Origin of the sequence: Faecalitalea cylindroides, from assembly GCF_028321995.1 — a bacterium.
Taxonomy (GTDB): domain Bacteria; phylum Bacillota_I; class Bacilli_A; order Erysipelotrichales; family Erysipelotrichaceae; genus Faecalitalea; species Faecalitalea cylindroides.
In genome coordinates this window covers 1-57,671 of sequence record NZ_JAQLXG010000013.1, presented here as the reverse complement: position 1 = coordinate 57,671, position 57,671 = coordinate 1, and the positions used below count along the sequence as shown (strand labels likewise).

Annotated in this window: 58 protein-coding genes and 1 other annotated feature (1 of these 59 running past the window's edge); of the genes, 13 read left to right on the top strand and 45 right to left on the bottom strand. The window is 35.0% G+C overall.

Annotation, left to right across the window (positions count from 1 at the left end):
- A protein-coding gene (gltB, locus tag PND65_RS07725; RefSeq protein ID WP_271991229.1) for a glutamate synthase large subunit crosses the window boundary here: on the top strand, positions 1 to 2,489 show its 3' portion. It extends 1,987 nt beyond the left edge of the window; the window shows 2,489 of its 4,476 coding nt (coding positions 1,988-4,476); its start codon lies beyond the left edge, outside the window; it ends in the stop codon at positions 2,487 to 2,489.
- A gap of 3 nt (positions 2,490 to 2,492) precedes the next feature.
- Entirely contained in the window at positions 2,493 to 3,941 is a 1,449-nt protein-coding gene (locus tag PND65_RS07720) for a glutamate synthase subunit beta (RefSeq protein WP_271991231.1), read from the top strand.
- Between the two features lie 14 nt (positions 3,942 to 3,955).
- On the opposite strand, the gene PND65_RS07715 is transcribed toward PND65_RS07720, so the two are convergent.
- Complete coding sequence (locus tag PND65_RS07715; protein ID WP_204715313.1) at positions 3,956 to 4,711, bottom strand: type 1 glutamine amidotransferase; 756 nt, start codon at positions 4,709 to 4,711, stop codon at positions 3,956 to 3,958.
- A 1-nt stretch (position 4,712) separates the two neighbouring features.
- The gene (locus PND65_RS07710; protein ID WP_087319272.1) at positions 4,713 to 6,026 is read right to left on the bottom strand and encodes a Mur ligase family protein; all 1,314 of its coding nucleotides are present in this window, start codon (positions 6,024 to 6,026) and stop codon (positions 4,713 to 4,715) included.
- 98 nt (positions 6,027 to 6,124) lie between these two features.
- Between PND65_RS07710 and purC the strand changes: the two genes are divergently transcribed.
- Together purC and purB are read left to right on the top strand one after the other, a co-directional pair.
- Positions 6,125 to 6,838, top strand: coding sequence for a phosphoribosylaminoimidazolesuccinocarboxamide synthase (purC, locus tag PND65_RS07705; RefSeq protein ID WP_015535942.1), 714 nt, complete (start codon positions 6,125 to 6,127; stop codon positions 6,836 to 6,838).
- Between the two features lie 3 nt (positions 6,839 to 6,841).
- Positions 6,842 to 8,275 carry an adenylosuccinate lyase gene (purB, locus tag PND65_RS07700; protein ID WP_035403550.1) on the top strand — a complete coding sequence of 478 codons (1,434 nt, stop codon included), beginning with the start codon at positions 6,842 to 6,844 and terminating at the stop codon, positions 8,273 to 8,275.
- Positions 8,276 to 8,286: 11 nt separating this feature from the next.
- Here purB and proC read toward each other — a convergent pair whose 3' ends face one another.
- From proC to truB, 17 genes are read right to left on the bottom strand one after another with little or no spacing between them, the layout of a single operon-like run.
- A complete protein-coding gene (proC, locus tag PND65_RS07695) occupies positions 8,287 to 9,069 on the bottom strand; it encodes a pyrroline-5-carboxylate reductase (protein WP_271991233.1) in 783 nt (260 codons plus the stop codon).
- Positions 9,066 to 9,695 carry a M48 family metallopeptidase gene (locus PND65_RS07690; RefSeq protein ID WP_271991236.1) on the bottom strand — a complete coding sequence of 210 codons (630 nt, stop codon included), beginning with the start codon at positions 9,693 to 9,695 and terminating at the stop codon, positions 9,066 to 9,068. The genes proC and PND65_RS07690 overlap by 4 nt, the downstream gene beginning before the upstream one ends.
- Positions 9,688 to 10,524 (bottom strand): Mrp/NBP35 family ATP-binding protein, encoded by an 837-nt coding sequence (locus PND65_RS07685; RefSeq protein ID WP_271991238.1) that lies wholly within the window; start codon positions 10,522 to 10,524, stop codon positions 9,688 to 9,690. Before PND65_RS07685 ends, PND65_RS07690 begins: the two co-directional genes overlap by 8 nt.
- Before the next feature lies 1 nt (position 10,525).
- Positions 10,526 to 11,428: a tyrosine-type recombinase/integrase gene (locus PND65_RS07680; protein WP_195190860.1), complete on the bottom strand. Its 903-nt coding sequence runs from the start codon at positions 11,426 to 11,428 to the stop codon at positions 10,526 to 10,528.
- Between the two features lie 15 nt (positions 11,429 to 11,443).
- The gene (locus PND65_RS07675; protein WP_271991240.1) at positions 11,444 to 12,097 is read right to left on the bottom strand and encodes a tRNA1(Val) (adenine(37)-N6)-methyltransferase; all 654 of its coding nucleotides are present in this window, start codon (positions 12,095 to 12,097) and stop codon (positions 11,444 to 11,446) included.
- Positions 12,090 to 13,262 carry a DNA polymerase IV gene (dinB, locus tag PND65_RS07670; protein WP_022355859.1) on the bottom strand — a complete coding sequence of 391 codons (1,173 nt, stop codon included), beginning with the start codon at positions 13,260 to 13,262 and terminating at the stop codon, positions 12,090 to 12,092. Before dinB ends, PND65_RS07675 begins: the two co-directional genes overlap by 8 nt.
- The gene (recN, locus tag PND65_RS07665) at positions 13,255 to 14,895 is read right to left on the bottom strand and encodes a DNA repair protein RecN (RefSeq protein WP_204713124.1); all 1,641 of its coding nucleotides are present in this window, start codon (positions 14,893 to 14,895) and stop codon (positions 13,255 to 13,257) included. Before recN ends, dinB begins: the two co-directional genes overlap by 8 nt.
- A 5-nt stretch (positions 14,896 to 14,900) precedes the next feature.
- A complete protein-coding gene (locus PND65_RS07660) occupies positions 14,901 to 15,620 on the bottom strand; it encodes a TlyA family RNA methyltransferase (protein WP_271991242.1) in 720 nt (239 codons plus the stop codon).
- Positions 15,613 to 17,466, bottom strand: coding sequence for a 1-deoxy-D-xylulose-5-phosphate synthase (gene dxs / locus PND65_RS07655; protein ID WP_271991246.1), 1,854 nt, complete (start codon positions 17,464 to 17,466; stop codon positions 15,613 to 15,615). Before dxs ends, PND65_RS07660 begins: the two co-directional genes overlap by 8 nt.
- Before the next feature lie 19 nt (positions 17,467 to 17,485).
- A complete protein-coding gene (locus PND65_RS07650; RefSeq protein ID WP_271991248.1) occupies positions 17,486 to 18,334 on the bottom strand; it encodes a polyprenyl synthetase family protein in 849 nt (282 codons plus the stop codon).
- Complete coding sequence (gene xseB / locus PND65_RS07645) at positions 18,318 to 18,536, bottom strand: exodeoxyribonuclease VII small subunit (protein ID WP_271991250.1); 219 nt, start codon at positions 18,534 to 18,536, stop codon at positions 18,318 to 18,320. Before xseB ends, PND65_RS07650 begins: the two co-directional genes overlap by 17 nt.
- Positions 18,529 to 19,863: an exodeoxyribonuclease VII large subunit gene (gene xseA, locus PND65_RS07640; RefSeq protein ID WP_271991252.1), complete on the bottom strand. Its 1,335-nt coding sequence runs from the start codon at positions 19,861 to 19,863 to the stop codon at positions 18,529 to 18,531. The genes xseB and xseA overlap by 8 nt, the downstream gene beginning before the upstream one ends.
- Positions 19,860 to 20,237, bottom strand: coding sequence for a transcription antitermination factor NusB (gene nusB / locus PND65_RS07635; RefSeq protein WP_022355866.1), 378 nt, complete (start codon positions 20,235 to 20,237; stop codon positions 19,860 to 19,862). The genes xseA and nusB overlap by 4 nt, the downstream gene beginning before the upstream one ends.
- Positions 20,230 to 21,135: a 5'-nucleotidase gene (locus tag PND65_RS07630; protein ID WP_271991254.1), complete on the bottom strand. Its 906-nt coding sequence runs from the start codon at positions 21,133 to 21,135 to the stop codon at positions 20,230 to 20,232. The genes nusB and PND65_RS07630 overlap by 8 nt, the downstream gene beginning before the upstream one ends.
- Before the next feature lie 46 nt (positions 21,136 to 21,181).
- Positions 21,182 to 21,511 carry an Asp23/Gls24 family envelope stress response protein gene (locus PND65_RS07625; protein ID WP_022355868.1) on the bottom strand — a complete coding sequence of 110 codons (330 nt, stop codon included), beginning with the start codon at positions 21,509 to 21,511 and terminating at the stop codon, positions 21,182 to 21,184.
- Positions 21,512 to 21,556: 45 nt separating this feature from the next.
- Entirely contained in the window at positions 21,557 to 22,528 is a 972-nt protein-coding gene (locus tag PND65_RS07620; RefSeq protein WP_271991257.1) for a bifunctional riboflavin kinase/FAD synthetase, read from the bottom strand.
- Positions 22,528 to 23,346 (bottom strand): tRNA pseudouridine(55) synthase TruB, encoded by an 819-nt coding sequence (gene truB / locus PND65_RS07615; RefSeq protein ID WP_271991260.1) that lies wholly within the window; start codon positions 23,344 to 23,346, stop codon positions 22,528 to 22,530. Before truB ends, PND65_RS07620 begins: the two co-directional genes overlap by 1 nt.
- 79 nt (positions 23,347 to 23,425) lie before the next feature.
- Here truB and PND65_RS07610 point away from each other — a divergent pair, with 79 nt between their 5' ends.
- Positions 23,426 to 24,163, top strand: a complete 738-nt coding sequence (locus tag PND65_RS07610) for a tRNA lysidine(34) synthetase (RefSeq protein ID WP_035399969.1) — start codon at positions 23,426 to 23,428, stop codon at positions 24,161 to 24,163.
- Between the two features lie 19 nt (positions 24,164 to 24,182).
- Here PND65_RS07610 and PND65_RS07605 read toward each other — a convergent pair whose 3' ends face one another.
- From PND65_RS07605 to PND65_RS07545, 13 genes are all read right to left on the bottom strand, one after another.
- Positions 24,183 to 24,308 carry a hypothetical protein gene (locus tag PND65_RS07605; protein WP_271991262.1) on the bottom strand — a complete coding sequence of 42 codons (126 nt, stop codon included), beginning with the start codon at positions 24,306 to 24,308 and terminating at the stop codon, positions 24,183 to 24,185.
- 272 nt (positions 24,309 to 24,580) lie between these two features.
- A complete protein-coding gene (locus PND65_RS07600) occupies positions 24,581 to 25,162 on the bottom strand; it encodes an HD domain-containing protein (RefSeq protein WP_035399971.1) in 582 nt (193 codons plus the stop codon).
- Positions 25,163 to 25,469: 307 nt separating this feature from the next.
- Positions 25,470 to 27,209, bottom strand: a complete 1,740-nt coding sequence (gene aspS / locus PND65_RS07595; RefSeq protein ID WP_195190844.1) for an aspartate--tRNA ligase — start codon at positions 27,207 to 27,209, stop codon at positions 25,470 to 25,472.
- Positions 27,210 to 27,224: 15 nt separating this feature from the next.
- Positions 27,225 to 28,514, bottom strand: a complete 1,290-nt coding sequence (gene hisS / locus PND65_RS07590) for a histidine--tRNA ligase (RefSeq protein WP_087319256.1) — start codon at positions 28,512 to 28,514, stop codon at positions 27,225 to 27,227.
- Between the two features lie 39 nt (positions 28,515 to 28,553).
- Positions 28,554 to 28,746 (bottom strand) — a binding site (T-box leader).
- Positions 28,743 to 29,465: a YebC/PmpR family DNA-binding transcriptional regulator gene (locus tag PND65_RS07585; RefSeq protein ID WP_022355882.1), complete on the bottom strand. Its 723-nt coding sequence runs from the start codon at positions 29,463 to 29,465 to the stop codon at positions 28,743 to 28,745. (Overlaps the previous feature by 4 nt.)
- Positions 29,466 to 29,507: 42 nt before the next feature.
- Positions 29,508 to 30,464, bottom strand: coding sequence for a PhoH family protein (locus PND65_RS07580; protein ID WP_022355883.1), 957 nt, complete (start codon positions 30,462 to 30,464; stop codon positions 29,508 to 29,510).
- Positions 30,465 to 30,511: 47 nt separating this feature from the next.
- Positions 30,512 to 30,691 (bottom strand): 30S ribosomal protein S21, encoded by a 180-nt coding sequence (gene rpsU, locus PND65_RS07575; protein ID WP_022355884.1) that lies wholly within the window; start codon positions 30,689 to 30,691, stop codon positions 30,512 to 30,514.
- A gap of 67 nt (positions 30,692 to 30,758) precedes the next feature.
- On the bottom strand, positions 30,759 to 32,207 hold the full coding sequence (locus tag PND65_RS07570) for a UDP-N-acetylmuramoyl-L-alanyl-D-glutamate--2,6-diaminopimelate ligase (protein ID WP_035399978.1): 1,449 nt from the start codon (positions 32,205 to 32,207) through the stop codon (positions 30,759 to 30,761).
- A gap of 2 nt (positions 32,208 to 32,209) precedes the next feature.
- A complete protein-coding gene (gene mtaB, locus PND65_RS07565; protein ID WP_239414194.1) occupies positions 32,210 to 33,487 on the bottom strand; it encodes a tRNA (N(6)-L-threonylcarbamoyladenosine(37)-C(2))-methylthiotransferase MtaB in 1,278 nt (425 codons plus the stop codon).
- On the bottom strand, positions 33,487 to 34,212 hold the full coding sequence (locus PND65_RS07560; protein ID WP_022355887.1) for an RsmE family RNA methyltransferase: 726 nt from the start codon (positions 34,210 to 34,212) through the stop codon (positions 33,487 to 33,489). Before PND65_RS07560 ends, mtaB begins: the two co-directional genes overlap by 1 nt.
- Positions 34,209 to 34,934: a pseudouridine synthase gene (locus PND65_RS07555; protein WP_271991265.1), complete on the bottom strand. Its 726-nt coding sequence runs from the start codon at positions 34,932 to 34,934 to the stop codon at positions 34,209 to 34,211. Before PND65_RS07555 ends, PND65_RS07560 begins: the two co-directional genes overlap by 4 nt.
- A 3-nt stretch (positions 34,935 to 34,937) precedes the next feature.
- Complete coding sequence (gene scpB, locus PND65_RS07550; protein ID WP_271991267.1) at positions 34,938 to 35,480, bottom strand: SMC-Scp complex subunit ScpB; 543 nt, start codon at positions 35,478 to 35,480, stop codon at positions 34,938 to 34,940.
- On the bottom strand, positions 35,480 to 36,211 hold the full coding sequence (locus tag PND65_RS07545; RefSeq protein ID WP_087158463.1) for a segregation and condensation protein A: 732 nt from the start codon (positions 36,209 to 36,211) through the stop codon (positions 35,480 to 35,482). Before PND65_RS07545 ends, scpB begins: the two co-directional genes overlap by 1 nt.
- Positions 36,212 to 36,352: 141 nt before the next feature.
- On the opposite strand from PND65_RS07545, the gene PND65_RS07540 reads away from it, so the two are divergent.
- From PND65_RS07540 to PND65_RS07520, 5 genes are all read left to right on the top strand, one after another.
- Positions 36,353 to 37,075 carry an N-acetylmuramoyl-L-alanine amidase family protein gene (locus PND65_RS07540; RefSeq protein ID WP_271991269.1) on the top strand — a complete coding sequence of 241 codons (723 nt, stop codon included), beginning with the start codon at positions 36,353 to 36,355 and terminating at the stop codon, positions 37,073 to 37,075.
- Positions 37,076 to 37,147: 72 nt separating this feature from the next.
- Complete coding sequence (locus PND65_RS07535) at positions 37,148 to 37,666, top strand: NUDIX hydrolase (protein ID WP_271991271.1); 519 nt, start codon at positions 37,148 to 37,150, stop codon at positions 37,664 to 37,666.
- Between the two features lie 14 nt (positions 37,667 to 37,680).
- Positions 37,681 to 38,871, top strand: a complete 1,191-nt coding sequence (locus tag PND65_RS07530) for an ATP-grasp domain-containing protein (protein ID WP_271991273.1) — start codon at positions 37,681 to 37,683, stop codon at positions 38,869 to 38,871.
- 14 nt (positions 38,872 to 38,885) lie between these two features.
- Positions 38,886 to 39,635: an alpha/beta hydrolase gene (locus tag PND65_RS07525; RefSeq protein WP_195375586.1), complete on the top strand. Its 750-nt coding sequence runs from the start codon at positions 38,886 to 38,888 to the stop codon at positions 39,633 to 39,635.
- A 5-nt stretch (positions 39,636 to 39,640) separates the two neighbouring features.
- Positions 39,641 to 40,717 (top strand): metallophosphoesterase, encoded by a 1,077-nt coding sequence (locus PND65_RS07520; RefSeq protein ID WP_195375587.1) that lies wholly within the window; start codon positions 39,641 to 39,643, stop codon positions 40,715 to 40,717.
- Between the two features lie 181 nt (positions 40,718 to 40,898).
- On the opposite strand, the gene PND65_RS07515 is transcribed toward PND65_RS07520, so the two are convergent.
- The 10 genes from PND65_RS07515 to PND65_RS07470 form a co-directional block, all read right to left on the bottom strand.
- Positions 40,899 to 41,936, bottom strand: coding sequence for a threonine aldolase family protein (locus PND65_RS07515; protein WP_271991276.1), 1,038 nt, complete (start codon positions 41,934 to 41,936; stop codon positions 40,899 to 40,901).
- Positions 41,937 to 42,120: 184 nt separating this feature from the next.
- Complete coding sequence (locus PND65_RS07510) at positions 42,121 to 42,465, bottom strand: hypothetical protein (protein ID WP_195375588.1); 345 nt, start codon at positions 42,463 to 42,465, stop codon at positions 42,121 to 42,123.
- A gap of 30 nt (positions 42,466 to 42,495) precedes the next feature.
- Entirely contained in the window at positions 42,496 to 43,155 is a 660-nt protein-coding gene (locus tag PND65_RS07505; RefSeq protein ID WP_195375589.1) for a DNA alkylation repair protein, read from the bottom strand.
- Between the two features lie 16 nt (positions 43,156 to 43,171).
- Entirely contained in the window at positions 43,172 to 44,002 is an 831-nt protein-coding gene (locus tag PND65_RS07500) for a DUF4299 family protein (RefSeq protein ID WP_271991278.1), read from the bottom strand.
- Positions 44,003 to 44,171: 169 nt separating this feature from the next.
- Complete coding sequence (locus PND65_RS07495) at positions 44,172 to 45,725, bottom strand: acyl CoA:acetate/3-ketoacid CoA transferase (protein WP_271991281.1); 1,554 nt, start codon at positions 45,723 to 45,725, stop codon at positions 44,172 to 44,174.
- A gap of 18 nt (positions 45,726 to 45,743) precedes the next feature.
- On the bottom strand, positions 45,744 to 46,523 hold the full coding sequence (locus PND65_RS07490) for an enoyl-CoA hydratase-related protein (RefSeq protein ID WP_271991284.1): 780 nt from the start codon (positions 46,521 to 46,523) through the stop codon (positions 45,744 to 45,746).
- Between the two features lie 64 nt (positions 46,524 to 46,587).
- The gene (locus PND65_RS07485) at positions 46,588 to 47,424 is read right to left on the bottom strand and encodes a 3-hydroxyacyl-CoA dehydrogenase family protein (protein ID WP_035400012.1); all 837 of its coding nucleotides are present in this window, start codon (positions 47,422 to 47,424) and stop codon (positions 46,588 to 46,590) included.
- 14 nt (positions 47,425 to 47,438) lie between these two features.
- Complete coding sequence (locus tag PND65_RS07480) at positions 47,439 to 48,467, bottom strand: electron transfer flavoprotein subunit alpha/FixB family protein (protein ID WP_015535886.1); 1,029 nt, start codon at positions 48,465 to 48,467, stop codon at positions 47,439 to 47,441.
- A 14-nt stretch (positions 48,468 to 48,481) separates the two neighbouring features.
- Entirely contained in the window at positions 48,482 to 49,273 is a 792-nt protein-coding gene (locus PND65_RS07475; protein WP_015535885.1) for an electron transfer flavoprotein subunit beta/FixA family protein, read from the bottom strand.
- Positions 49,274 to 49,293: 20 nt separating this feature from the next.
- Entirely contained in the window at positions 49,294 to 50,433 is a 1,140-nt protein-coding gene (locus tag PND65_RS07470) for an acyl-CoA dehydrogenase (protein WP_015535884.1), read from the bottom strand.
- 272 nt (positions 50,434 to 50,705) lie between these two features.
- Here PND65_RS07470 and PND65_RS07465 point away from each other — a divergent pair, with 272 nt between their 5' ends.
- Positions 50,706 to 51,911, top strand: coding sequence for an acetyl-CoA C-acetyltransferase (locus tag PND65_RS07465; RefSeq protein WP_015535883.1), 1,206 nt, complete (start codon positions 50,706 to 50,708; stop codon positions 51,909 to 51,911).
- Positions 51,912 to 51,958: 47 nt separating this feature from the next.
- On the opposite strand, the gene PND65_RS07460 is transcribed toward PND65_RS07465, so the two are convergent.
- Entirely contained in the window at positions 51,959 to 52,549 is a 591-nt protein-coding gene (locus tag PND65_RS07460) for a LexA family protein (protein WP_195295118.1), read from the bottom strand.
- Positions 52,550 to 52,690: 141 nt separating this feature from the next.
- Between PND65_RS07460 and PND65_RS07455 the strand changes: the two genes are divergently transcribed.
- Positions 52,691 to 53,947: a Y-family DNA polymerase gene (locus PND65_RS07455; protein ID WP_204714562.1), complete on the top strand. Its 1,257-nt coding sequence runs from the start codon at positions 52,691 to 52,693 to the stop codon at positions 53,945 to 53,947.
- The gene (locus PND65_RS07450) at positions 53,937 to 54,254 is read left to right on the top strand and encodes a YolD-like family protein (protein ID WP_195375593.1); all 318 of its coding nucleotides are present in this window, start codon (positions 53,937 to 53,939) and stop codon (positions 54,252 to 54,254) included. Before PND65_RS07455 ends, PND65_RS07450 begins: the two co-directional genes overlap by 11 nt.
- A 29-nt stretch (positions 54,255 to 54,283) precedes the next feature.
- Here the strand turns inward: PND65_RS07450 and PND65_RS07445 are convergent, their stop codons facing one another.
- Positions 54,284 to 56,722 carry a hypothetical protein gene (locus PND65_RS07445; RefSeq protein WP_271991286.1) on the bottom strand — a complete coding sequence of 813 codons (2,439 nt, stop codon included), beginning with the start codon at positions 56,720 to 56,722 and terminating at the stop codon, positions 54,284 to 54,286.
- Positions 56,723 to 56,777: 55 nt separating this feature from the next.
- Positions 56,778 to 57,590, bottom strand: coding sequence for a sensor histidine kinase (locus PND65_RS07440; RefSeq protein WP_271993436.1), 813 nt, complete (start codon positions 57,588 to 57,590; stop codon positions 56,778 to 56,780).
- Positions 57,591 to 57,671 lie beyond the last annotated feature (81 nt).

Below are 57,671 nucleotides of genomic sequence, written 5' to 3'. Positions count from 1 at the left end.
GGGCAACCGCGATTTATCCATATTTGGCTCATGAATGTATTGAAGAAAATATCGAAAAAGGTAATTTGGATAAAGAAGTTTCGATTGCGATTAAGGATTATAATTTAGCTGTTCTACACGGAATTGTAAAGATTGCCGCAAAAATGGGTATTTCAACACTTCAATCTTATCAATCCGCCCAAATATTTGAAGCAGTCGGAATCAGTCAGGAAGTTATTGATCAATATTTTACCAATACAATATCTACGGTTGGAGGTATTGGTTTAAAACAAATTGAAGAAGACTTAACATACCATCATAAAAGAGCCTTTGATGTGCTTGGTTTAAAAACAGATATGAGTTTAGACTCAATTGGATTTCACAAGCTTCGTTATGGTAGACATACCGAAGATCATTTATACGATGCTAAGACCATTACCCTGCTTCAACAAGCAGCCCAGACAAATGACTATCAGCTTTTTAAACAATATACCCATCGTTTGCATAATAAAAAGATCATGCATAATTTGCGCGATAGCTTTGAAATTTTCACAGATGCATCTCCTATTCCTTTAGATGAAGTTGAATCTGAAGAAGAAATTGTAAAACGTTTTAAAACTGGTGCAATGTCGTATGGATCTATATCTAAAGAAGCACATACCTGTCTAGCGGTTGCGATGAACCGTCTTCATGGTAAATCCAATACGGGTGAAGGCGGCGAAGACCCTAAACGATTCCATACAGAAGAAAACAGCGCCATCAAACAAGTGGCAAGTGGTCGTTTTGGTGTAACAAGTGAATATTTGATCAATGCACAAGAAATACAAATCAAAATGGCTCAAGGTGCAAAACCAGGTGAAGGAGGTCATTTGCCTGCGCAAAAGGTATATCCTTGGATTGCCAAAACAAGACATTCTACGCCAGGTGTCTCACTGATCTCACCTCCACCTCATCATGATATTTATTCAATCGAAGATTTAGCTCAATTGATCTATGATTTAAAAAATGCTAATGAAAAAGCGCGAATTTCTGTAAAACTAGTTAGTGAAGCTGGTGTAGGAACCATCGCATGTGGTGTTGCCAAAGCTGGTGCCACTGTTGTTTTGATCTCCGGATATGATGGTGGTACAGGAGCTGCAGGACAAAGCAGTATTCATCATGCAGGCCTGCCTTGGGAATTAGGCCTGGCTCAAGCCCATAAAGATCTTATTGATAACGATTTAAGATCACGCGTTATTTTGGAAACAGATGGTAAATTGATGAGTGGAAGAGATGTTGCGATTGCCGCATTGTTAGGTGCAGAAGAATATGGTTTTGCGACTGCCCCTTTGGTTGTTATGGGATGTCGTATGATGCGAGTATGTAATCTGGATACTTGTCCTTTTGGAGTGGCTACACAAAACCAAGAATTACGAAAACGTTTTAAAGGTAAACCAGAATACGTTATAAACTTTATGCATTTTATTGCCAGAGAACTAAGAGAAATCATGGCAGAACTTGGAATGCATACTCTTGATGAAATGATCGGACGACAGGATTTATTAAAGATCAAAAAAGAATTGAAACCAAGACAGGAACTGTTGGAGCTTGAAAAAATCTTAACAAGCAATATGAATATCCATCATGAAGAGATGAAAACGTATGATTTTAAACTAGAAGAAACCCTGGATAAACGTATGATCATTCCTCATTTTACGCAAAATAACTCTCAATTAGAAGTAGCAGTCAATTGTACGAATCGTTCAATAGGTACTCTATTTGGTTCTTATATTACACAAAGCCAGGGAAATGATGTAAAAGAAGATACATATCAAATCAAATGTGTTGGTGGTGCCGGACAGTCTTTTGGAGCCTTTGTTCCTTCAGGAATAACTTTACATTTAATTGGAGATGCTAATGATTATTTTGGAAAAGGTTTATCTGGAGGAAAGCTTATTGCCTCTTTGCATAAAGATTCTAAATTAAAATCGAACGAAAATATTATCATAGGCAATGTAGCTCTCTATGGAGCAACCAGTGGAAAAGCTTTCATTCAAGGTGTTGCTGGAGAAAGATTTGGAGTTCGCAATTCAGGGGCTACGATCGTTTGTGAAGGTTGTGGAGATCATGGCCTGGAATACATGACAGGTGGTATTGCCTTGCTTTTAGGAAAGACCGGTAGAAACTTTGCGGCTGGTATGAGTGGTGGAATCGCCTATGTATACGACAAAGATCATGATTTGTATAAACGATTGAATAAAGAAATGGTCATCATGAATGAAGTGGAAAAAAAGACGGATATCGAAACGATTCATGCGCTGATGAAGGAACACTTCCAATATACAGGTTCACAAATTGCTAAACAATTATTAGATAACTTTGAAGAGAGTTTAAAAGATTTCAAGGTCATTATTCCTCATGATTATCTAAAAATCAAAGAGAAAATAAAGTCACTATGTGACAAGGGCTTTAGTCAAAATGAAGCCGAGTTACAGGCATTCCAGGAAATCTTTGAACAAAAGGAGGTGTAATACATGGCAGATATACATGGATTTATAAAATATGATCGCAAAGAGAATCAAAAGATATCTCCTATAAAAAGAGTCGTTGATTTTAGTGAATTTACACTTTATCTAGAACCAGAACAAAGAAAGATGCAAGCTGCACGATGTATGAATTGCGGCGTTCCATATTGTTCATCCTCTATGGAATTAAAAGGTATGGTCACAGGGTGTCCATTGAATAATTTAATCAGTGAATTTAATGATGAATTATACAAAGGTCATGAATATGAAGCTCTTGAGCGTCTTTTGAAACAAAATCCATTCCCAGAATTTACCGGACGTGTTTGCCCTGCTCTATGCGAGAAAGCTTGTTTAAATGGGTATGATGGACAACCTGTTACGATCCATGATAATGAGTTATATATTATAGAAAACGGATTTGAAAAAGGTTGGGTTCAAGCCAACCCGCCAAAAGTTCGCACAGATAAAAAAAATGCGGTCATTGGAAGTGGTCCGGCTGGGTTAAGCGTTGCCTATATGTTAAATCAAAGAGGTCACCAGGTTTCAGTTTATGAAAGAGACAAAGAGCCAGGTGGTTTATTGATGTATGGAATTCCTAATATGAAACTAGATAAATCCATCATTCGAAGAAGAATTGAGCTGATGAAACAGGAAGGTATCCAATTTTATACCAATTGTGATATTGGAAATAACATTGAATTTAAGAATCTTTATAAAGATCATGATGCGATCATTGTTTGTTGTGGCGCAAAACAGGCTCGAAAACTAAATTTAGAAAATGAGGATATAGAGGGGATATATCCTGCCGTCGATTTTCTAAGCGAAATCACTGATATGATCGAAACCAACAAACGGCCAATATCGCTTGAAGGAAAAAACGTTGTGATCGTAGGTGGTGGAGATACTGGGAATGATTGTGTAGCAACCAGCATTCGTCTACATTGTAAAACGGTGACACAACTAGAAATGATGCCTAAGCCTGCCATGACAAGAAGACTTGATAATCCATGGCCTGAATGGCCCAAGGTCTTAAAAACAGATTATGGTCAACAAGAAAGCATAGAATTATTTCATAAAGATCCAAGGATCTACCAAACCACAATCAAAGAAATCAAAAAAAAAGGAAATCATATCACTCATGTCGTAACGACAAAACTTCAATTTGATGGTAAAAAAATGGTCCAAATTCCAGGAAGTGAAACAGAATTAAAATGCGATCTATTATTGATTGCGGCTGGCTTTACAGGTGTAGAATCTTATGTTCAAGATGCCTTACATATCAAAATGAGCAAGCGCAATACATTTGAGGCCAATAATCATCAAACCAATGATGATAAGGTATTTGTAGCTGGTGATTGTAGACGAGGTCAATCTTTGGTAGTATGGGCCATTCATGAAGGCATTGAGTGTGCTAGAAAAGTAGATGAATATCTAATGGGATATTCGAATATAGAATAACGAGGCAGTTTACACTACCTCGTTTTTTCTACATTTAATCGTTTAAATAAAACATCTCTAGCCGCTTCATCAAAAGGATTTTCTAACGGTTTTAGATCTTCGAATTTAAATTCAGGATCATCTTTTTGAAGAGCCTTTGTAATCACAAAATCCGCAACAACAGGATTTTTTGGAAGCAATGGTCCATGAAGATATGTGCCTAAGATCTTTCCATCATAGAATCCTTCATATCCGCTATCAAATGTATTCCCATAACCGGATAAAACTTTTCCTAGTGGTTTTGATACATTTTTTGTTTGTCCACCATGATTTTCAAATCCTACGATCTGAGTTTTTATTCCATCCAGATTGGCTTCAATGATGATGTTTCCAACACAGCGAGTACGATCTGCTCCCGTGTCCGTATAATAATCATAAAATTTCAAACCATCGATTTTCTGATTATCACTTGCGGTATAATACTGACCAAATAATTGATATCCGCCACAGATCAATAGAACAAAGGTGTTTTCATCCATGGCCTGTTTGATATTTTCTTTTCGTGAGAGTAAATCAGGAATCAAAGAAAACTGTGTCTTATCATCCCCGCCTCCTAAAAAGATCAAGTTATAATCACATAGATTTTTTTTCTCACCAATACCACATGTATCTAAGACAAAATCTATATCACGATCTTCACATCGTTTTTTTAGGACCATCATGTTTCCCTTGTCTCCATAAAGATCCATGATGTCATGATATAGCCAACAAACTCTAAGACTATGTTTCATATTATTTCATTCCCTTCAAGATCGCATTTCGAGTTGGCAATAAAGCCGTATATGTAGCGATACAGTATGTTACGATATTCTTTTCCATACATGACTTAACGGCTGCATCCAGGTCTGTTTCAATCAAGATTTTTCCTTTGAAACCGCCATAGTAAAGACGTAAAGCCATATCGTTGGCACGAAGGCCGCTGCAAACAATTTTTTTGGTACTCTCTTTCATCAATTTTTCAAAAAATGTATCATAGATCCAGCTTACATCCGTTCCATCTTGATCATTATCGTTTAAAACAATGCAGATGTTTTTATCTGAGGGATCCATTTCGATGACTTTCATAACTTCGTTAGCACCTGTAGGATTTTTGATCAAGTTAAGAACACATGTCTGATTGTTTAAGTTAAATTTTTCATTTCTTCCCTTTGGTTGAGGTGCACTTTCAAATACCTTTTGAACATATGAATAATCGATATGATAGTATTTTGCCAACGCCATTACGGCAGCTGCATTGTACATGGAATACATACCTTCATAAGGATTTTTATACTTGACTTTTTCATTGGTGAAAGTTTGATTGATTAAATCTATATTTTCCAAAGAAACATCGGCTTTTGGCGATGCAAATCCACAGTTTGGACAATGGAATTTTCCAATATGAGAATATTGATAATAATCATAGACAAGCCGCTCATTACATTTAGGACAGAATTTTCCTTCACTTGCTTCTTTTGTGCTTGTACGCGAGTAATCGTTTTCTTCGATTCCGTAATATGTAACATGTGCTTTAGGTGCTTTTAAAGAAAGGCGTACAACGTTAGGATCATTGGCATTTAAGATCAATTCCCCATCATAGTTTGGCAATACTGATTCAATGGTTGAAATCAAACGTTCCATTTCCATTGCTCTATCCAATTGATCTCTAAAGAAGTTGGTAACGACTAAAGCACTGACTGGAATATTAGGCAAAATGTGACGAATGTTTAATTCATCGACTTCCAAAACAAGTGCATTGGCTTTTACCTTTCCTAATATCGTTGAGTTTGTCACAATCGTAGTCACGATACCAGGGCGAAGATTGTCCCCTTTTCGATTTGAAATTACTTTATATCCTGAATATGACATCAGGTCTGTGATCATATTTGCTGTACTGGTTTTACCATTGGTTCCAGTTACAAGAATGATTGGTCCTTCAAAACGTAAACCTTTTAATATATCTGAATCTATCTTTAAACCAATTGTTCCTGGAAGCGAGCCACCACGATGGAACAAATGCAGTATATGTGCGGATAACTTGGTTGCTAGTATGGCTAAAGTTCGCATAATCATAACTCCTTTTACCCGATTATTATACACTAGTTGGCATTGAATTGTAAGATTATGACTAGTATAATATAAACGTTAAAAATGGAGGAAAGAAAATGAAGCAATTGGACATGATTTACGAAGGTAAAGCTAAAAAAGTTTACGCAACAGACGATCCTAATGCAGTAATCGTTGACTATAAAGACGATGCAACTGCATTTAATGGACAGAAGAAAGGTACGATAGTTGGTAAAGGTGCGATCAACAATCGTATGACTAACTTCTTGATGAAAAAATTGGAAGAAAAAGGCGTTCCAACACACTACATCGAAGAGTTAGATGAACGTCGTACTGTTGTAAAAAGAGTTACGATTATTCCTTTGGAAGTGATTATTCGTAACAAAGCTGCCGGAAGTTTTTCAAAACGCCTGGGTATCAAAGAAGGAACAGAATTAAAATGTTCAACTCTTGAGTTCAGCTACAAAGATGATGATCTTGGAGATCCATTGATCAATTCTTATATGGCAAAAGCTATTGGAGCTGCAACACAGGAAGATATTGATACGATTACAAAATATGCTTTTGAAATAAATGATTTCTTAAAAGAATTCTTTGCGGGAATTGGAATTGAATTGATCGATTTCAAACTTGAATTTGGTAAGACGGCTGATGGAACGATTGTTCTTGCTGATGAAATTAGTCCTGATACTTGCCGTTACTGGGATATCAAGACAGGTGAACATTTAGATAAAGACCGTTTCCGTCGTGATTTGGGAGATCCAGAAGGAGCTTATAAAGAAGTATTTAAAAGATTAGGATTTGGTGAATAAGATATGAGTAATCAATATTATCAATCCCCTCTTTCTTTACGTTATGCATCAAAAGAGATGCAGGAAATTTTCTCAAATGACAAAAAATTTAAGACTTGGAGAAGATTGTGGATTGCTTTGGCACAGGCAGAACAAGAACTTGGACTGGATATTACAGATGAACAAATCGAAGAATTGATTGCTCATAAAGACGATATCAATTACGATGTTGCCAAAGAAAGAGAAGCTTTGGTACGACATGATGTAATGAGCCATGTCTATGCATATGGTGTGCAATGTCCAAAGGCAAAAGGAATTATTCATTTAGGTGCAACAAGTTGTTATGTTGGTGATAATACGGATTTGATTATCATGCATGAAGCATTAGAACTTGTTCAAAAGAAGATCGTAAATGTATTGTATCGCTTAGAAAAATTTGCTCTAGAGTACAAAGAGCTTCCTTGTTTGGCATTTACGCATTTTCAGCCGGCTCAGCCAACTACAGTTGGAAAACGAGCTTCCTTATGGGCACAGGATCTGTATTTTGACTATTTAGAGATCCAGCATTTACTCGACAATAAAAAGTTATTAGGCTGTAAAGGTACAACTGGTACACAGGCTAGTTTCATGGAATTATTTGAAAACGATACAGATAAAGTAAAAGCTTTAGATAAGAAAATCTGTGAAAAGCTAGGTTATGATAACTACTTTGCGGTAAGCGGTCAGACTTATACTCGTAAATACGATACACAAGTTTTACAGGTACTTGTTGGAGTTGCTCAAAGTGCACACAAATTCAGTAATGATATTCGTTTATTACAACACTTAAAAGAAATTGAAGAACCATTTGAAAAGAATCAGATTGGTTCAAGTGCTATGGCATACAAGCGTAATCCAATGCGTTCTGAAAGAATTGCTGCTTTGGCAAATTATGTAATCAGTGATTCAATTAACCCAGCGATCACAGCTAGTACCCAATGGTTTGAAAGAACATTGGATGATTCTGCAAACAAACGTATTAGTATTGCAGAAGCTTTCCTTGCTATTGATGGTGTATTGGATCTATATCTAAATGTAACGGAAGGATTGGTCGTATACCCTAAAGTTATCGAAGCTAACTTAAGAAGAGAGCTTCCATTTATGGCTACAGAAAATATCATGATGGATGCTGTTAAAAATGGTGGCGATCGTCAGGAACTTCACGAATTGATTCGTACACATTCTATGGCGGCTGGAAGAGTTGTTAAAGAAGAAGGTAAACCAAATGATTTGATCGATCGTATTGCTGCTGATCCTAAATTTGGTTTGACAAAAGAACAAATCGAATCAATCATGCAGCCAATTAACTTTGTTGGTCGTTCTGTTCAACAGACAGAAGAGTTCTTCAAAGACTATATCGATCCAATTTTAGAAAAAGAAAAACAGGCTCTAGGTTTACATGCCGATATTAATGTATAAAAAAAAGGACATTAGTCCTTTTTTTCTATGGCATCAATGGCTGATATTACACTGCCGCGAAAGCCTGTTTTTTCTAATTCGCTAACACCTTTGATCGTAGTACCTCCAGGTGAACAAACCGCATCTTTCATGATTCCCGGATGTTCTTTATTTTCTAAGTATAAAGCACCAACACCTTCAATCATCTTAGCGGCTAGACGATAGCTGGATTCACGGGTAAGTCCATATTTTACCCCAGCATCGGAAAGAGCTTCTAAATACATAGCTGTAAAAGCTGGTGTACATCCAGATAATGTTCCCGCAATTGAAAAATGGTCTGTATCCACAAATTCCAACAGAGCTATTTTTCCAAAGATTTCTTTGAACAAGTTCAATTGTTCTTCATTGAGGGAGTGTTTTTCTTCACAGATCATAATTCCCTTTCCTGTAGAAATCGGTGTATTTGGTACCGTAGATAAATGAGGTGTATTTTCATTTAATAGTTTTTCGTAGTCTTCGAAATATACGCCGGCCGCAATAGAAATTACGATTTTATTTGAAAGTAAGTCTTTTACTGGTTCAACAACAGAAGCGATTTGATATGGCTTAACAGCTATAACAACAATATCACTTTGGGTAATCAAGCTTGTGGAATCTTGACAGGCGTTGATTTGTAATTTAGCACAATTGGTTTTAAGTTTTTCATAATTGCGAGCACAGGCATAGATGTCTGTGTTTTTGATTGCATTAAAAGATACCAGTCCTTTCGCAATGGCACTTGCCATATTTCCATAACCTATAAATCCTAATTTCATTTTGATTCCCCCAGTTTACAAGGTTTGATATATTTGAGTTGTTTAACGATTTCCTTATAGTTTGGACACCATTTCAAGAGAACATCGTAAAAAGCTTGTGAATGGTTTAATACATACAAATGAGCCAGCTCATGATAAATGATCGCATCTATACATTCTAAAGGTGCATAAGCTAAATTTAGATTTAAACAGATTTGTTTTTTAGTTGGAGTGCAGGATCCCCACTTGGACTTATAAAAGGCCAGCTTAAGATTCAAATCATAAATCTGCAGTGCTTCACAGATTTCATAGAAACGATCCTGAAAATAAGGACTGACATATGTTTTTAAGAAGTGATCAAAAGATTTTTGATCATTTGGTGTATAGATCTTATTTCCAACAAGCATCACTTTAGAATCTTCTATAAAATTGATGGTGTAAGATTCATTCAAAATCTGGATAACAGAATGATTGACAGTAAATGGTTTCTCGTTCATTCTTTTTTGTATCCAATCTTGATTTGAACGAATAAAGTTTTCTATTGTTCTTTTAGATGTATGTTTAGGACAAGTGATCACGATCGTGTTATCTTTGATCCTAAGATACATTTTCTTAATGTCTTTGTATATGATCTGACAATTATTCATTTACATCCTGCCATACTTCATCGGCAATATCGCTCATATATGAATCAGCAACTTCTTTTTGTTTGTCTGTATAGGATCCATATTTGTTGATATCGCGAATCAGATCCAACATTGGCAATGTACCATATAATTTTAAGCCAGTTTCATCAAAGAACTGATGAAGTTCTCCGGTTTCATAGAATTCGATGCGTTCATTACAGTTTGGACAATCCAGATAAGCCATATTTTCAATAACGCCTAATACAGGTACCTGTAATTGTTCACACATATGTACGGCTTTGCTGACGATCATAGAAACCATTGGCTGTGGTGTAGAAACCATCACGATTCCCTGTACTGGCAATGACTGCATGATCGTTAAGGCAACATCTCCTGTTCCAGGAGGCATATCGATCAATAACACATCTAATTCTTCCCATAATACATCTGTGTAAAATTGTTTTACAACACCTGCAATGACTGGTCCACGCCAGATAACAGGATCACTTTCATTTTTCATCAAATAGTTCAAAGACATGATCTTGATTCCTTCCTCAGTAACAATAGGAATAATTTCATTGTCTTTTGTCGCATACGCTTGTTCATCGGCTGCATCCAGTAGACGAGGAATACTAGGACCTGTGATATCGGCATCCATGATACCAACTTTTAATCCTTTTTTAGCCATAGCTTTTGCCAACATGACAGTAATGGTTGATTTTCCAACTCCACCTTTACCAGACATGACGGCTATGATCTTTTTGATGTTGTTTTTAGGGTTTGTTTCTACTGAACAAGTAGAAGCATCTTTATTACAATTTCCATGATTTGGGCATCCTTCACATGACATATTAATCGTCCTCCTTCTTCTTAAAACTTTGAAATGCATTATCATATGCATTTACTAAACGCTTATTTTGTATGTGAGTGTAAATTTGTGTTGTTTGAATATCACTGTGTCCTAATAGTTCCTGTACGATCCTTAAATCGGCATTGCCATCCAAAAGGTGGCTTGCAAAACTGTGGCGAAAACTATGTGCAGAAAGATTGGGGTTCAAGTTGCATTCTTCACATTTCTTTTTGATCAGATTGTGGACATATTGTCTTGTTAATACACGTCCATACTGATTGATAAAAAAATTAGGAAGAGTTTTCTTTTGCCAATTTTTTCGAACAAGGTTTAGATAGAGCTCCATTTGTTGAACACAGGCATCCACGATAGGAATGATCCTTTCTTTATCCCCTTTTCCAGTAACTTTTAAGATTTTTTCACTTAAATGGACATCATTACGTTTCAAGGAACAAAGTTCACTGACACGTAGACCACAGCTGTATAAAGTGAGTAAGATGGTCTTATGATAGATGTCTATATCGCTGTTGGAAAAGGAGTCAAATAATACTTTTAAATCTTGTACAGAAGCATAGATCGGTAAATGTTCATTATGCTTATGAGTATGGATATAAAGTGTTGGATCCTTGATTGATTCATGGTTCAAACTGATAAATTTATGAAATGAACGAACACTTGCTAGAACACGATTGATCGAATTGGATGAATACTCTTTAGTCAAAGAATTTAGATAATTATCTACGGTTAAGATCGTTATCTCTTCAACGTTATTGATATTCTTCTGATTCAAATAATTGATATAGTGTGTAAGATCTGACATATAAGCTTCAATCGTTTTCTTGGATTTGTTTTCTACAAGAGATAAATTAAGCTTGTAATCAGAAAGTGCTTCGTGTAAGTCCATGTGTATATTCTATCACTAAATCTCGATTGGAGGTAGTATTTGGCAATTACAACGTCTTTCTTTTATCGCTTCTATGAGGATGGATTTGCATTCATGATCTTTATCATAGGCAAATGCGACTCGTTTAGCACCAAAAGAATATTGGTTAAGTGTTGTAAGTATCTCCTGCATTCGAGTTGGACGATGGACAAAATAAAATCGTCCATTACTTTTTAACAAACGATTGGCATGTTTGATCAATTCATCCAATGTTAGATTGATTTCAATGCGTCCTAGTTGCCGCATATCCATTTTTACATTTGGATGAGTTTCTTTTTGGGTAAAGAAAGGTGGATTGCTGATGATAACATCCACACTTTCTACATTGACTTCTTGTATAGGGGCATGAATGATCTCATGCTCATGTTGAAAGAAAGTATCTGCATTTAATCTGGCAATATCATAAGCTTCTTTTAACACTTCGACTCCATAGAGTTTTTTTACCTCAAACTGGTCAACCCATAATAATAAAGCACCATTGTTTGTACCAATGTCCAATACGGTTTCCTGATCATTCACTTTTAAAAAGTTGGCAAGCAATCTTGTATCTGTGTTGAAATGGAAATGTTCTTTGTGCTGATATAGTTTAAAATCCTGCCGTATAAAATAATCAAGTCTTAGATTATTCATGTTCATTTCCTTTCTTTAATAGATCACTGGCTTTAAATAAATCTTTGTGATCAAGCTTTTTATTAAGCTGTGCCAGTATACTATCTGTATCTTGGATCGGTGTTTCAAAAATAGACGGTTGTTCCAGGATCCGATTGGCATCTTTTAAAGAGCCCATTGATACGCCAATATGACGATAACCAACTTCTTCAAAGTTTTCTTCCAATAAGCCGCTGGCTGCTTCAAAGACGATTACATAGGCATTCGTATATGTCTGCAAAGGGACAGAACGAACGATATTGTGAAAATTAGTATCTCGCAATGAGATAGATACAAGTTTACCTTTTTGATTTTCCTGGATCATTTTACGGCATAGATCATTGGTCAATGTCTTTAATCGTTCCATGGCATCATTTAATGTGTATATATCGCTTGGATAGGTCCTGGAAATAGAGATGCTTTTATGCGTCGTAGAAAAATTAAGCTGTGCACTTGAATTTCCACGGGCTTTTTGAATCAAAGAATACCCACTCTTTGATAAAAGACGCAAGATCAAGTTTTCGTTATCTGGACTGGCAAAATCACCAATCGTTTGAATTCCATATCTTTTTAGGACAGGAATTGTCTTCTTGCCGATTCCTACCATTTCTTCAATTGGTAATGGCCATAACTTTCGTTCTATCTCGGCTTTTCGTAAAACCGTAATTCCCTTTGGCTTTTTCATGTCACTTGCCATTTTCGCAAGAAAACGGTTTGGTGCAACTCCAATAGAAACATTTAAGCCAAGTGTTTCATAAACACCATTTTGGATTTGGACCGCAAGATCCAATGGTCTTTTATATCGTTTGATGGTATCTGTTACATCCATAAAACATTCATCAATGCTGGCTGGTTCGATCATATTGGAATAACGATGTAAATATTGAAAAAACTGAGCGCTCAAGGAACGATAATAATTATAGTCTCCTTGAACGATATTTAATTCAGGACAGATTTTTAAAGCTTCAAAAACAGGCATGGCACTATGAATACCAAATTCTCTAGCTGCATAGTTTGCCGTTGATAAAACCCCTCTAGATGACAAAGAGCCTACAGCTAATGGTAAGCCCTTGTATTCTGGATGCTTGATTTCTTCGGCTGAAGCAAAGAAGGCATTGATGTCGATATGAAATAATACTCTAGCCATCCTGGTTTGTCCTTTCTTTTAGTTCCTTGGCAGCCATAAGACTTGCTTTAGATACGGAACCAGAAGACATTAAGGCAAGTTCTTCAAGTACTTGTTGATCCGATAATTCTTCGACATGAGCTAAAGTTGAATCGCTTTGGCTATTCTTTGCCACACGATAATGATGATCGGCCCAGGCAGCGACACTGGCAAGATGCGTAATACATAGAACTTGATAATCTTTTGATAATGTTTTCATCTTATGTCCCATGGCATAGGCAACTTTGCCGGATACACCTGTATCAATCTCATCAAAGATGATCGTATCGATTCCCTGTTGAGATTGGAAAACAACTTTTAATGCCAGCATCAAACGGGAAAGTTCACCACCTGATGCAGAATCTTTTAAAAGCGAGAATGGCTGTCCCGGGTTCATGGAAACAACGAAATTGATATCATCGATTCCATTTGCGGATGGCTCTTTTCTTTGTACATCAACTTTAAAACGAGCGTTTTTTAACATAAGATCTTTAAAGTGTGTTTCAATTTGACTAGATAAGTCATTAAAGACGCTTTTGCGTTGTTTTGAGAGCAATTCTGCCTTTGTTTGATAAAGAGTTAACGCTTCTTCTTTTTCTTTGCTCAAACGTTCTAAAACCGCTTGACGATGAATGATCTTGTCAATCGTTTCCATGTACTGTTCTTTAGCTTTCATTAAGCCTTCATAACTTTGTCCATGTTTACGATACAATCGCTTGATCAGATATTCTCTTTCCTGTAGTTTATCCAGCTCATGAGTATCTCGTTGAAGATCTTCTCGACGATTCTTAAGTTCTTCACTTAGATCCACAAATTCATAATAAATATCATCTAAGTTTTCAATAGAAGTATCCCAGTAATTGCGCTGTAAACACTTTTTTAAATTGTAAAGTGAATCGATCAAGCCTCCATCTTTATCCAGAGTATAGATGGATTCATTTAAGTCTTCTAATGTTTTCTGTGCATTAGCGACTTCTTTAATGCGATTTGAAAGTTCTTCAAGTTCCCCTTCTTTGATATCGGCATCATTAATTTCATTGTATTGTGCAGTGGCATATTCTAAAGCATCATCGGAAAATGTTTCTTCTTGAGCTTTTTTTAATTCATTTGAAGCACGGGCATAGATTTGATAAAGGTTTTTTACTTCATTTTTTAGCGCTTCACAATTCGCAAAGCGATCGAGTAAATCAAGTTGCACGTTTGGATCCATGAGTTGATATGTATCCATTTGTGAATGAACATCAACCATCTTAGAAACAATTTGACGAACAAAGGATAAGGTCGCCGGTTGATTGTTGATCTTCATGGAACTTTTGCCTTGGTCTGTAATTGTTCGCTGAATCAAGATATCATCTTCTATATCATAATCATTTTCTTCAAGCAGATTGAGCACTTCCTGGCTAGGTTTGGAAAGCCGCATCTGAAGTATGGTTTTATTGGCATCTTTTCTGACTACGTTAGAGGTTGATCTTTGTCCGCTTAATAATGAAATCGCATCGATCAACAAACTCTTTCCGGCTCCAGTTTCACCTGTAATTACACTCATATGATTAGAAAAATCGATATTTGCTTTTTCAAACAAAACATAATCTTTGACATACAGTTCTTCAATCACAAATTTCACCTCACTTCTTTTGCGTATAGTACATATTCTTGATTTCCCTGACGTCCTTTGATAGGACTCTTGATAGTCTGCACTTGACGGAAATAACGCATCATATATCGTTTTAGATCAATGACGATCTGTTCTTCTATTTTTTTGTTTTTTAATACCCCATGTTTATCCAAAGCCTGTGGACCACATTCAAACTGCGGCTTGATCAAAAAGGCAATATGTTTGAAGGAAAGTTTTTCAAACAGTGCTTCTAAGATGGTCTTTGAAGATATAAAGCTTACATCCATGCAGATAAAATCAATATCTTCTTTAAAGTCTTTTGAATCGATATGCCGAGCATTATACCCTTCCATCTTTACTATTCTTTCATCTTTTTCTAGATCTGCATCCAGCTGTAGATGACCAACATCCAGGGCATACACTTTTTTTGCCCCATGATCAAGACAGACTTGCGTAAAGCCACCTGTGCTTGCTCCAATATCCAAAACTACCTGATCTTTAATATCAATCTGGAATGCATTAAAGGCAGCTAATAATTTATAAGCAGCTCTTGATACATATTCTTGTGATATTGGCTCGATATAAACGGTATCGTTTTCAGAAACATCAAAGCCAGGTTTTCGAATCACGATATCATTGACTTTGATTCTTCCCTCTTTGATGGCATCCTGGGCTTTGGTTCGTGTTTTAAAATGATCTTTTAAATAAACATCTAATCTAGTCATTTTCAATGATTTCCTTAAATAAACTTTGTGTATCTATATGTTCCTGGATCCTTAATGTTCGAATAGATCCATGATTGACAAAATGATCCTCGATACCAATGGTGTTCAGAATGTGTTTTTGAGTATTGATATATTCTAGGATCGCACTGGATAGTGATCCAATTTTACAATCGGTTTCATACACATAGATAGGAAGATCATAAGAACATAATTCATCGATCATTATTGTATCAATTGGTTTAAAGAATCGAGCATTGATCACGATCATTGAAATATTATTTTCTTTGGCTTTGTGTATGACATTGTCTACATCATACCCATATGAGATTACGATACAAATTGGCTTATCACCTACATCATAACGTGTCCATGAACCAATCGGAATCAATTCATATTGGTCTACTTTATCGTAATGAACATTTCCACGTGGATATCGTATACAGAATGGTTTCTGGCTGATAAAAGCCGTGTATAAAAGATTTTGAGCTTCTTTGGCATCATGTGGTTGAGATAAGATTAAATTTGGAATACTTCGTAACATAGAAATATCAAATACACCTTGATGCGTATCACCATCATCGCCAACCAATCCAGCGCGATCAATGCCCACTACAACAGGAAGATCCATTCTAGCCATATCATGGTTGATTTGATCATAAGCTCTTTGAAGAAAACTTGAATATACGCTTACAAATGGTTTTAATCCTCCTGCAGCCATTCCGCAAGCCATGGTGATTGCGTGTTGTTCGGCAATTCCACAGTCAAAGAAACGATCGGGATATGCTTTTTCAAAATCTAACAGTTTACTGCCTTGTGCCATGGCTGGCGTGATCGCAACAATATTTTTATCTTTACGGGCAAGATCCATCAAAGTTCTTGATATGACTTCTGACCATGTGAGTTCATCATTTGGCAGTTTCATCAAAGAACGCCCTGTTTCGATATCAAATGGAGAAACACCGTGCCATTTACCTACTTTATCTTTTTCGGCATATGGATAGCCTTTTCCTTTTTTTGTCAAAACATGGACAACGATTGGACCATCATGTTCTTTTGCGGTATTTAATACTTTAATGAGATCAGAAATATTATGGCCATCGACAGGTCCAATATAATCCAGATTAAAATCCTGGAAAAGACCAGCATTGATAATATCGTGCTTTACGATATCACGAACAGATGTCATGGCATTCAAGATCGAAGTACCAACCTTATTTGTTTGAAGATTGGATTTAATATCATGCTTGATTCCACGATAAATCTGACTAGAACGAACAGATGTGATCCTTTGTTCAATACCTCCATGATTTCGAGATATTGACATATTGTTGTCATTAAAGATGATGATCATATTTTTTTGTTTAGATCCGATATCATTTAAAGCTTCCATGGCCATACCACCACTTAAAGCTCCATCTCCAATTAATGCAACGACTTCATAGTTTTCTTTTTTGATATCTCTTGCGATCGCATAACCTAGAGCAGCGGATAAAGAAGTGGATGAGTGCCCGGCTTCCCAACAATCATATATGCTCTCACTGCGTTTTTGATAGCCGCTTAAACCATCTTTTTTTCTTAAAGTAGTAAATTGGCGTGATCTTCCGGTCAAGATCTTATGTGTGTAACATTGATGCCCAACATCAAAGATCAATTTGTCATTAGGTGCATCAAAAACATAGTGCATGGCTATACTTAATTCCACGACACCAAGATTGCTGGATAAATGTCCTCCTGTTTTAGAGATTGAATTGATCAAAAAGGATCGAATATCGTTGGATAATTCGACTAATTGAGGTATGGACATGTTCTTGATTTGTTTTGGCGACTCAATATCATAGATTCGCATACTATCCCTCGTTTCAATATCAATATGTTCGTTTTACTAGATAATCAAAAATCGCTTCTAATTTATCTGTATTGCCATTTAAAGACATAAGGCATTTCTTTAGATCTTCTTGTAATTCTTTTACCATTTCTTTTGCCTTGTTTAAACCAAGGATCGTTACAGCTGTTGTCTTATTATTTTCTTGATCACTGGCCGATTTACCAAGTTCTTCGCTTGTCTTTGTTACATCTAGTATATCATCTTGGATCTGGAATTGTACGCCTAGATCGTAACCGATTTTTTTCATGATTTCGATATCTTCATGTTTATTGGCAATGATAGCTGCACAAACTAATGGTAGTGTCAATAATTTTGCGGTCTTATACTCATCTATCTTTAAAAGTGTATCCAATGTTGCATGAGGATCATTTTCCGATTGAATATCTAACTCCTGGCCATAAATCATGCCATCAATTCCACTGTAACTAGATAAAGCTTCAACAAGCTTAACTTTATTGGTATCTGAACAAGGTGTTCTTAAGACAACCTCAAATGCTTTTGTCAATAAGCCATCCCCTGCCAATATAGCGCAGGCTTCATCATAGGCTTTATGACAACTTGGTTTGCCTCTACGAAAATCATCATTATCCATTGCCGGTAAATCATCATGGATCAAAGAATACGTATGAATCATTTCAATGGCACAAGCGCAGGCAAAACCATCTTTTGGATCCATACCATAATGTTGTAAAGCCGCAAATAAAAGCTGAGGACGAACGCGCTTTCCACCATTCATCAAAGAATAACACATAGCTTCTTTGGTTCTGGATGGAAGTTTTTCTAAAACCGTTTCTTTTAAATAGGTTTCAAATTCATTGGTTTGATTCATCGTCATTCTCCTTGGCAACCATTAGCTGATCCATTTTCTTTTCAAATTCTTTTAACTGTTTCTCACATTGTTTGCTTAAGGCAAGACCTTCTTCAAAATATTTCATAGCTTCTTCAAGTTCTAGGGAAGAATTATTTAACAAGGCAACGATCTCATCTAAGCGATTCATCGCATCTTGAAACTTCATCTTTTTTTCAGCCATTTTGTTTCTCCTTTTTTATTATTTTTGATGTGATGGTTCCATCGGATAGTCTTGTAAAGATCATATCACCTTCATTGACTTCGTTAACAGAACGAATCACATGTTCATTGTTATTTGTAATGGAATATCCACGAGTTAAAACTTTTAGTGGTGAATACGCATCTAAAAGACCTTCATTTTCTTTTAGATGTTTTTTGACGACCATGTGATATAGTTCAATCGCATGGATCATTTCTTTATGTTTATCTTCACGATAATGGGATGCATTGATCAATTTTTGATCGAATGCGTGATACATAGATTTTTTTAACTCTTCAATTAAATTTTGCTGATTAGAAAACATTTCTTTGTGTTTATCTAAACGACTTTCTAAGTTTTCCAAGGCAAGTTGTTTCTGTTTTATCCACAGCTTAGGATCCTGCATATATGGATTGGCACTAATATTTAAATATCGAGTTTGATTGACATCTAAGATATGCCGCATCTGATTGATCAAAAGATCTTGTTTATTTTGAATCTCATTTAGAACATCATATTGATCATTTGTCACCCATTGAGCAGCGGCTGTTGGGGTTACACTTCTATGATCACTGACTAGATCACATAGCGTTGTATCTACTTCATGCCCTACCCCACTGACTATATACGTTTTTGCGTTATAGATTGTTTTAACCAATTCTACATCGTTGAAACAAAAGAGATCTTCAAAGCTTCCCCCACCTCGTACGATCAGTATCGCATCGTGATCATTTTGATCGGCTTTCTTTAACTGTTTGATCAATGATGCAGGTGCAAAGCTTCCTTGTACATATGCTGGATATAAGGTTACTTTCAACATTGGCCAACGTCTTTGTATCGTTGACATGACATCATGAAGAGCAGCTCCTTCTTTAGCTGTGATCAATCCAATATTTTCGATAAAATCCGGTTTGATGGTTTTGTGAGAATCTTCAAAATATCCTTGTTTAAAAAGCATTTCTTTACGCTTTTCAAATTCAAGGAAGAGTTCTCCCATGCCATCCTGTTTGATCGTTCTTACATATAATTGAAGATTTCCTCTTTGTTCATAAACATTTAAAGATCCTTTGACCAAGACTTTCATTCCTTCTTCCAAAGAAAAAGTAAGTTTATTTACATAGCTGGAAAACATGACACAGCTTAATTCAGCATAATTGTCTTTGATGGAAAAGTAGTAATGTCCTGAACGATGTTTGGTCAAGTTACTGACTTCACCCTGGATCCAAACTTTATGTACTTCAATATTGGATACGATCGTCTTGATTCTGGAAACGACCGCACTGATAGGTACGATCATATCTTGGCTCATAGTTGATCGATTACTCCATTTAATAGTTTATACGCATCTTCATCACAGTATTTTTTGGCTAAGGTAACGGCTTCATTGATTACGATAGCTTTTGGAGTTTCATTTACCAAAATCTCTTGAAAGGCAATCAAAAGGATCGTTTGTTCCAAGATGCTTAAACGATCAAACGACCAGTCTTTACGTAATAATGGATTGATCATATCAATATATTTCTCTTTATTTTCTGCAGTTCCAATTGTTAAGCTATATAGATACCCATCAATTTCATTACAGCCATCCATACATTCATAAACGCATTTGCGAATGTCTTTATCCAACAATAAATGTTGATAAATTGATTTCATTGCGATAATTCGTTGTTCGTGTCTATTCATGTGGTTTCTCTCCTTTTTTATATGGTACTCTTGCGCTCGGCACGACTTGACTGGCCGGTAGTGCATGAACATCTTGATCATCAAAGAATATATTAGCTCCAAAGCATTCTAAAACATCTGCTTTGTTTGCGCCTTGAAGGAAGAATACTTCATCAACGACGATATTCCATTTTCGCAGTGTTTTGATCACGCGAATACCGGCATCTTTATCTCTAGCGGTTACAATGGCTGTTCTTAATAGATTTTGATCTTTACAATTTTTTTGTAAGGATGCCAGGCTGAACAAAAATTTAGCCATTGGTCCTTTGTGTAATGCTTCATCTTGTTTTTGTTCTTCGTTTTTCACAAAGGCTTCCAACCCTTTTTTTTGATATATTTTTTCGCTCTCGGAACTGAATAGTACTGCATCAGCATCAAAGGCAATACGAATTTGATCATTTGGGAATTTGTACATCGTATTTGTATTGTAGATCAAACCAGCAGGAAAACCGGCATTGATCGCATTGGATACATCATTTTCATTGCAGGATAAAAATAAATCAACACCAAAAGCTTTTAGATATCTTGATATGTCTTCTCCACCGCTCATGACCATTCGTCCGATATCAAAACCATAATGTTTTAAAGAATTGATGATACGCAATGAGGTTTCAGCTGAATTACGAGACATCACGATTACTTCAACGAGTTTTTTTGAAGTTTTCTCATTGATGTTTAATAAATTTTTAACCAATCCAAAGCCGGCACCAGGCTTTAAAATATCGTCTTCATGTTGAATTTGATATTCCCGATATGCATCTAAACCTTGTGTTTCAAAGATTTTATTAGCTTCTTCAAGATCAAACAAGGCTCTGCTTGAGATGCCAACAACTAAATAGTTATCAAAAGATACGGCCATACTCTCCTCCTTTCAAGCTTTAAAAAAAGGAAATCCGAAAGATTTCCTAAAAAATAAATCCTACAACCTCGATTTCAATTGAATCTGGTGTATGTTCAGTCATATAAGAAATGCTTTCAAAGATCTTGTTTTGAAGGTTTGCACAAACATCAGATACGTTTGCCTTATAACTAACTTTAACTGGAACAGTTAAGGTTAACTGGTTATCATCGATTTTGGTTACGATACCACCTTTGAAAGGTTTATTTCCTTCTACCAGTTTCACGTTTTCATCTTCTTCGATCACATTTAATGCGATTGAAGAAAATACGCTTTTATTTAAATTGATATTTCCATATTTGTTTTTTGGTTCTAGTACGATATATTCTTTTGCCATAACTTCACCTTCATTTCTAATATCTATTATAACAAACTTAATGCGTTACATAAAGAGCTTTTTATCCCATGTTTTAGCGGTATTCTTAACTACTTCATTCGATGATGTCATTATGTTTTGTGTTGTTTTGATATCAGACACCAGCTGATCTTTAAGCTCGTCTATATTTTTAAATTTCATTTCATCACGAATCTTTTTATAGAAATAAAAACGTACTTCTTTTTCGTATAAATCTTGATCAAAATTTAGAATATGCGCTTCAATGGTTTGTATTTCATTTTCAAAAGTTGGATTCTTTCCAATATTGATCATGGCATAGTACAAAGTATCATCTACACTTACACAACCGGCATAGACACCTGTATTCGGTATTACATATTCTTCATCCACAAGCAGGTTTGCGGTTGGAATATTCAATAATGTCGATCCCCTTTTGAATCCATGAACGATCTTACCATGAATGGAGTATATATAACCAGTCATATAATTGGCGTCGTAAACATTTCCTTCAAGGATCATAGGTTCTATTCTTGACGAAGAAATCTTTTTATTATCCTCGTTTATGCTGTCAACAACTACAACATCAAATAAGTTTTGTTTCTTCAATGTTTCTACATTTCCTGCATTTTTACAGCCATATCGAAAATCAAAGCCGCAGACAAGTGTATCGATGTTCATCTGATGCAGTACATCATGAAATTGGTCGGCACTTAAAGCTGCAAAATCCTTTGTGAATGTCAGTATATAAAAATTTTGAGCACCCAATGATTTGGAAACCTGGATCTTATCAGATAAAGACATTAGATGGTACAACTTCATTTCCGGCTTAAAAATATGCCATGGATCTGGATCAAATGTAATAATAGAAACATCAATATTCTTCTTTTGGGCAATCTCTATAGCTTGTTTTACAAGCTGTTGATGACCTTTATGAAATCCATCAAAATAGCCGATACAGGCCACGGTTTTATTAAATACAGGCGGTATATGTTTATGATTGATACGGATGATGTTCATTACCATAACCCCCTTTTGCTTTTGTAAATCCCGTTTCCTATATTTTCATAAATAGCCACAGGTTCGTTATTTTCTGTGATGCAGACAAGTGGTTCATCTTGATTTAAATGAATCTGCTTGCCTTGATATACTTCAAGAATAGACTCATATTCAACAAAAGGTAAATGATCTAAAACCATAGAAACAGGATACAAAACAGGCTCATCTTCAATTTTTTGGGCCATATCGATAGTAAATCGTCCAACAGCTGTTCGTTGTAATGATTTCATACAGCCACCATTGTTTGTTTTTAGAGCTAGATCACGACAAATGGAACGAACATAGGTACCACTTGAACAATGAACCTCAAAGGATAGATCGTCCTTGTTGATCGAATGAATCGAATAAATCTCTATATCTTGATAGACAGGTTCAATATCAATATTCTCTCTTTGATAATCCATCAATTTTTTTCCTTTAATTTTTTTTGCTGAAGTCATCGGAACCTGCTGAGACTGTTTTCCTAAAAAAGATCGTAATACTTCGTCAAAATCAAAATCTAAGTTTATATTTTTTTGTTGGGTTATTTCTCCATGAATATCATCGGTCGTAGTAAAATATCCTAACTGAATGGAAGATACATATTTTTTATCTGTATCATTTAAAAACTGTAAAGCTTTGCATGCTTTACCACAAAGTACGACAAGAACTCCAGTTGCATCTGGATCTAAAGTTCCTGTATGTCCAAATTTTTTCTGGTTATATTTTCTTCTAAGCTTATTGATAACATCATGACTGGTCATGCCAGCCGGCTTGTTGATCACTAGAATTCCATCCATTTAAATCACCTTACTTATTTTACTGACTTTTATTTTTCTTCGCAACACTTTATAATAGTCAAATGAAAGTAGGGATAAAATGAAACTTCAGCCAATTTTAAGAGGTATACGTAATGCTGATAGAGATTATAAATTGATCGAACCAGGTGATTCGATTGCCGTAGCTTTAAGCGGTGGTAAAGATAGTATGGTGCTTTTTTTAGCTTTAAGCATGTATCAAAAATTTCAAGGACAAGATTTCAAATTATATGGAATCCATGTAGATGTAGGATTTGAAGAATTCGAACATGAAACCATGAAGAATTTTGCCAAAGAACATAATCTAGAATTGTATATTCAAAAAACTCAGATCTATGACATCTTAAAAAAGAAAACAAATAACTCGGGTAAAATACAATGTTCTTTATGTTCTCAGTTTAAAAAAGGAGTTATCTTTGATAAAGCAAGAGAATTAGGATGTAATAAAATTGCTTTAGGACATCATGGGGATGATGCTATTGAAACACTATTTTTAAATATGATCCATGGTTCAAAGATAGCAACATTTTTACCAAAACAATATATGTCAAGAATGGATATGACCATGATTCGACCATTGGTGTATTTACGCGAAAAAGATATTATTCGAGCTTGCGAACGTAATAACATTCCTGCGGTAAAACGCGTTTGTCCTAATGATGGATTTACCCAAAGAGAAGACATTAAACAAAAACTATACAAGTTTTATGAAGAATATCCAGAAGCAGAAGACAATTTCTTAAGAGCTCTTTATAACGAAAAACAAGTGAGTTTATGGCAAAAAGAAGACACGATCTAGAAATTGTGTCTTCTTTTTTTTAGCTTATTTGATAATAGCGGCTTCCAATCAATAATCCTAGACTATAAATAATATTCCATATAGGACTTACGAGCGCAAGAAATGCTGCTCCATCCAGTCCTTGATATTGGCCAACTATTGCCATATCCACTACTCTTTCAATCAATGAAAAAAATGCACTGCCAAATATTTTAAATACATCGATTTGACCTTATCATTTAAAAAATCAACATTCTCTTTTCCAAATAACATGGCTTTACTTAAAGGTAAAAAGAAAAAAACTGGATAAGTAAACAGGTATCTCAACCTGTAGCCTTATCCAGTCAATCATTTCTTCTAAATGATTTGCCCTCCAAGCAAGCAAAACAATTGTAAAAAACATTAATGTGAATGCCCATATTCACTTGATAGAATCACTTATTCTTTTCCATCCACAAAATACGTAGCTTCCATATCCGCTGTGCTTAGCGCAAACGCTAAAGGAAAATGTTCAAATGTATATCCAACATTACGAGCGGGATCCTCATTGGAAAATCCCATGTGATAACGAATGGCAAATGCCTCTTCCCGAGTGAGTTTCATAAAAGGTGAAATCATATAAACGCTTTTTTCTCCATGTCCATATGGCATTTCATCTTCAAACTCATAATATGGAACTTGCTGCCATTCCCCATTTACTTTTTTGTTGCGATAGCTTGTCTTATAAACGTTGATCTTACATACATCATGCAACAAAGCAACCAAGGCAATTGTTTCATCATCGTAATCCATGCCATACATATCTTTTACGCGATTTCTTGATAGATAATCCTTTAGACAATGATATACATTGATACTATGTTCAACCAAGCCTTCCGGATATGATCCATGAAAACGTGTGCTTGCAGGAGCTGTAAAGAAATCAGATTTATTCGAACATAAATAATCTAAAAAATCCTTTGCCCCATCGCGTTTAATATACGTTTGATAAATTTCAATAAATTCTGTTTTTTTGCTCATAATTGTATCTCCACTTACCAGTATTATAACCGAAAATGAACATAATAAAAACCCAGGAACAGGCGATCTTCCCCTGTATGTACAGGTGGGTGACCTGTTCTATGCATTAGGATCCCCACTCGTAGCGGGTCTTCAACACAACAGAGAAACGTCCGGTCTCCCTTATCTCGCGTGTAGGAAAATGTATAAGCTCCTGGGCAATTTCATAATACCTGACTATAAATAATATTACAAGTCTTGACATTTTATAAGTTTTTGAAACACCGTATTTATAATAAAAAAGCATGCCGTTTGGCATGCTAAAACGTTATTTTTTGATTTCAATATGTAATTCTTCCAACTGAGCTGGATCTACAGGTGTAGGTGCTTTTGACATTGGACATTTCGCATTGGCATTTTTAGGGAATGCAATAACATCACGAATGGAATCGGATTCGCTTAAGATCATCGCAATACGATCTAGTCCGAATGCCAATCCACCATGAGGCGGAGTTCCATATTGGAAGGCATCAATAAAGAATCCAAACTTATTACGGATTTCTTCTTCGCTCATACCTAAAATTTCAAAGATTTTTTCCTGTAAATCATTATCATAGATACGAAGACTTCCGCCACCAAGTTCATAACCATTTAAAATAATGTCATATGCATTGGCTTTTACTTTGGCAATGTCTGTATCTAGTAATGGGATATCTTCTTCTTTTGGTTGTGTAAATGGATGGTGGCAGGCAACATAACGCTGTTGTTCTTCGCTCCATTCAAACATTGGGAAATCTGTTACCCATAAGAATGAGAATTCATCTTTTTTCTTTAAACCAAGTTTATAACCAATCTCATTACGTAAAGCCCCTAATACATTACATGTCTTGGTCCATTGATCACTTACGATAAATAAAACATCCTTATCTTTTAAAGATAAAGTATCGTAAAGAGCTTTTACTTCATCTTCGCTTAAGAACTTACGAGCTGAACCGGTTAACTCATTGTCCTGAGCCTTTAAGACAACCAATCCCTTTGCCCCGTTTTTCTTTGCCAATTCAGTATATTTATCAATTTCTTTTCGTGTTATTGAAGAGAAGTTATCAATCACGATTGTTTTGATTACGCCGCCATTGTCGATACAGTCTTTAAACACTTTGAATTCGCTGTTTTTAAAGATTTCTGTAATGTCTTGAAGTTCATAGCCAAAACGATTGTCTGGTTTATCCGAACCATAACGATTCATAGCTTCTTCATAGCTTAGACGAAGGAAAGGTGCTTGAATATCAATTCCTTTAACTTCTTTCATTAATTTGACCATCATTTCTTCCATCATGGTTTGGATTTCTACTTCACTTAAGAAGCTTGTTTCAATATCAACCTGAGTAAAATCAGTTTGACGATCCGCTCTTAGATCTTCATCTCTAAAACAACGAGCAAATTGATAATATCTTTCAAATCCGGCAATCATTAATAACTGTTTATAAAGCTGAGGTGATTGAGGAAGTGCATAAAAAGATCCTGGATGAACACGACTTGGCACTAGATAGTCTCTAGCTCCTTCTGGTGTGCTTTTACCTAACATAGGTGTTTCAATTTCAATAAAATCATTATTATCTAAATACTCACGCATGCTGCGAGTGATCTTATGACGCATGATTAATTTGTTTTGCATCACTGGACGACGAAGATCCAAGTAGCGATACTGAAGACGAGTGTCTTCTAAAGCATCTGTTTCATCCGCAATGATCAATGGTGTTGTTTTAGCTTTATTGATAATCTCAAACTTTTCAACTTTAACTTCAATTTCACCTGTTTTTAGATCTGGATTGGCATCTTTTCTTTGAAGTACGATTCCAGATACAGATAATACATATTCATTGCGGACATCTTTTAATGCCTCACTCATACTTTCATCAAATACAAGCTGGCAGATTCCAGAGCGATCTCTAAGATCGATAAACACAAGTTGTCCAAAGTTTCTTTTTTTGGCAACCCATCCTACTAGCTCTACATGTTCATTTACATTTTCTAAACGTAAATCTCCATTATGATGTGTTCTATTCATAAATCGTTTCTCCTTTTAATGATCATGTTCTTCCATTAAGATATGATCCAATGTTTCTATCATATCTTTCATATCAACCGTTGTCTGTTCTTTTTTCTTAAGATCTTTGATCGTTACCTGGTTGTTTTCAACTTCTGTATTTCCAATCAAGATTGCAACTTTTGCCTTTGCTCGATCGACAGCTTTAAATTGGGCTTTAAAACTTCTTTGTAACATATCCATATCGCTTCGATACCCATACGCTCTTAATTCAGTCACGATTTGTAACGCTTTGCTTCTAGCTTCCGAATCTAAACACATAACATAGGCATCTAAAGCCGGTTTGGTTTCTAAAGCTACACCTTCTGCTTCTAAAGCCAGTAAAATACGTTCAATTCCTAGAGCCCAGCCGATACCACTCATACCATCTGGTCCGCCAAAGTAAGAAATCAATCCATCATATCGTCCACCAGCTAATACTGTTGACTGCGCTCCCATTTCTTTATTGATGGAAACGATCTCAAATACAGTGTGTGTGTAATAATCTAAACCACGAACCAAATTGTCATCAATTTCATATGGAATATTTAATTCATCTAAAAGAGATAATACAGTTTCAAAATATTCCTTAGATCCTTCATTTAAATAATCTTTCATGCTCGGTGCATTTTTCATGAATTCTTTATCATGATCGATCTTGCAGTCAAGAATACGTAAAGGATTTTGTTCATAACGACGCTTACAGTCTGAACAAAGATCATCTAAATGTGGTTTAAAATATTCTTTCAATGCAGCTCTATAGCTTGCTCTACTTTCATCATCACCTAAGGTGTTGATCGTTACTTTGATATCGTTTAAACCTAAAGCTTTCAAAATAGAAAAAGCTAATGTAATACATTCAACATCTGTATAAGGGGATTTATTTCCTAAACATTCGACACCAAACTGATTAAAGATACGAAGTCTTCCCTTTTGTGGTCTTTCGTGACGATGCATCGGCCCCATATAATACAATTTGACAGGTAAATCCGGATTTGCATACATCTTATTTTCTACAAAGCTACGAATAACACCAGCTGTACCTTCTGGTCTAAGGGTCAGTGAAGTTGAACTGTTTTCAAGTTGGAATGTGTACATTTCTTTATTGACCATATCACTGGAGTCATTCTCTCTTTTGAATACATTTGTGTGTTCAAAAATTGGTGTTCGAATCTCATCATAGTTGTATAAGTAACAAAATTCACGAAAAATACGTTCTAGTTGCTGCCACTTATACGATTGATCACCATAAACATCTTGTGTTCCTCTTGGAATCTGATACGCCATACTTTGCCTCCTTTTTTTAATAAATAAAAAAACGCCCTATATAAGGACGTTTTGAACGCGGTACCACCTTATTTTATGCTTGTTAGCATACTCTCTAGTCTTAACGCGACGTACGATCGAATTTTTTGTTCGATTCCTCCAAAGTGTCCAGAAATAAATTTATATAGTACTTTCACCAGCCGTACATTCTCTACGATATGCGTTTATTTCAATTCTTCTTCAATGGATTTATGCATTTTCGACGTTGTGATATACGTTTTGAACATCGTCAACATCATCTAATAATGTTAATAAACGTTTGAATAATTCCAAATCTTCTCCTTCAAGAGTCACTGTTTCATTTGGAACCATCTTATCTTCTAATACTTCAAATTTCACATCTGGGATCAAGTTTTCAACCACTGTTTTCGCATCATCTAATTGTGTTGGTTCAACAGTAATTGTCATATATCCTTCTTCGATCTCAATATCATGTAAATCGATATCTGCTTCGATCATGGCATCCATCATCGCTTCTTCATCTTCATATTGAATAACGATAACGCCTAAGTGTTCATATCCAAAAGATACAGAACCTCCAACACCAAGTTTAGAATGCGATTTGTTGAAGCAGGCACGAAGGTTTGCAATTGTACGATTTGCATTGTCAGTTAAACAGTCAATGATGATCGTTGAACCTGCGCCTTGTCCGAACCCTTCATAACGAGCACTTGAATAGCTTTCATCAGCTGAACTTTTTGCTTTTTCAATAGCACGTTTAATAACGTCAGCCGGAACGTTATTTGCTTTTGCTCGTTCAATTGCTTTTTTTAATGTCTGGTTCATATCTGGATCTGGATCACCATTCTTTGCGGCAACCAAGATCTCTTTAGAATATCTTGAATAAACTTTTGCTTTTGCATTAGCAGTCTTAGCCATTGCAGCGGCACGCACTTCAAAGTGTCTTCCCATATAATTTCACCTTCCAAATTCCTACCTAGTATACATTAAGATTCACGAATTTTCAATCTCTGAATAACGTTCGATGATTTTTTGTACCAAAGGATGGCGAATAACATCGTTGGCATGTAAATTCGTGATGGCAATTCCATGAATTCCTTTTAGTATTTTTGTAGCCTGCATCAGACCACTGTCTTCTTTTCGAATCAAGTCAATCTGTGTCACATCTCCATTGATCACAAGCTGTGTGTTTTTACCCATACGAGTTAAAAACATTTTCATTTGCGCTTTTGTCGTATTTTGCGCTTCATCTAAGATGACGATCGCATCATTTAATGTTCGTCCTCGCATAAAAGCTAAAGGAGCAATTTCAATTACCTGCTTCTCTAAATATTTCTCTACTGTTTCTTGTCCTAACATATCATACAAGGCATCATATAAAGGTCTTAAATATGGATCTACTTTCTCTTTCATATCACCTGGTAAAAAACCTAAAGATTCTCCAGCTTCTACAGCCGGACGAGTCAAAATGATCCTTTGTTTCTTTTCCTGACGCAAGCATTGAACGGCATATGCTACCGCAAGATATGTTTTACCTGTCCCGGCAACGCCTGTTGAAAAAACAATGTCGTTTTTACGCAGAGCATCGCAAAGAATAGCCTGCCCCAGTGTTTTAGGATAAATCAATTTTCCTGATCGGGTCTTTCCTATTGGTCGTAATTGATCCACATGAAAATCCTTTAATTTGTTCTCTTTTGCCAAAGTACAAAGATAACTTACATCCTGTGAATGAAGCTTTCGTTGCGTATCAATCAACTCAAAGCATTTTTGTATAACGAGAACAATAGATTCAGTGTTTTCATTTTCTTCTATCTTGATTTCATGAGAACGAATTAAAAGCTTTGTTTTAAAATGTTTCTCTATGATTTCTAAATTAGAATCTTCAAAACCTGTAAAGATCTGCACTTCATCCAAAGTGCGATCCAAGAGATCAAAAGAATAGTAATTCAAATAAGTTCCTCCTTATAAGAAAAAAATCTGCATAAAATGCAGATTCATTATTTTCCTCTACGAGCTTTACGTGCTGCTTCAGATTTCAATTTTCTACGTACACCTGGTTTAACGTAAAATTCTCTTTTGCGCGCCTCAGCAAGGGTGCCATTACGAGATACCTGACGTTTGAATCTTCTTAAAGCGTCATCCAATTGTTCGTTTTCTTTAACAACTACTTTTGGCATAAACAAACCTCCCTTCCCGAGTTAAGCAAGATGATTATATATCAAAATACTAAAAAATTCAAGACTTTTATGCTGCTTGATTCGTGTATTTTTCAATACATTCCTTAACCGCAACATTATCACCGATCCAAGGAGCCCTTCCATTCTCTCGATAGATAAAAGATTCGTCTCCTTTTCCTAATAGAAGGATCGCATCGCCTTCATTGGCATTTTCTACAGCTTGACGTATGGCTTCATAACGATCCTCAATAAAGATGTTTTGTGTGGATTTAATTCCCTCTTTGATTTGATCGGCAATTTCTTTTGGATCTTCATCACGAGGATCGTCTTCAGTTAAGATGATCAAATCGCAATATTGATCTGCAATTTCACCAAATACTTTACGTTTGGCAATATCTCGTTTACCGGCCGAACCAAAGACCGCAATCAATTTTTTATCTTTACAGATTTGGCGTCCAAACTGCATGATCTTTTCCATACCATCAGGCGTATGTGCAAAATCAACGACAACATGATAAGGTTGTCCTAGATCTATTTGTTCTAGACGTCCATCAATTTGAGGAAGATGTTCGCACTGATCAATAATTTCCTGTAAATCCATTCCCGTTTCATGTAAAGCGGCAATGCTGGCAAGAAGATTATAAATATTATATGTCGCAACCAGATTGGTTTTAACTTTATAAGTCTTTCCTCCATAAACAAGATCAAAGCGAGAATAGTGTGAATCAATCACAACATTGATAGCACGATAATCACATTCACGATCAATTCCATAAGAAATAACTTTAGCTCTTGAAATACTTCTTAGATCTTCATATTTTTCATCATCAACATTTAAAATCGATACTCCATCTTGTTTTACAAGATTTTTAAACAAAAGACTTTTTGCCTCAAAATAGTTATCCAATGTTCCATGAAAATCTAGATGATCATAAGTAAAATTGGTAAAGATGGCGACATCAAATTTGATTGCATCAACACGATGCTGCGCAAGGCCATGAGAACTTACTTCCAAAGCACAGGCTTTCATCCCTTTTTGGACCATATCAGACATCGTTTTGTGCAATACTAATGGATCTGGTGTTGTCAAATCGGGAGCTAATTTGACATTTCCATATTCGATGGAAATTGTTCCGATATATCCGCAAGGTTCAATCGTATTACGAATATTTCGGATGATGTTCGATATAGTACTTTTTCCATTTGTACCTGTTACACCATACATTAGCATTTTATCAGCCGGTTTTGAATAAAACAGGCGTGCACATTGGTTCATCGCGTCTATAACATCATCAACACGAATATAAACGGCACCACTTTTCATTTCTTCAAGTTTTTTGGAATGGACTATACATTTAGCTCCATTTTCTAAAGCCTGATTGATAAAATCATGTCCATCGTGTGTTATGCCTGGTAAACAAAAGTAGATATTTCCTGGTTTTACTTTTCTTGAATCCGAACATAAGCCGGTAATATTAACAGTTGGAGCATTTTTAAATAACTTGCTTAAGCGCATAATTAAGCCTTCTTTCTAACAATATATGTTCCATTCTCTATTGTATCCCATGAAGTCAAGATACGTCCAGATAGTATTGTATCACTTTCTATGCGAGCAGGGTGATATTGATTTGTATAGCCAAAATATGTATTCCCTTCATTGCGTTCGATCAATACCGTAATATTTGGATAACGCTCCATGTCTTTTTGGCGCAATTCTTTAGAAAGTTCTAATAATTTGGATGTTCTTTCCTTTTGAATCGTACCATGTACTTCCCCTTTCATACTGGCCGCTTTGGTTCCATCTCTTTTAGAGTATGGGAAAACATGCAGGAATGAAAACTCAATTTCTTTGAGATTTTGATAGGTTGTTTCAAATTCTTCATCACTTTCCATGACAAAGCCTGTAATAACATCGGTTGAAATTGAAATATCAGGAATTTGGCTTCGAATTTTAGAGATTCTATTTTTAAACTCTTCAATCGTATATGGTCGATTCATTCTTTGTAGTGTTTCGTCACATGCAGATTGAACCGGAATATGCAGGTGATGACAAATTCTTGGTTCTTTTAAGATCAATTCAATTAGTTCATCACTGACTTCAGTGATTTCGATGCTAGAAATTCGAAAGTAAACATTTTGTGTATTTTCTAGTAACAACTTCAACAAGCAGGCAAGATCAATATCGTTATCTTTATAACGTCCAGTATGAATTCCTGTAAGCACGATTTCCTGATGACCTTTTTCTTCCAGTTCTTTTGCGATCTTAATAACTTCATCGCTTGAAAGAGAGCGTTCTCTTCCTCGTGCAAAAGGAATTGCACAATAGCTGCAGAATTGATTACAGCCATCCTGAACCTTTAAAAAGGCTCTTTCCATATTCTCAAAACAATGAATTGGCATGGCTTCAAAGTCAAAATATTGATCAATTGGTTTTACTTGATCCATCTTATGTTTTTCATGAATCAATTCATCAATCAAAGGTACAATCTTGTTTTTATCCTTTGCACCGATTATTAAATCGGCTTCTAAAGCCTTTCTTTGTTTTTCATCAATAAATTGTACATAACAACCAACTAGTACGATCAATGCATTTGAATTGTTTTTCTTCGCATGATGTATTTTCTGTCTAGATTTAGAAGCTGCTGTATTGGTGACCGTACAAGTATTTATGATACAGATATCACAAGGGTCATCTTTTCCAACTTCTATGTATCCAGCTTTTTTTAAACTTTCTGCATAGTATTGAGATTCATATGTATTTACTTTACAGCCAAGAGTTTCTATGTGAAATCGCATTAGTTCTCCTTTCCACAATGAGTTTGATATTCGATGCAGGATAAGATATAGCAGGCAGCTGTTTCGGCTCTTAAGATATTTTTCCCTAATGAACAAGATGAAAAATGATCATTTTTTAATTTTTCTATCTCTTTTTCATCGAATCCGCCTTCAGGGCCAATGCATATTGTAATCGATTCAGGATCTTTTTCTAAATAAGCTGCCAGATGCTTTGAAGGATCATCTTCTTTCTCATAGGCAACTAGATTGCATTCGCTTTGAAAGTCTTTAAGTGTTTCTATTTTTTGAATTGGTGTTAGTTCAACAAGATCATTTCGATTGCATTGTTTACAGCTGGCAAGAATGATGGAAGACCAACGTTCCAACTTCTTTTGTTGCTTCTTTTCATCCAGCTGAACAACTGAATATCTCGATTCAAAAGGGACGATCCTTGTAACTCCTAATTCACAGGCTTTTTGTAACATCCATTCGAATTTATCTTGTTTGATCAATGAACAACAAAGTGTGATATGCTGCGCTTTTTGTTCGACCGTCATTTTATCAAAGAGATAAATATAAGGCTTTTGTTGCACACGTGCTAAAAACACCTGCGATGTATTTGTTACAACACGAATCGTCTCTTTATCAGATGTTCGAAGAACATCAAAAAGATGATGAGCTTCCTTTTCATTCAACATGATTTTTTGATTTACATTTGCATCGGTTTCTATAAAGACTTGTTTCATTGTTTTCCTTCCTGAGCTGCAAGCTTTAACTGTTTAACTTCATATGGTTTCAAACGACGATATTCACCTGGTTTCAAATCATTTACTTCAATAGATCCAAAGCGTACACGATGCAGTTTTCGAACTTGATGACCAAGGGCTTCCATCATATTTTTGACCTGGTGATTCTTCCCTTCCATGATCGTCAATTCAAAGATCGTACGATCGCGGGTAACATCATTGGATATAACTTTAACTTTAGCTGGTTGAAAATCTCCAATATTGGTTTTTAGACCTTTTCTTAAAAGACGAATATCATCCTGAGTCAAGGTCCCTTGAAGATTTACCACATATGTTTTTGGTAAGTGATATCGAGGATGGATCATCTGGTTACAGAAATCTCCATCATTGGTCAATAATAAGACACCACTTGTATCATAGTCTAAACGCCCAACAGTATACACTCTTTGTGGAACATCTAAATAATCAAGAACGGTTCTGCGATCTCGATCATCGTTGCTGGAACAAATGCATCCCTTTGGTTTATTGATAACATAATATACTTTATCTTCAAACTCTAAGAGTTTGCCATCTACTTCGATTTCATCGTTTCCTGAGACTTTCGTACCTAAGGTCGTGCATAGTTCTCCATTTACATATACTTTTCCTTCCAGTATCAACTCTTCAGCTTTTCTTCTTGAACAAATACCGGAACGTGCTATAACTTTTTGTAATCTTTCCATATTCTACTCCTCGAATAATTCTTCATCATCACTTCGCTGTTTAGGAAGCTGTGGTAATTCTTTTAGTGTTTCCAATTGAAAGGCATCTAAAAATTCATCTGTAACAGCATACAACAATGGTTTTCCTACCACATCCAGGCGATCTTTGGCCTCGATTAAATTACGGGCTTGAAGTTTTTTTAACATCATTTCGCAATTAACACCGCGTATTTCTTCAATTTCTACACGTGTAATAGGTTGTTTGTAGGCAATAATGGCCAAAGTTTCAAGAGCAGCCTGTGATAAGGATACCTGCTTGAATTGTTCAAATAATCTTTGGGCATAAGGATAAATGCATTCTTTTGTCACAAATTTAAATCTAGAAGCATATTCAACAAGCTCAAAACCATGATGTATATCAGAATATTCTTCTTTCAACTTCTGTATATTTGATAGGATTGCTTCCTTATCATCGACTTGAAGGCTTTCCATGATTTGTTCAATGCTTAAACCTTCATCACCGCTTAAGAATATCAATCCTTCAATGATTGCCTTTTGATTATCCATTATTCAATCCCTCTTTTCACATAGATATGATCTTCTGAGTCAATCGTAAAATCTAACCATTTTTGATGGATCAAATCAAGAATGGATAAAAAAGTCACGATAACCATATGCAGTGAAGAACAATCATCACATAATGTTTCAAATAATATCATATCATTTGAATCTTTTAATCTTTCTTTGATCTGTTCAAGTCTTTCTTCTACGGAAAGTTCTTTGATCGTTACCTTGGTCTCATATGGTTTCAATAAGATCATGCGTTGCAAAACACGATTCATCGCTTTTAATAATTCATATGGACTTTGGTTTTCCAATGTATCACTTTCAATGGGAATTGACCATTGTTCGACTAGAGGTGATACAGGTCTTGTGAAATGTTTTTGACGATTTTCGTAATCGATCCTTAACTTTTCACTGATTTCTTTATACTTCTGATATTCGACCAATCGAGCTACCAGTTTTGTTCTTTGGTCTTCTTCATATTCTTCTTCGACCTGAACTTCTTCTCTTGGTAAAAGTTTCTTTGATTTATATTCAATCAAACTTGCTAATTCGCTCAAATACTCACTGGCAATTTCTAGATGAAGATCTTTCATTTGATGAATGAACTCAATATATTGCGTTGTCAATACATTCATATCCAAATCAAAAAGATCCAGTTTATTTTCTTTGATTAAGTGCAGCATCAGATCCAATGGACCTTCAAACTGATCGATCGTAACAGTAAACTTCATAAAAATCACCTATAATAGTATATCAGATATAATCTAGCCGTTAAAGCGAAAATGATTGAATGTCGAGAATGGATTTTCACGTTTTTTACTACTGTTTTAAACCTTTCTATGTTACTATATATCCACATAAGGGGGGTAAATATGAAAAGAGCTTTTGTCTATTTTCTTATCGCAATATTCTTATTATTGGTTGTACAGCCTAATATCCAAACAAGTGATGTAGACAAAAATAATCGTGTGCCTACCAATACAACCAATTCAATCACTACAAATGAAAATGCCGATATTCCTCAATCCGAATCAAAAGCTACAATTTGTATTGACCCTGCAAATGGAGGAACGGACACAGGTTATGTTGTTGATGAAAATACTAGTGAAAAAGATATCAACCTTACCATAAGTTTAAAGATTGGCGAAGCACTTCAAAAGGCCGGTTACAATGTTGTCTATACTCGAACCGATGACAACTTTGAAACTTATTCCAGTGAAGATGACTCCACAAAAGCAAGAATCAATCTGGCAATTGATCAAAACGCAGATTATTTTATCAGTGTTCAAATGAACAATGATGAAGACCGATTGACAAAGGGATATTCCCTATTTACACAATCAAATGAAGATATGATCAACCTTGCACAAGCAATATCTGAGAAATTGAATAATTTAAGTTATTCAACATTTGGTGGATTGGATAGTGATCATTATGCCAACTTTCCTATCCTGCAAGATCGAGATCTTCCTTCAGTTTTATTAGAACTTGGTTATTTAACGAATGCAGATGATCTAACAAATCTTACAGATGAAAGTTTTCAAAATAAAATAGCCTATGCAATTGCCGAAGCTTTTGTTGAAACGATCAACTAAAGCTTCTTTTTTTATAAAAACCTTTCCTAATGAAGTGGAAATTGATATAATCATGAAAAGGAATGAAAAGAAATGAAAGAGAAAGAAAATATTATTTATAAAGGAAAAATATTTGATTTAATTCAAAAAGATGTCGTAATCAACGATAAGATTTATCAACGTGATATTATTCGCCATCCAGGTGGCGTTGGTGTTCTGGTTACAAAAGAGGGTAAGATATTGTTTGTTAAACAATTTCGTCATGCGATCAATAAGGAAACTTTAGAAATTCCTGCCGGAAAACTTGAATACGGTGAAGATCCTAAAACTTGTGGAATGCGTGAGTTAAATGAAGAGGCATATCTAGAATGTGAAGAATTACAATTAATTACTTCCATTGTCAGCACGCCTGGTTTCTGTGATGAGCGTATATGGATCTATGAAGCTATTCATCCAAAGCTCACAACTTATCATTTAACACAAGATGAAGATGAAAACATTGATTTAGTTTGGCTGAATGTCAATGAAGCATATCAAATGATCTTGGATCAAAAAATTGACGATGCTAAAACAATCATAGCTATACAGTATGCGTTTATAAATAGAAAGTAGAGGATAAAAAGATTATGAATTTTGTTTTTATTTCACCCAATTATCCAGAAAATTACTGGTTATTTTGTAGAGGATTAAAAAAATACGGAGCCACAGTACTTGCTATTGTTGATACTCCATACGATTCATTAAAAGATGAGCTTAAAGCTAATATTGATGAATGTTATGTCGTATCAAGTTTCAATGACTACGAACAAATGGTAAAAGCAGTTGGATATTTTACCTTTAAATATGGAAAGATTGACTGGATTGAATCCAATAATGAAGCTTGGCTTACTTTGGATGCGAAATTACGTGATGATTTTAACGTCAAGACTGGCTTTGATTTTAAAACGATCAATGAATATCAATCAAAATCAGCCATGAAAAAATACTATGCTAAAGCGAATATTCCTACAGCTCGATATACACTTGTTGATTCATTGGAAAATGCATTAAATTTTGCACATGAAGTTGGATATCCTCTTGTATTAAAACCAGACCATGGTGTTGGCGCCAGCTTTACATATACGATTAATTGCGATGAAGACCTTAATACATATTATAAACAGACTTTGAATCAACAAATGATCTTAGAAGAATATGTAGATGGTGAAGTATTCACATTAGATGGCGTTTGTGATCAAAACGGTGATATTCGATATATAAACTCTCTAGAATATGTTGGCAATTGTATGGATAGTGTTCTTTACCAACAAAGCATTGGTGCCTATACTGCTTTTTCAATCAAGGATGAATATAAAAATGTTGTACAGGAAACCATTCATGCTTTTCAATTGAAAAACCGATTCTTCCATTGTGAATTTTTTAGATTAAATAAAGCTAAAAAAGGATTAGGAAAAAAAGGAGCCATCATTGGCTTAGAAGTCAATTTTAGACCACCTGGAGGATTTGCCCCAGATTTAATGAATTATGCCGGAAACATTGACGTATATGAGATCTGGGCAAAAGTTTTACTAACTCAGGACGGATATTTTGATTTAAAAGAGCGAAAATCGTCTGGTTTTGCAGGCCGAAGAGATTCTATTAATTATAAATATACGGTTGAAGAGATTGAAACAATGTACAAGAAAAATCTTATTGAGACAAAATATCTTCCACCAGCTTATGCCGCAACAATGGGAAACTGTACAATTATAGCTAGATTTGATACTCTTAAAGAGCGAGAAGACTTCTATAGAGATGCGCTTGCCATAGCTGAATAGAAAGGATCTTTAAATTGATATTAAAATTTGATTTATATATGTCTAGATTGCATCAGGAACGTACAATTCATATGTATCTTCCAGATGATTATTTAGTTACAAAAAAAAGATATCCTGTTCTTTATATGTTCGATGGTCACAATCTATTTAATGATGAAGATGCAACATATGGAAAGTCCTGGAATCTAGAACAACAGATTCGCTGGAATCATAAAGAACTTATTGTTGTTGGACAAGAATGTTCACATGATGGTAATGCCCGTCTAGATGAATATGGTCCCTGGCCCTTTGCAGACGAAAACTTTGGAATTTTTGAAGGTAAAGGAGAAGCGACTATGCACTTCTTTGTCGAAGAGTTAAAGCCTTACATTGACCATCATTTCCCTACTTTGCCAGATCGAGATCATACGTGGATCGGAGGCAGCAGTTGTGGTGGACTCATGGCTTATTTTGCAGGTGTATTCTATAGCCATATTTATTCTAAATCACTTGTTATTTCTCCATATTTTCAACCAGTAGAAGAATATTTATATTGGGATACAGAAAGGGCTTATGTTCATGATGGCAGTTGCATGTATATGTCATGGGGAGCTTTAGAAGGTGGGAAACATTCGTTTATTCGTGAAACAAAGATTTGCACAGAACTAGCTAATAAATTGATCAATAAAGGTGTTTATATTCAATTTAATGTAAAGCCAGAAGGCAGACACAGAGAAAGTGACTGGGAAAAGGAAGCATCTACCTTCCTAAATTTCCTGCTTTGATAAAAATGGATCGCAGTGTTAAAGTAAAACGACTTCAATCCCCCTCTAAAGGAAGAACAATTTGTATCAGCGATATACACGGCAATTTGAATATTTATAAAAAATTGTTGAATAAAGTAAAATATCAACCGGGCATAGACCGGTTGATGCTTTTGGGAGATCTTGTTGAAAAGGGAGAAAAAAACCTGGAAACACTTCACTTTGTGATGAATCAAGCCAAACATGAAGATGTACATGTTATTATGGGAAACTGTGATTTTATCTGTAAGAATGTGCTTTTTGCCTATCGACTGGATTTTTTAAAAGACGTCCTCTTACAAAGAAAACAATCTTTGATCCATGAAATGGCAAATCAAATTGGTATTTCTTTAGATATAAATACTGATATGAGCTGGTATACACATGAAATTCGCAAACACTTTTTAGATGAACTATGTTTTTGTAATGATCTACCTCATGTCATTGACACGGATTCGCATATCTATGCACATGCAGCTATCATGAATGAAACTACATTTGGCGATGATTTTAGAGAAGTTATGACAACACATTTCTTTTTAAATAAAAACATGCATTTTCATAAAAAAGTCATTGTTGGTCATCTTCCTGTTACTGAATATTGTCATTCCATTGCCTCATTCGATCCAATCTATGATGGAAGTACAAATGTATATTCCATTGATGGTGGTAATGTCGTAAAAAAAGCAGGACAGTTAAATGCTCTGATTTTTGATAAAAATATCGTTAATGTTGAAAGCGTGGATGAATTACCAGAAGTTGAAGTTATTGAAACGGTCTTGGAACATAATCAAATTCCTCTGTTTGTCACATGGAATACATCACAAATTAAAGTTTTGAAGACAACTTCGAAACAATCGTTAGTTTATAATTCATTTTTAAATCGAACTTTCTGGGTTGAGAATGAATTCATTCAAGATTTTAAGGCAACAGATTATACAAATTATCAGATACCATTAACCAAAGGAGAAACAGTAAAACTTGTTTGTCTCTATCAAGATAAAGCTCAAGTTAAAAAAAATGGCGTTCTTGGCTGGACATATCAAAAAAATTTAAAGATATAAGATCATCTAAATATTTTGACAGATTTAAATTTATATGTTGATATTTCATTGTACGTACTTAGACATGGTTTTCTGGCCGCTCGAGGCTGGATGTGCAGATTGATGCAGAGCCATGTCTTTTTATATGAAAAAATCTCACCATTATAGACTAAGAATTTAATCTATGTTGGCGAGATTTCTATTATTTATCTAATTCTTTTGCGATATACAAGCATTTACAAAGTTCTTTTACATCTTCTTCACTTGTATTCCAGCTTGTAACTAAACGCACAGATAAAAAATCATCCTGTTTATTCCAAATTTCAAAATCAACCATCTTTGATAAGTAATCATACTGTTCTAATGTTAAATTTAAGAAAATTTGGTTTGTTGTGCTTTTCATTAGAAATGGATACCCAAGATTATGCGCATACGCCTGGATTCTTTGAGCCATTTCATTTTCGTGTTTAGCAACTCTAAAGAAAGCTCCATCATAGAATAAACCAACAAACTGTAAACCTAGAAGCCATCCTTTTGCCATCATGGCTCCATCTTGCTTCATGACAAAACGGAAATTTTGCGCTAAATCCTTGTTTGAAAATACGACAGCTTCTCCCATTAAGGCACCATTTTTAGTTCCTCCAATATAGAAGACATCACACCATTTAGCTATATCATTCAGTGAGTAGTCAACTCCGGATTCTAAAGCTGCTCCTAAACGTGCTCCATCCATCATCAAATAAAGTCCTAATTTATCACAGGCTGCCCTTAATGATTCTAATTCTTCTCTAGTATAAACAGTACCAAATTCTGTAGAGTTTGAAATATATACTAATTTCGGATAAACCATATGCTCATATGTCATCATATGATCGTTAAAGCATTTTTCAATCTGTGAAGCATGTAATTTACCATCTGAATTGGGTAATTCAATTACTTTATGACCAGTAGCTTCAACAGATCCGGTTTCATGTGTTGAAATATGTCCGGAATCACAAGCTATAACAGCTTCATACGGACGTAAAATTGATTTAATGATCGTTAAATTTGTTAATGTACCACCTGAAATAAATTGAATATCAACTTCTGTATCAGGCATATTTGCCTGAATCAAAGTTCTAGCCTGTTCACAATATTTGTCTAATCCATATCCAGGATGGCTATCATAATTTGTCTTGTTTAATAAATCTAAAATTTCAGGAATACATCCCTGTCCATAATCGTTACGGAAAAATAACATTGTATATTCCTCCTTTCAGTAACGGTTTTATTATATCACAGATAAAATAATGCGAAAAGAACACATCAGGTATGTTCTATATTGAAAAAAGCCATAACTTTTTGAAATTATTTCTGACTAGAAATATTTTAATTCTATTTGTTAGATATCGTACTTAAACACCTTTTTCTAAATTAGGATTTTTCTATCCTATAAAAACATTGTAAATCACTACAACATAGACAAATACTGCGGTTAAGCAGGTTATAATAAAACCTCCTTTATCTCTATTATTTTTATATTCTACACTTCTTAATAGTAATAGAGTGGCAAGTGATACAAGCATAATTGTATTTGCGATGTCGAAGGAAAGAATTTTCACTAATCCTAATGTAGCAAAAAGCATTGTTATTATAGATAAAATGATTTTTGCGATTTTCATACAATCACATTCCTTTGTAAAAATTTTAAGATTCCCTTTTGTGTATTTAAGTTTTTCGTTATTTTCTATTTTATTGTTTATTGCGCCTAATTGCGATAACTTCCCCATCTATTTTCTCCTTTGTAACACAATGATTTTCTAAATATACTTAGTAGCCTCTTTAATGCTAAGCTTTGCCATATTCTCTTTATGTGATTGAATGAATTTTCTGACCCATTCTGGATTCGTTTTAGAATAATCTCTTAAAGCCCATCCTATAGCTTTATTGATGAAAAATTCCTCGCTATTAAGGTTGTTTACAAGGATCTGTTCCAATAATTTCGTATTGGTTTTCTCTTTTCTTCCAAGCTGATGATCTATCGCTAATCTTCTTACCCAAAAATTTGGATCTTTTGACCATGCTAACATTAAACTATCTACTCGTGGATCATTCAACCCAATGGTTCCAATTACTTGATCAAAGAAATCAATTGTATCCCACCATTGTTTATTCCTAATATAATTTTCAATTTTAGAAATGTCTTCATAACTTAAAAATTTATTGAGCTTGATCAAGTAATCATATACAAGATATTGAAATTCTCGATGTTCATCTTGAAAACATTGATTCAGAAAATTCCAATCCACTTGTTTTGATTGCTTCTCTTCTTTTAGAAAGTCCTTGTATAAAGATTTTCGTATAGGTGTTGGAATTCCGTAAAATTTAAACATATTTCGCATATATTTAGACATTTCTATTGCCCTTTCAGAATTGGAATATTGTTCAAAAAGAATTCTCATTTTATTGTATTTATCCATAAACATCCTTTATTAATTAAATCTTGACTTCATATTTAGTGACAAGATCATCTATTTGCGTTTCATTTAATGTGATGATAACATGATTTGCATCATAATAGTTAGCATTAGATACATTGTTTATAAAATCATTGTAAGGGATCGTCTTTCCTTCTTGCACCATGACATACCATTCATGAATACCCTGAATTTGATTTAGAATGATATAAGGTTCTTTAGGAATTACACTTGGAATATTAGCTCCAATAGCGTAGATTCCTACTAATCTATCATGAACTTTATAAACTTTTGGTACTGCATAATATACATCAAGTGATTGGGTTGAATGCAAGTATTCTTCAAATCGATTTAAATCATGATGAAATTTATTGATTTCATTTATACCAATCGAGATAGGATTATAAATACCAAAAATTTCAAAACGCTGATATGTATTCTTTTGGATTTTAGATTCAATATCTTTAAGTCCTTCAATGCTTCCTTCTATATCATATCTAATGAATTTTTCATTCTCTTTTATATGTACCTTTTCTTCTTCTCGTATATATGTAGTAACTTTATACAGATTACATAATGATTGAATTGTATTATAGAACAGATGTATTTCTGAAGGTGTTGTTGGTAAACTTAACTGCAAAACTACATCAAATTCATCCATTGAAATGTCTATTCCACGAGCAGATTTGGCATTATCATATAACAGTGTATGTTTGGCGATTTCATTTTCAATCAATCGATAATTTTCATCACAAACTCCATAAGATAAATTCGTATATCCGATGATTTCTTGAATACTCATCTTTTTCTTAAATAAACCTTTTGGCTTGATTCTTGCGATAACGGACATTATTCTTCTCCCTGTTTAAATTGATTTTAGGTATGTTTTATGTACTAATTTTAGTATATCATTATCTTAAAAAAGTACCTATTCATTTTATACGAATAGGTATTTTTTCATAAAATATAAAAAGCTATGAAATTCAATAGAGATTGATATTTCATAGCTTTATGTAAAATTAAGCTTTTAGACCCATGATTTCGTCTGTGAATAGACGAGCATCCATAAGTTTTAGATCTTCTGCGATAGCAGGTCTGAATTCCATTTGTCCAAGAACATCTTTTTCTAAATCAACACCTGGAGCAATTTCGGTTAAAGTAAATACCCCGTTGCGTAATTCAAAGACAGCACGTTCTGTTACATAAAGAACTTTCTGACCGATTTCTGCAGCGTATTCAGCAGCAAATGTGATCTGTTCAACTTCTTGTATGAACTTTTTGATCTTACCTTCTTCTACGATTTCTAATTTACCGTTTCCGATGTTTTCCTTTAGGCCTTTTGCGGTAAATGTTCCACAATATACTACAACAGGAGCTGTTTGTGTAATGTTGATGAAACCTCCGCATCCAGCGATTTTTGGTCCAAAACGAGAAACGTTGATATTACCGAATTTATCACATTCGGCCAATCCTAAAAAGGCTTGATCCAATCCACCGCCATCATAGAAGTCAAACTGATATGGCTGATCAATGATAGCTTCAGGATTCGTACAAGAACCAAATGCTGTACCGCTCATTGGTACACCACCAATACCTCCGGCTTCAACTGTCATCTTTAAACCAGGAAGACCTTCTTCATTGGCAACATTGGCAATACCTTCAGGCATACCAATACCTAAGTTGATTACTGCTCTAGGATCTAATTCCATAGCTGCGCGACGACATACGACTTTACGTGCATTTAGTGGCATTGGATCAATTGAATCAGCAGGGACACGTACTTCTCCAGATAATGCTGGATTGTATTCACCTGCATATGTCTGCCAGTGGTTTTCTGGCTTTCCGATAACGATGGCATCTACATAGATACCGGGAATCTTAACATCTTTGGCTTTTAGTGTTCCATTTTCAACAACGTTTTTGACCTGAACAATAACTTTACCACCAGAGTTTTTAACAGCTTGTGCAATCGATAATGAATCCAAAGTTGCAGCTTCTTGATCCATTACTACATTTCCACTTTCGTCTGCATAAGTACCACGCAATAAAGCAACGTTTAATGGGAATGATTTATAACGTAACCATTCTTCTCCATCCATTTCGATCAATTCAACTAAGTCTTCTGCCTGACGTGTTCTTTCATTCATCTTAGCCCCTTCTAAACGAGGATCGACGAATGTTTTTAAACCAATTTTTGTGATAACACCAGGACGATGCCCGGCAATTTCTCTAAACATCAAAGAAATAGTACCCAATGGTAAGTTATAACCTTCTACTTTATTTTCGAATACTAATCTTTGGAAAGTCGGGATCAATCCCCAGTGCCCTGCAATAATTCGTTTTAACAAACCTTCATGACCTAAGTGGTTAACACCTAACTTATCTGTTCCATCACCTACACCAGCGGAGAACATAACTGTTAAATCTCTTGGGTGTCCAGTTTCTTTAAAACTATTCTCAATTGCGATTGATAGCTCCTGAGGGTGTCCCATTCCTATAAAGCCACCAATACCGATTGCATCGCCATCTTTGATCAGTTTAACGGCTTCTTCGGCTGTCATTAATTTTGACATATAATTCCCTCCAAGCTTTTATTTGTTTTTAAATTCTTTTTCTTTTACTTTATTTACGAAGCATTCCATTCCATAAGTCTGATCTTCTGTAGCGAAGCAAGCAGAGAAATCTTTTACTTCAACTGCGATTGCAGCGTCGATGTCTAATTGAAGTCCTTCATTAATAGCTTTCTTAGCCTGTGCAACAGCAATAGGTGCATTCTTGCAGATACCATTTGCCATTTTCATAACTGTTGCCATTAATTCTTCAGCAGGTACAACAGCGTTTACCAAACCAATTGATAATGCTTTGTCAGCTTTGATGTTTCTAGCACCGAAGATCATTTCTTTAGCGATTCCAACAGGTACTAAACGAGCTAGACGCTGTGTTCCACCAAATCCTGGAGTAATTCCTAATCCAACTTCTGGCTGTCCAAATACAGCGTTTTCGCTTGCAACACGGATATCACATGCCATAGCAAGTTCGCATCCTCCACCTAATGCAAAACCATTAACAGCTGCGATAACTGGGCAATGCATTGTTTCAATGGCACGGAAAATTTTGTTTCCATAAGCACCATATTCAGCTGCTTCTTCAACAGTTTTGTCTTTCATTTCAGCAATATCAGCACCAGCTACGAAACTTTTTGCACCAGCACCAGTAATGATCGCACAGTAAGTATCTTTATCAGCTTCTACAGTATTTACCGCTTCTTCTAAATCTTTTAAAACAGCTGTACTTAAAGCATTTAATGCTTTTTCACGATTGATCGTAATGATTGAAACGTGACCTTGCTTTTCTAATAATACGTTTTCCATCTTGTGTTTTTCCTTTCCTTTTTAAAAAAGGCGAAACGAATGTTCGCCTTCAATTTTTAAAATCCTAGTATTTGAAGAAACCTTCACCAGTCTTGCGACCTAATTTACCAGCACGAACCATTTTTCTTAATAATGTGCTTGCACGGTATTTAGAATCACCAGTTTCATTGTATAGAACGTCCATTATAGCAAGAACGATATCCAAACCAATTAAATCACCTAAAGCCAAAGGTCCCATAGGATGGTTTGCACCTAACTGCATAGCTGTATCGATATCAGATGCAGATGCGATACCTTCCTGAAGGATGAAAGTAGCTTCATTGATCATTGGAACTAAGATACGGTTAACAACGAATCCAGGTCCTTCGTTAACTTCAACTGGAGTTTTTCCAATTTCTTTAGAAATAGCAATGATTTCATCTTTAACTTCAGCTGGAGTGTTTGCTCCGGAAATAACTTCAACTAATTTCATACGATCAGCTGGGTTGAAGAAATGCATACCGATAACTGGATGTTTGATTCCGTTAGCAATTTCAGTTACAGACAATGAAGAAGTGTTTGTTCCAAAAATTGCGCCTTCTTTAACGATTTCATCCAATTTAGCGAACAATTCTTTTTTAACTGGCATCTGTTCAAGAACAGCTTCAACGATTAGATCGCAGTCAGCTAGATCTTCATAAACACCAGCTTTTAAATTAGCTTTTGCAGCTTCAGCAGCTTCAGCGTCGATTTTTCCACGAGCAACTAATTTATCTTTGCTGGCGCAGATTTTAGCAACACCGTTTTCTGCCCATTCTTTTTTAACGTCAACTACTGTTACTTCATTTCCAGCACTGGCAAATGCATTAGCAATGCCCTGTCCCATTGTACCAGCACCAACAACACCAATTTTTCTAGTCATTTTTTATTATCTCCTTAAGCAGCTTTTGCTTTTTTAATTTCTTCTACAAGTAAAGGTAATACTTCGTTTACATCACCAACGAATCCCATGTTAGAAATCTTGAAGATTTCTGCTTCTGGGTCACGGTTGATAGCGATGATCATATCTGATTTTTCCATACCAGCAACATGCTGAACGGCACCAGAAATACCACAAGCGATATACAATGCAGGACGAACTGTCTTACCAGTCTGACCAACCTGGATATTCTTGTCTGCATAACCATCTTCTACAACAGCACGAGTAGCACACATTACACCGTCAAGTTCTTCAGCACATGCTTTTACTACATCTAGGCATCCTTCAGCACCACGACCAGCACCTACAAGGATGTTTGCTTTTGTGATATCCACACCTTCAACGATTTTTTCAACAACTTTGTCGATTGTTACTTCTGGTTCAGTTGTTTTCCAATTTGGAGAGAAAGTTTCTACTTCACCAGTACGAGTTTCATCAACTGGAGCCATATCGAATACTTTTGGACGAATTGTAGCCATCTGTGGACGAGTGTCTGGGCATACGATCGTACCGAATAAGTTACCACCGAAAGTAGGACGAGTTACAAGCAATAATGCTTCTCCCTCTTTAGCTTTATCAAGATCGATAGCAATCTTAGTAGCATCGGCAGTTAGTCCGGCATTAATACGAGCAGCAACACGTGGAGCTAAGTCACGTCCAAGTACAGTTGCACCAGTTAAGAATGAATCTGGTTTATAGTTTTCGATTACCTGAGTCAATGCATCTGCATAAAACTGAGTTGAGTAATCTTTTAATAATACGTCATCAACAACGATAACTTTATCAGCACCGTGTGCAATAACTTCATTAGCTTTGTCAGCAATCTGATGTCCAAGCAATACACCAACTACTTTGAATCCCATTTCAGGAATAGAAGCAACTAGTTTTCTTGCTTCAGAAATCAATTCGTAACCAACTTCAGCGATTACACCGTTTTTCTGTTCAACAAAAACATAGATATCTTTATATCCTTCAAATTTTGCCATGTAAATTCTCCTTCCTACTTAGTAATCAATTGCTTTTCTTTCAAAGTTTTCGCAATTAATTCAGCTGTTTCTTTAGCTGGCATGTTATAAGTCTGTGTTTCAGCACTAACATCTTTTGTGAATGTAGCGTGAACTTTTGTAGGAGAACCTGCTAAACCAACAACAGACTGGTCTAAATCAAGATCATCAAATGTCATGATCTTAACTGGGTTGTTGAAAGAATCAACGATATCATTACAGTTCATGTAACGAGGTTTGTTCATTCCAGATAAAGTAGTTAATACACAAGGCATTTTAGCAGTTAAGATTTGTTCTTCGTCTTCCAAAGCTTTCTTAACTGTTACTTTTTCAGGAGTTAATTCAATGATTTCATCAACGTAAGTTACCTGAGGTAAATCAAGACGTTCAGCTGTCTGAGGACCTACCTGTGCAGTATCACCATCGATAGCCTGACGTCCAGCGATGATCAAATCATAACCAATCTTCTTAAGTGCTGCTGCCAAAGTACGGCTTGTTGCACAAGTATCAGCACCACCTAAACGACGGTCTGTTAGCAAGTAAGCTTCATCTGCACCACGTGCAATTGTTTCCTGAAGCATTCCTTTTGCCTGAGGTGGACCCATAGATACAACAGTAACGTTGATTGATGGATCTTTATCTTTTAATTCTAAAGCAGCTTCAAGACCTGCAAGGTCATCTGGGTTGATGATGCTAGGAACACCATCACGTACTAATGTACCAGTTACTTTATCAACTGTAATTTCAGTTGAATCTGGTACTTGTTTTACAAGAACGACAATTTTCATAATTATTCAGATTCCTTTCTTTAGCGTAACATTGCACCAGAAATTACCATACGTTGAACTTCTGAAGTACCTTCATAGATTTCAGTGATCTTAGCATCACGGAACATTCTTTCAACTGGTAAATCACGAGTATAACCATATCCACCCATTAACTGGATAGCTTTTGTAGTTACTTCCATTGCAACTTCAGCAGCAAACAATTTAGCTTCAGCAGCAAGTGTTGTATAAGGACGACCTTCTTCTTTTGCCATAGCAGCAGAATATACAAGCCATCTTGCAGCATCTACTTTAGTCTGCATATCAGCTAATTGGAACTGAGTGTTCTGGAATTTAGCGATTGGACGACCAAACTGTTTACGAGCTTTTACATAAGGGATAACTTCATCGATAGCACCCTGAGCAATACCTAATGCCTGAGCAGCGATACCGATACGTCCACCATCAAGAGTCTGCATTGCGATCTTGAATCCCTGTCCTTCTTTACCTAATAGGTTTTCTTTTGGAATACGAACGTTATTGAAGATAAGTTCACTTGTAGCAGAACCACGGATACCTAATTTCTTTTCATGAAGACCGAAAGTGAATCCTGGAGTTCCTTTTTCTACGATAAACGCAGAAATACCACGAGTTCCTTTTGATTTGTCTGTCATTGCGAAGATGATATAAACTTCAGCTTCACCTGCGTTTGTGATGAAGATCTTAGTACCGTTCAATACATAATGATCACCATCTAAAACAGCTGTTGTCTGCTGTCCAGCAGCATCTGTACCGGCATTTGGTTCAGTCAAACCAAATGCAGCAAGTCTTTTACCTGTGCATAGGTCTGGCAAGAAACGTTTTTTCTGTTCTTCTGTACCAAACTGAGCGATCGGCCAAGTACCCAAAGATGTATGAGCACTTAATACAACACCTGTTGTCGCACAAGTTTTTGATAATTCTTCTACAGCCATGATGTAGCAAAGATAGTCAGCTCCAGCTCCTCCGTATTCACGAGAATAAGGAATACCTAACATTTTTGCCTGACGCATAACTTCAACGTTTTCTTTTGGGAAACGTTCGTTTTCGTCTACATCAGCTGCGTTTTCTTTTACTTCGTTTTGCGCAACTTCTCTGAACAACTTCTGCATAAGTTTTTGTTGTTCTGTTAAATTGAAATCCATAAATGAAGTTCTCCTTTCCTTTTCTGAACCATTCGATTTTTTGGATATCGAAAAGCATGATAAAGATAAACTTTTCACACAGACTCATTTTACAAGGTATTTTTCATGTAGTCAATGAATTTGTGAATTTTTTAATTAGTTATTTTTTGGCTTTTTTTAACAAGTATTCTACACAAATTATTTTTTTCACAAAGTGTTGACAAACCCTTTCCTTTTGACTAGTATGTGACTGTAAAAACCTATTATATAAAGGTAGAAAGTGAGTGTAAAAAATGAGAAAAGCTTATATCGTCGCTGCAAAACGTAGCGCAATTGGTACTTTTATGGGCAGCTTGACAGACGTTGATGTTGCCGATATGGGAGCAACCGTATTAAAAGAAACAATCAAACAGGCCAACATTGATCCTGCAAACCTTGATGAAGTTATCATCGGTAATGTAATTGCTGCAGGACTTGGACAAAACATCGCCCGTAACGTTGCTTTTAAAGCAGGTATTCCTGTAGAAGTATGTGCTCAATCCATTAACATGCTTTGTGGTTCTGGTTTAAAAGCTGTAATGGAAGCAACTTTAAGAATTCAGGCAAACTTTGGTGATCTTTATGTAGCTGGTGGTGTTGAATCAATGACACGCGCTCCATTCTTATTGAGCTATAAGAATCGTAAAGGTGTTAAATCTGGTGATATGACGGTCGTAGACTCTATGTTGCATGATGGTTTAACAGATGCTATGTATGGAATTCACATGGGTGTAACAGCCGATAATATTGCCAAAAAGTATAACATCTCTCGTGAAGCACAGGATGAATTTGCTTTAGCAAGTCAGCAAAAAGCTTTGGCAGCTATTGAATCTGGTCGCTTCAAAGATGAAATCGTTCCTATCACTTATTCCACAAGAAAAGGTGAAGTAGTTTTTGATACAGATGAGCATCCTCGTCAAACAAGCATGGAAAAACTAGCTAAACTTCGGCCAGCTTTCACAAAAGATGGAACCGTTACAGCAGGTAATGCTTCAGGTATCAATGATGGTGCTTCTTTCACGATCATCGCAAGTGAAGACGCCGTTAAGAAATATAACTTAAAACCGATCTGTGAAGTTGTAGGATTTGGTCAAGGTGGTGTTGATCCACGTGTCATGGGACTTGGCCCTACTCCTGCTATCTTGAACGCATTGAAATATGCAGATCTTAAGATTGAAGATATGGAATTGGTTGAATTAAATGAAGCGTTTGCTGCACAATCTCTTGGTGTTATTCATGAACTTGAAGAAGCTACAGGTATGGATCGTGAAGAATTCTTGAAAAAGACAAACGTAAATGGTGGTGCAATTGCATTAGGACACCCAGTTGGTGCTTCTGGTAACCGTATCCTTGTTACTTTGATCCACGAAATGCAAAAACGTAATTTAACTACAGGTCTTGCATCTCTATGTATCGGTGGAGGTCAAGGAGCAGCTGTTATTATCAAAATGTGCAAATAAACTTATATCAAAAGAAAGCACAGAGAAAAATTTCTCTGTGCTTTTTTCTATGCCAGATCTTTTCGAATAAAACGAACTAGCCCTATAATCCGAACGGGTGTTTCCTCTACTTCTTTCATTGTAAAGAACTTTGATTCATACTTTGAGTTAGCCGGTTCTAAAATCATAAGATCATCTTTGAAATATACTTTTTTGATCGTTGCCTCTTCCTCGATCATTACGATAGCAATTTGTCCAGATTGAACAGTGTCACACTTCTTAACATATACAAGATCACCATCATAGATATGTGCTCCTTCCATAGAATCTCCGACAACTCTTAAAAAGTAATCACCTTTCTGAGCATCTGATTGCCCAAGTTCCAAATATCCTTCGATATCTTGATCTGCCCAAAGATCATACCCTGCTTTTACATTCCCTAAGATTGGTTTGATACGATCTGTTTCTTCAATTACTTTTTCAACATCGCAATCTAAGACAGTTGAAAGTTTTTGAATGGTCGTTTTTTTTAACTTTGTGCTTTCACCATTGATCCATCGATAATAAGTTGATACAGATACACCAACTTCTTTAGCTACATCCGCATGACTTAAATTATTTTGAATTTCAAATTGCACTAGCAGTTCTCTTAAGGTCATATGCATCACTCCATATTACATATGATAACAAATATAATTTTATTTGCAAAATTAAAACATTAAATAATTTACAAATTCCCAAATCTATCTTGTTTTAAGAATTGGATAGTTATAATATGAATTCACAGAGGAGTGATATAGATGGACAAATATTATTTATGTATCGATCTTAAATCCTTTTATGCTTCAGTAGAGTGTGTAGAAAGAGGACTAGATCCATTTAAAGTAAACTTAGTCGTTGCCGACCCTACAAGAGGGCCTGGTGCTATTACTTTAGCGGCCACACCTGCAATCAAAAAACTTGGCATAAAAAGTCGAGGAAGGATCTTTGAGATTCCCAAGCACATCAAATATGAAATTGCCATGCCAAGAATGAAATTATACATGGAATATGCGGCCAGGATCCATGAAATATTCTTAAAATATATATCCAGCGAAGATATCCATGTTTATTCGATCGATGAATCTTTCTTAGATATCTCTTCATATCTAAATCTATATAAAATGAACCCAAAACAAATTGCTTTGATGATCATTCAAGATATTTTTAAAGAAACCGGCATAACTGCAACTGCTGGAATTGGAACCAATTTGTTCTTAAGCAAGATTGCCTTGGACATCATGGCAAAACACGCTCCAGATTATATAGCTTATCTTGATGAGGATATCTTTAAACAAACATTATGGTATCATACACCTTTAACGGATTTTTGGATGATTGGACCAGGAACCGTAAAACGATTGAACGCTTTAGGAATACAAAATCTATATGGTGTAGCTCATTATCCTGAAAAAGATTTATATAAAACTTTTGGTGTCAATGCAGAATACTTGATCGATCATTCCTGGGGCAAGGAACCAACAACTATTGCAGATATCAAAAATTATGTTCCACAAGCCAATTCAATTTCCAATTCTCAAATCCTTTTTGAAGACTATTCCTATGATGATGCTTATTTAGTCATGAAAGAAATGGTCGATATCAATGTTTTAACTTTAATAGAACGACATCTAGTTACAAATCACATTTCCCTTTTCATCGGATATTCCAAAGATATCATTCCCCCTTCTCGAGTGAGTCGACAAATAACTAACACAACAAATTCGTGCCGTGTTTTATTAGACGAATTTAAGCGATTATATAAAATAGGTGTGAATCCTAACTACCCCATCCGCCATATTGCCATCAGTTTTGGCAACGTAAAAAGTGAATTATATGAGCAATTTGACTTATTTACCGATCCTGAAGATATTGAAAAAGAAAAAAGAATCCAGCAAACGATCCTGTCAATTCATCATAAATATGGCAAGAATTCTGTCTTAAAAGGAATGAATTACTTAAAAAGAGCCACAGCCAAAAAAAGAAATACATTAGTAGGTGGTCACAATGCCGATTAGAGTTCGGGCTCAACGAGCACAGATGTTTCAATCGTTTGATTCTTTAAGAGGATTTCGAGAAATCATCAAACAAACAGAAAGGATCATTGTACCAAAAAGAGAGCTTTCCAACGATGACCTTGAACTTTTAGACAGAACCGTTCATCAAGTACAACCTGGTATGATGATTAAAGTTATTTATTATGATAAAGGTCAATATGTACAATTTAAAGGAAAAGTAGCAAAACTTGATTTTGAAAACAAAAAGATCCAGATTGTCAAAAAGACTTTGGATCTTAATGATATTGTAGAAATGGATATAGAATGATCTCTTTTCAAAAATCTCGCTACTAAATTTTATTCATCTCCTGTTTTTAAGATGGATAGAACATATAATGTAAGAAATGCAAGAGTAACCAGGAAATATAAAGGCCAGGACCAATATTCCTGTGAAAATCGATTTGAAAAAGGATACATCAAACTTGGTGCTTGTAAATAGTCAAAATATTGAATAAAAACAAACAACCCAAAAGAAATAGAAATTATGATCAGAGATTCTATTAGTATTTCATACAATTTTATTTTATGAAGGATTGATTTATCAATTCCTAATTGATGATAAATCTTTATCTTGTCTTTAACATCAGCATTTTTTTGTCTAAACAAGATATACTGTGTAAATAAAACAATAGCTATAACAATTGTCAGAATCACAGAATTTAAGACCATGTTATTTTGAATTGTTTCCTGCTGAATTCTTTTATTCTGTGCATTGTTAAAAAAACTGAGATCATTTTTTGCGCAAATACTAGCATAGAAAGCTTCCGTTGGTTCCTGCTGTATGTTTTTATCTAAATACAGGTAAAGTTGATTTACCTGTCCTTTTGAGTCAAAGAAAGTTGGAGAAACGAACACAGTATAAGGCGTCTCGTTATTTAATGATGGATCGTATTCTTCAAAAACATGACGAATGATTCCTCCAACTTTGGCTTCTTTTTGAAAGCCATCCGCTGTTCGTAAAGTTAATTTTGTTCCGATCTTAATTGTGTCTTCTTGAACAACCTTATTTAAATCATAAAATGTGTTTGGATCAGTACTGACGTATGCCGTATTCTGTGTATCGAATAAATTTTCTGTTGTATATTCAGGAAGATAAATATAAATTTCTTTTCCCTTTAAAAAAGCTTCTTCATTAAACTCTCCATCATCTATGTTGTCTTTTAAAAATTTTAGATACTCGGTTTGTTTTGTACTGTATATATTTGGAAATAAACACTTTTGATTCTGCCAATCATAATTCATAAAGTGCATTAAATGGTTTTCCATACCTTTCTTATTCCATAAAAAAGATTGTTCTATTTCAGGCCATGTAACAGCAACATCGTAATTCAAATTTGAACTATAGTAGTTTTCAATGGATTGATTTGAAAGCAAGACATCCAGCTGGTCACTAATATCTTGCTGCTTCGTTTTATAACCGATTACTCGATCGCCATTATCATCAACAACTTCATATTTAAAAGAAGTTACATTTTTACCAGCTATCTGAATATCCGGTTGTGTATAAATTTCATTTAATTGATATTGTTCATGAATTTGTAAGGTCAATGAGTGATACAACAAAGTTAATAAAACTACAGATATGGAAATACGTAATAGTTCTCTTTTGTGATGAAAACGAAACGAACGAACAAACAATGAAAAAGGTGTTTGTTTCTTGTATCGGACTTTAATTGTTTTCTTTATGATTGTTTTTTGACTTGAAAAGGAATTTACATTGATTGACACAGAAGAAATATAAATATAACAAATTAAAACGATCATACTTAAGCTAAACAAATAAACCATCAAACTGATTAAAGATACCCATATATTTATTGATAAAACGATACAAATGATCAAATAAACACATAAAGGAAGACAAATCGACTTAAATAATAAAGAGGTAAAATCTTTAACCAGCATCTTATTATCCGTTCCTAAAGATTTTAAGATTTGGATTTCTTTTGTATGCTGATTTGCCCAATGAATAAAGACATAAGCAATTAATAAAATAGAATAACAAACCGTGAATATGCCTAATAGAGTAAATGGTATATTTTGATCAGAAAAAGGATCATAAGTAAATTCAACATATGCATTCATGACAATATCATCATTAATTTGAATTTCATTAATCGAATCAATATATCCTTCTTTGGCAATTAAAAACAAATTTTTAGATATAATTGTATCTTCACTAGGAAATATAAAGAATGATGCAAGCGTTCCATCAGTTGTCCAACTTGACGAATAGTTATTAATGACACCCGAAAGTACATACTCTCTATGAATAACAGACTCATCCATGTGTATGTCTAAATTTACTTTTTGATCTAATTCATAATCAATGCCCAGCAAATCCAAAACATATGCTTCAATCGCAATTTCGTTTTTATTTTCAGGCATATGTCCTGCTTTCATAGAAATATTAGACATTTCAAGAAAATCTTTATCTACATACCCGATTGAACCTTTATATTCTGTATCTTCCATAACCTCTCCGACAATGTTCATGTTTCCAATAGAGCGGATCATTTGATTGGACACAATCTTTGATTCAGAAGTTTCAGAAATATCATAAACTGCTGCATTCCATGCACCATAAACAGCCTGGTTTTGCTCTCTTTTTATTTCAAAGATTCTTATCTGCATGAATATAGAAAAAAGGATGATCATTAAAGATACAAATAGGATCAAAGAAAGTGAGAAAGATAATTTCTTATTTTTTGAATAGTATTTGAATTTTCTTTTCATACTGTCTCCTTACGATCCCATTTTAATAAACGCAAGATTACAAATGCATCACAATTTAAATATTAATTCTTTCTAATTTGTTGACAGGTAAAAGAATCCTAAAAGTAGTCTTATTTTCTTGGGATGAGACATCGATGCTTCCAAAATGATGTTCAATAATTTCCTTTGTCATATTTAAACCAATACCATAATGGTTATCATTATGATTTGATGTTTCATACCGCTTAAATAAATCTATTTGCTTATCAACTGAATATCCGTGATCCTGAATTTGGATGATAGCTTGATTCTTTTCTTCTTTTAAATCAACGTAAATTTTAGTATTTTCAAAGGCGTATTCTAAACAATTGATCAGAATACTTTCAAGAGCTTCTTGTATCCAAAATGGATCCATAAATAAATAAAACTCTTTTGTATTTAATTCAAATTGAATGTTCTTCTGATAAGCCTGTTCTTGTACATCCAAAACAACTTGTTTAATACACGATTCTAAATTATAAAATTTAAATTGATAATGAAGATTGTTTTGTCGAATTGAATATCCTTTTAAAAAGTCATTTGTCAGTTTATTTATTTTTTCTAATTGGTGATCGATCCTTTCTATATATCCCTTATTTCCCTCATCATCATTTAATAAGTCTACATTCAAAAAACATGTAGATAAAGAAGATTTGATTTGATGTGCCATATTTTCATATTCTTGATTTTGTTTTTGTTGATCCAACGACATCGATACAATCCTAGCCTCATATTCCTTTTTAATTTTATTCACCTCATATACAATGTCATTTTCAAGATCTTCCTGACCCTGAATGGCCAGGATCGTTTTTTCTTTATCTTCATTCATTAACTTTTGGCGGTGAATCAAATAGTGAATATTCCAAAGTGGCGGAGCCATCTAATCCGACAAAATAGAGCCACTTATTCCAATCTAGAGAACCACTTAATC

Bases quoted from the DNA above. Each gene is read 5' to 3' on its own strand.
- PND65_RS07720 (WP_271991231.1), top strand. From the start codon at position 2,493: ATGGCAGATATACATGGATTTATAAAATATGATCGCAAAGAGAATCAA.
- PND65_RS07715 (WP_204715313.1), bottom strand. From the start codon at position 4,711: ATGAAACATAGTCTTAGAGTTTGTTGGCTATATCATGACATCATGGAT.
- PND65_RS07710 (WP_087319272.1), bottom strand. From the start codon at position 6,026: ATGCGAACTTTAGCCATACTAGCAACCAAGTTATCCGCACATATACTG.
- purC (WP_015535942.1), top strand. From the start codon at position 6,125: ATGAAGCAATTGGACATGATTTACGAAGGTAAAGCTAAAAAAGTTTAC.
- purB (WP_035403550.1), top strand. From the start codon at position 6,842: ATGAGTAATCAATATTATCAATCCCCTCTTTCTTTACGTTATGCATCA.
- proC (WP_271991233.1), bottom strand. From the start codon at position 9,069: ATGAAATTAGGATTTATAGGTTATGGAAATATGGCAAGTGCCATTGCG.
- PND65_RS07690 (WP_271991236.1), bottom strand. From the start codon at position 9,695: ATGAATAATTGTCAGATCATATACAAAGACATTAAGAAAATGTATCTT.
- PND65_RS07685 (WP_271991238.1), bottom strand. From the start codon at position 10,524: ATGTCATGTGAAGGATGCCCAAATCATGGAAATTGTAATAAAGATGCT.
- PND65_RS07680 (WP_195190860.1), bottom strand. From the start codon at position 11,428: ATGGACTTACACGAAGCACTTTCTGATTACAAGCTTAATTTATCTCTT.
- PND65_RS07675 (WP_271991240.1), bottom strand. From the start codon at position 12,097: ATGAATAATCTAAGACTTGATTATTTTATACGGCAGGATTTTAAACTA.
- dinB (WP_022355859.1), bottom strand. From the start codon at position 13,262: ATGGCTAGAGTATTATTTCATATCGACATCAATGCCTTCTTTGCTTCA.
- PND65_RS07660 (WP_271991242.1), bottom strand. From the start codon at position 15,620: ATGACTAGATTAGATGTTTATTTAAAAGATCATTTTAAAACACGAACC.
- dxs (WP_271991246.1), bottom strand. From the start codon at position 17,466: ATGCGAATCTATGATATTGAGTCGCCAAAACAAATCAAGAACATGTCC.
- PND65_RS07650 (WP_271991248.1), bottom strand. From the start codon at position 18,334: ATGAATCAAACCAATGAATTTGAAACCTATTTAAAAGAAACGGTTTTA.
- xseB (WP_271991250.1), bottom strand. From the start codon at position 18,536: ATGGCTGAAAAAAAGATGAAGTTTCAAGATGCGATGAATCGCTTAGAT.
- xseA (WP_271991252.1), bottom strand. From the start codon at position 19,863: ATGAGCCAAGATATGATCGTACCTATCAGTGCGGTCGTTTCCAGAATC.
- nusB (WP_022355866.1), bottom strand. From the start codon at position 20,237: ATGAATAGACACGAACAACGAATTATCGCAATGAAATCAATTTATCAA.
- PND65_RS07630 (WP_271991254.1), bottom strand. From the start codon at position 21,135: ATGGCCGTATCTTTTGATAACTATTTAGTTGTTGGCATCTCAAGCAGA.
- PND65_RS07625 (WP_022355868.1), bottom strand. From the start codon at position 21,511: ATGGCAAAAGAATATATCGTACTAGAACCAAAAAACAAATATGGAAAT.
- PND65_RS07620 (WP_271991257.1), bottom strand. From the start codon at position 22,528: ATGAACATCATCCGTATCAATCATAAACATATACCGCCTGTATTTAAT.
- truB (WP_271991260.1), bottom strand. From the start codon at position 23,346: ATGGATGGAATTCTAGTGATCAACAAGCCGGCTGGCATGACCAGTCAT.
- PND65_RS07610 (WP_035399969.1), top strand. From the start codon at position 23,426: ATGAAACTTCAGCCAATTTTAAGAGGTATACGTAATGCTGATAGAGAT.
- PND65_RS07605 (WP_271991262.1), bottom strand. From the start codon at position 24,308: ATGGCAATAGTTGGCCAATATCAAGGACTGGATGGAGCAGCATTTCTT.
- PND65_RS07600 (WP_035399971.1), bottom strand. From the start codon at position 25,162: ATGAGCAAAAAAACAGAATTTATTGAAATTTATCAAACGTATATTAAA.
- aspS (WP_195190844.1), bottom strand. From the start codon at position 27,209: ATGAATAGAACACATCATAATGGAGATTTACGTTTAGAAAATGTAAAT.
- hisS (WP_087319256.1), bottom strand. From the start codon at position 28,514: ATGGCGTATCAGATTCCAAGAGGAACACAAGATGTTTATGGTGATCAA.
- PND65_RS07585 (WP_022355882.1), bottom strand. From the start codon at position 29,465: ATGGGAAGACACTTTGAAGTGCGTGCCGCTGCAATGGCTAAGACTGCT.
- rpsU (WP_022355884.1), bottom strand. From the start codon at position 30,691: ATGCCAAAAGTAGTTGTTAAAGAAAACGAACAATTGGATGACGCTTTA.
- PND65_RS07570 (WP_035399978.1), bottom strand. From the start codon at position 32,207: ATGCGCTTAAGCAAGTTATTTAAAAATGCTCCAACTGTTAATATTACC.
- mtaB (WP_239414194.1), bottom strand. From the start codon at position 33,487: ATGCGATTTCACATAGAAACTCTTGGCTGTAAAGTAAATACATATGAA.
- PND65_RS07560 (WP_022355887.1), bottom strand. From the start codon at position 34,212: ATGAAACAAGTCTTTATAGAAACCGATGCAAATGTAAATCAAAAAATC.
- PND65_RS07555 (WP_271991265.1), bottom strand. From the start codon at position 34,934: ATGGAAAGATTACAAAAAGTTATAGCACGTTCCGGTATTTGTTCAAGA.
- scpB (WP_271991267.1), bottom strand. From the start codon at position 35,480: ATGGATAATCAAAAGGCAATCATTGAAGGATTGATATTCTTAAGCGGT.
- PND65_RS07545 (WP_087158463.1), bottom strand. From the start codon at position 36,211: ATGAAGTTTACTGTTACGATCGATCAGTTTGAAGGTCCATTGGATCTG.
- PND65_RS07540 (WP_271991269.1), top strand. From the start codon at position 36,353: ATGAAAAGAGCTTTTGTCTATTTTCTTATCGCAATATTCTTATTATTG.
- PND65_RS07535 (WP_271991271.1), top strand. From the start codon at position 37,148: ATGAAAGAGAAAGAAAATATTATTTATAAAGGAAAAATATTTGATTTA.
- PND65_RS07530 (WP_271991273.1), top strand. From the start codon at position 37,681: ATGAATTTTGTTTTTATTTCACCCAATTATCCAGAAAATTACTGGTTA.
- PND65_RS07520 (WP_195375587.1), top strand. From the start codon at position 39,641: ATGGATCGCAGTGTTAAAGTAAAACGACTTCAATCCCCCTCTAAAGGA.
- PND65_RS07515 (WP_271991276.1), bottom strand. From the start codon at position 41,936: ATGTTATTTTTCCGTAACGATTATGGACAGGGATGTATTCCTGAAATT.
- PND65_RS07510 (WP_195375588.1), bottom strand. From the start codon at position 42,465: ATGGGGAAGTTATCGCAATTAGGCGCAATAAACAATAAAATAGAAAAT.
- PND65_RS07505 (WP_195375589.1), bottom strand. From the start codon at position 43,155: ATGGATAAATACAATAAAATGAGAATTCTTTTTGAACAATATTCCAAT.
- PND65_RS07500 (WP_271991278.1), bottom strand. From the start codon at position 44,002: ATGTCCGTTATCGCAAGAATCAAGCCAAAAGGTTTATTTAAGAAAAAG.
- PND65_RS07495 (WP_271991281.1), bottom strand. From the start codon at position 45,725: ATGTCAAAATTAATGACAGCCGAAGAAGCCGTTAAACTGATCAAAGAT.
- PND65_RS07490 (WP_271991284.1), bottom strand. From the start codon at position 46,523: ATGGAAAACGTATTATTAGAAAAGCAAGGTCACGTTTCAATCATTACG.
- PND65_RS07485 (WP_035400012.1), bottom strand. From the start codon at position 47,424: ATGACTAGAAAAATTGGTGTTGTTGGTGCTGGTACAATGGGACAGGGC.
- PND65_RS07480 (WP_015535886.1), bottom strand. From the start codon at position 48,467: ATGGCAAAATTTGAAGGATATAAAGATATCTATGTTTTTGTTGAACAG.
- PND65_RS07475 (WP_015535885.1), bottom strand. From the start codon at position 49,273: ATGAAAATTGTCGTTCTTGTAAAACAAGTACCAGATTCAACTGAAATT.
- PND65_RS07470 (WP_015535884.1), bottom strand. From the start codon at position 50,433: ATGGATTTCAATTTAACAGAACAACAAAAACTTATGCAGAAGTTGTTC.
- PND65_RS07465 (WP_015535883.1), top strand. From the start codon at position 50,706: ATGAGAAAAGCTTATATCGTCGCTGCAAAACGTAGCGCAATTGGTACT.
- PND65_RS07460 (WP_195295118.1), bottom strand. From the start codon at position 52,549: ATGACCTTAAGAGAACTGCTAGTGCAATTTGAAATTCAAAATAATTTA.
- PND65_RS07455 (WP_204714562.1), top strand. From the start codon at position 52,691: ATGGACAAATATTATTTATGTATCGATCTTAAATCCTTTTATGCTTCA.
- PND65_RS07450 (WP_195375593.1), top strand. From the start codon at position 53,937: ATGCCGATTAGAGTTCGGGCTCAACGAGCACAGATGTTTCAATCGTTT.
- PND65_RS07445 (WP_271991286.1), bottom strand. From the start codon at position 56,722: ATGAAAAGAAAATTCAAATACTATTCAAAAAATAAGAAATTATCTTTC.